Origin of the sequence: Actinocatenispora comari (assembly GCF_017312725.1) — a bacterium.
GTDB classification, from domain to species: Bacteria; Actinomycetota; Actinomycetes; order Mycobacteriales; family Micromonosporaceae; genus Actinocatenispora; species Actinocatenispora comari.
The window spans coordinates 1-57,162 of the sequence record NZ_BOPO01000113.1; the positions used below are offsets into that span (position 1 = coordinate 1).

A 57,162-nucleotide genomic window follows, 5' to 3' on the forward strand; every position below is an offset into this window, starting at 1 on the left:
CAACAAGCTGATAGGCCGCGAGTCCATCCCCAGCCGGTAAAACCCTTTCCACACCATCCCATGCGAGACAATGTGAATACCCGGTATTAGCCCCGGTTTCCCGGGGTTATCCCGAAGCTGAAGGCAGGTTACTCACGTGTTACTCACCCGTTCGCCGCTCGAGTACCCCCGAAAGGGCCTTTCCGCTCGACTTGCATGTGTTAAGCACGCCGCCAGCGTTCGTCCTGAGCCAGGATCAAACTCTCCACCAAAAACTTGAAGAAAATCCCAGCAACACACCCAACCCCCAAAAAAACAAGGGCCAGGCGAACTGCATCAAAGGAACCCCACCACAACCAACCACAACGGCCAGCCATGGCAACGGGGCAAAACTAATGCACTGGCTTTTCAACACCCTGTTGAGTTCTCAAGAAACAAACGCACACCTAAGACAACCACACACGTGGAAAACCCTAGGGGCTTGTTCCATGTTGCTATGTTGCCCGTGAGAGAACCGCCGCGCTAAGCGGCCTCGCTCTCTCTTAGGCCTCCCCAGAGTAGCTCACCCGTTTCTGGGCTCTCACCTGGGGGTCGCAGACCGGCCTTCCAAGTCTCGTGCAAGATCAAGATCTTGCACGTCGACCGGCTCGTCCGGCTTCCTGCGGTGTTCCAGAGTACATGGTCGGTGTCGCGGATGCAAACCCGGCTTCCCGGATCTCTTCCGCACCGCCCGACGATCGTGTCTTCCAACCTGATCGCCGCCCCGGGCCGGCCACCGGCCGCTCTCGCGTCCGGCCCTGTCCGTGTTCCCCGTGGGCAAGAAGTAAGTTACGCGATCCATGATCGGCTCGTCAAACCGGGGGGCGGTGTCCCCGCTCACACATCGGTGTCGTCCGTCCACATCGGACGGACGACACCGACGAGGTGGGTCGGCCTCAGCGGGTCAGCTGCACCCCGGCGACCGTGCGCTTGCCTCGGCGCAGTACCAGGAAACGGTTGTGCAGCAACAGGTCCGGCGCCGGTACGGCGTCCGCGTCGGTGACCCGTTCGTTGTTGACGTACGCCCCGCCCTCGGTCACCGCACGCCGCGCCTCGGACAGGCTCGCGCACAGGCCCGACTGCTTGAACAGGGTCGCCACGTTGGGCAGCTCGGTCACCTCGAGCAGTCCCGCCTCGCGAAGCGCCGCGTCCACAGTGGACTCATCCAGCTCGCCGAGCTGTCCACGGCCGAACAGCGCCTGGCTCGCGGCCACCACCTGCTCGGTCTCGTGGGCACCGTGTACCAACGTGGTCAGCTCCTCGGCCAGGGCCCGCTGGCCGGCGCGGGCCGCCGGCCGCTGCGCGGCGGACGCCAGGATCTCCTCGATCTCGCCGTGCGAGCGGAAGCTGAAGCAGCGCAGGTACCGGTCGACGTCGGCGTCGGCGGTGTTGAACCAGAACTGGTAGAACGCGTACGGGCTGGTCATGGCCGGGTCGAGCCAGACCGACTGACCGTCGGCGGTCTTGCCGAACTTGGTGCCGTCGGCGCGGGTGATCAGCGGCGTGGTGAACGCCTGGACCGTGGCGCCCTGGCGGCGGCAGTAGTCGACCCCCGCGGTGATGTTGCCCCACTGGTCGGAGCCACCGAACTGCATGGTGCAGCCGTACCGCCGGTGCAGCTGGTAGAAGTCGTTGGACTGCAGCAGCTGGTAGCTGAACTCGGTGAAGCTGATCCCGCCGGCGGCGAGCCGGGCCCGGACGATCTCGCGGGAGAGCATCTGGTTGACCGGGAAGTGCTTGCCCACGTCGCGCAGGAACTCCACCACCGACATCTCGGCGGTCCAGTCGAGGTTGTTGACGGCACGGGCCGCGAGCTCACCGGAGAAGGTGACGAACGGGGCGAGCTGGCCCTGCAGCCGAGCCACCCAGCCGGCCACCACGTCCGGCGCGTTGAGGGTGCGCTCGCCGGCGTCCTTCGGGTCGCCGATCAGGCCGGTCGCGCCGCCGACGAGTACCAGCGGCCGGTGACCGGCCTGCTGCAGGCGCCGCGCGGTGAGGATCTGCACCAGGTGGCCGATGTGCAGGCTCGGTCCGGTGGGGTCGAACCCGACATAGAACGTCACCGGCCCGTTGGCCAGGTGCTTGGCCAGTTCGTCGGGGTCGGTGCTGTCCTTGATGAGACCTCTCCACTGGAGGTCGGCAACGATGTCGGTCACGGTGGTGATTGTTCCGCATCCGGCGCGGCGCCGGCGAGGTAGTTCGGCAGGTCGGTCAGCGAGGTACGGACAGGGCGAGACGGCCGAGCCCGGCGTCACCGTGGCCGGCCGCGACGGCGCGGTCGACCAGCGCCAGCATCGCGTCGAGCGCACCGGTGTCCAGCTCGTGCGCTCGGGCCGTCTCGGTGACGTGCCGGATGGCCGTCGCGGCGGAGCCGATGGTCGACACCTCGCCGGGGAACTCCCCCGCCTGCAGCTGCCGGGCCGCCCGATCGATCATCTCGGGCAGCAGGCCGCCGATACCACGGGCGTACGGGGCGAGGTCGGTCGGCGCGATCTGCTCCGCGCGGGCCAGCGCGAACGAGTGCGCGATGCCGTGCACCGCGGTCGCGAACAGGTCGAGCAGGGCCATCTCGTACGCCGCGGCCCGGCCGGGGTCGCCACCCAGGTACACCGCGCGGCCGCCCAGCGCGGCCAGCGTCGGCCGGTGTACCGAGAAGAGCTCGTCGGGTCCGCTGTAGAGCACGGTGCCGGCGTCGGTGCCGATCGTGGGGGTCGGGGTGAGGATCGCGCCGTCCAGGTAGGCGATGCCGTGCTCGCCGGCCCAGGTGGCGAACGCGCGCGCCTCGTCCGGCCGCCCGGAGCAGAGGTTGACCAGGGTACGGCCGGTCCAGTCGGCTCCGGTGAGGTCGAGCACGCCACGCAGCGCGGCGTGGTCCCGGACGCACGCCACGATCAGCGGCGACGCGGCCACGGCGGCGGCCACGGTGGTCGCCGGGGTGGCGCCGCGATCGGCGAGGGCGGCGGCACGGCCGGGGGTGCGGTTCCAGATCGTGGTGCGGTGGCCGGCGGCGAGGAACGCCGTGGCGAGCGCGGTACCCATCGGGCCCAGTCCGAGCACGCTGACCGGCGGGGCGGTGGTGTCTGTCATGTCGCGACGCTAAGGGTTGACGTTGACGTGAGGGTCAAGAGTTGGTCGACTGGGTCACATGGAGATCGGGGACCTCGCCGCGCCCAGCGGCGTGAGCCGGCGCGCACTGCGGTACTACGAGGAGCAGGGGCTGCTCTCCCCGGCGCGACGACCGAACGGGTACCGCGACTATCCGGAGTCCGCGGTACGCACCGTGCGGCAGATCCAGGTGCTGCTGGCCGCGGGGCTGGGTACCACGGTGATCGCGGAGATCCTGCCGTGCCTCGCCGACCCGACCGTCGTCCGGGTACCGGTGTGCCCGGAGCTGATCGACGGACTCGGCGCGGAGCGGGACCGCATCAGCGCGTCGGTGGACCGGCTGCTCGCCGCCCGCGAGATCCTCGATGCGCTGATCGCGAACCGGGACCGGCCGTTCGCCGCGTCCCTGGCCGATCTCGACGCGGCCGGCGCCAGCGCCTGACCGGAACGCCCGCCGACGACCCCGCGCGGTCGGCGGCAGGCGTGGGCGGCGTCAGCGGCGGCGGGGCACGTGCCGGCGGTACGGGCTGACGGTGCGGTCGCCGGTGATCCAGAAGCGCCAGGGCACGTCGTGGGCGGCGGCCACGCCGACCCGGGGGCCGGCCGAGACCGACCCCGGCGGTACCGGAGTGGTGGGTGGGGTGAGCCGCAGCGGGCCGGTGCCGTCGATCACCGACGTGCCGTTGACCTCGGCGCCGATCGCGAGGGCTCGGCCGAGCCGGGCGGGGCCGCGGGCCAGGTCGCGGTCGGTGGCGTTCGGCCGGCGCTGCCGGGCCAGTTCGACGCCGTCGACGACCTCCCCGGCGCGCAGCAGGATCGCGGCCGCCTCACCGTCGGCGCCGCAGACGATGTTGAAGCACCAGTGCGCGCCGAAGATGAAGTACGCGTAGGCGATGCCGGCGGGGCCGAACATCACCGCGTTGCGCGGGGTACGGCCGCGGTGTGCGTGCGAGGCCGGGTCGCCGCCGGCACCCGCGTACGCCTCGACCTCGGTGAGGCGCAGCCGGACGCCGTGCGCGGTCAGTTGCCAGCCGAGCAGGGCACGCGCGGTGGCGTCGACCTGCTCGGCCGGGGCGGACAGGAACCGGTAGCTCAGCGCGGCACCACCTGGGTGTCGGCCCAGTCGCGCCAGCCGGTCAGCCTCCCGGCCAGCGCGGTCAACTGGTCGGTGACCGGACCGGGGCCGGTGGATCCGGGCGTGGTCCGGGCGGCGAGCGCACCCGGCACCGACAGCACCTCGCGTACCTGCGGGGTCAGCTGGTCGCTGACCGCGGCGAGGTCGGCGTCGGACACCTCGTCCAGGGCGCAGCCGCGGGACAGGCACAGCGCCACCAGGGCGCCGGAGATCTCGTGCGCGTCGCGGAACGGCACGCCGCGGCGGACCAGCCAGTCGGCGACCTCGGTGGCCAGGGTGTAGCCCTTCGGTGCCGCCGCGGCGAGCACGTCGGCCCGTACGGTCATGGTCGCGACCAGGCCGGTCAGCGCGGGCAGCAGCACCTCCAGGGTGTCGATCGCGTCGAAGACCGGCTCCTTGTCCTCCTGGAGGTCGCGGTCGTAGGCGAGCGGCAGCGACTTGAGCGTGGCGAGCAGCCCGGTCAGGTTGCCGATCAGCCGGCCGGACTTGCCCCGGGCCAGCTCACCGACGTCCGGGTTCTTCTTCTGCGGCATGATCGACGAGCCGGTGGCGAACGCGTCGTCCAGCTCCACCCAGCCGAACTCCTGCGAGGTCCACAGCACGATCTCCTCGCCGAGCCGGGACAGGTGCACCCCGATCAGCGCCGCGTCGAACAGGAACTCGGCGGCGAAGTCGCGGTCGGAGACCGCGTCGATGGAGTTCTCGCACGGCGCGTCGAACCCGAGCTCGGTGGCGACGGCGGCGGGGTCCAGCGGCAGCGACGAGCCGGCGAGCGCGCCGGCGCCGAGCGGGCTGCACGCGGCGCGGGTGTCCCAGTCGGCGAGCCGGTCCAGGTCACGGCCGAACGACTGGACGTGCGCGAGCAGCTGGTGGCCGAACGAGATCGGCTGCGCGTGCTGCAGGTGGGTCATGCCCGGCGCCGGGGTGTCGACGTTGTTGCGGGCCTGCTCGGTGAGCGCCTCGACCAGGTCGACCAGCCGGCCGGCCAGACCGCGGACGTGGTCGCGCAGGTACAGCCGCAGGTCGGTGGCGACCTGGTCGTTGCGGCTGCGACCGGCGCGCAGCTTGCCGCCGAGGGTGCCGAGCCGCTCCAGCAGGCCGCGTTCCAGCGCGGTGTGCACGTCCTCGTCCTCGACGGTCGGGGTGAACTCGCCGGCCGCGCAGGCCGCGGCGAGGTCGTCGAGGGCGGCGAGCATCTTGCCCAGTTCGTCGGCGTCGAGCAGGCCGGCACGGGCCAGCACCCGGGCATGCGCGCGGGAACCGGCGATGTCGTACGGCGCGAGGCGCCAGTCGAAGTGCACCGACAGGCTCAGCCGGGCCAGTGCCTCGGCCGGGCCGCCGGCGAACCGGCCACCCCACAGCCGGGTCGGTTCGGTCGCGTTCTGCTGCTGTTCGCTCACGCCGCCATTCTTCCTGGGTGCGATGGATGGGTACGAGCTGGCCTCGCGGCACCGCGGGCGCGGCCGCCCGGCTCAGCTCTCGGGCTCGTCGGTGCCGCCCCAGCGCAGCAGCTGGGCGGCCAGGTCGGCGCCGGTCAGCGGCTCGCGGGCGATCACCGCGATGGTGTCGTCGCCGGCGATCGTGCCGACCACCTCGGGCAGCCCGGACCGGTCCAGCGCGCTCGCCAGGAACTGCGCGGCCCCCGGCGGGGTACGCAGCACCGCCAGGTTGCCGCTCGCGTCCGCGCCGGTGAGCAGCTCCCGCAGCAGCCGCTGCAGCCGGGCCGGCGCCTGCTCGGCCGGCCGCATCGGCGGACCGCCCTCCTCCGGCAGCAGGTAGCTGGACGCGCCGCCGTCGGTGCCGCGCACCTTGACCGCGCCGAGCTCCTCCAGGTCCCGGGACAGGGTCGCCTGGGTGACGGTGATGCCGCTGTCGGCCAGCAGCTGCACCAGCTCGGTCTGCGACCGCACCGTACGGGTGCGGATCAGCTCGGCGATGCGGGCGTGCCGGGCGGCCTTCGTCACCGGCCGCGGCGCGGTACCGGCGTCGCCGTCCCGGATGCCGGTCGTCATGTCACGCTCCCCCGCGCCGGATCCGCCGGCGTCCCGCCGGTCGGTTCGTCGGCGTCCGCCGGCAGTCCGGCGCCGGCCTGGACGGCGTCGTCGAGCAGCCAGGCGAGCAGCGCCTTCTGCGCGTGCAGCCGGTTCTCCGCCTCGTCGAAGATCGCCCCGGCCGGGTCGTCCAGGATCTCGTCGGTGATCTCCTCGCCGCGGTGCGCCGGCAGGCAGTGCAGCGCGAACGCGCCGTCCGCGGCGGCGGCCAGCAGCTCGGCGTTGACCTGGTACGGCAGGAACGGGGTGATGCGGTCCCGGCCGTCGTCCTCCTGGCCCATCGAGGTCCAGGTGTCGGTGACGAGCACGTCGGCGCCGTCGACCGCCTGCTTCGGGTCGCTGAGTACGGCGGTGGAGCCGCCGGTGCCGGCGGCGATCCGGTTGGCCTCGGCGAGCACCGCCTGATCGGGCCGGTAGCCCTCCGGGCCGGCGATCCGGACGTGCATCCCGGCGGTGGCGCCGGCCAGCAGGAACGAGTGCGCCATGTTGTTCGCACCGTCACCGAGATAGGTCACCGTGCTGCCGGCGAGGCTGCCGCGGCGCTCCCGGACGGTCTGCAGGTCGGCGAGCAGCTGGCAGGGGTGGAAGCCGTCGGTGAGCGCGTTGACCACCGGTACCGACGAGGCGGCGGCGAGCTCGGCCAGCCGGTCGTCGCCGAAGGTACGGATCACGATCGCGTCCACGTAGCGGGACAGTACCCGGGCGGCGTCGGCGACGGTCTCGCCGCGGCCGAAGTGGGTGCTGCGGGCGTCGATGATCAGCGGCTGGCCGCCGAGCTGCGCGATGCCGACCTCGAACGAACTGCGGGTGCGCAGCGACTGCTTCTCGAAGATCACCGCGACCGCGCGGCGCGCGAGCGGGGTGAACCCGTACCGGTCGGCCTTGTACGCGGCGGCCAGGTCCAGGACCTGCGCCTGTTCGGCCGGGCTGAGCGCGTCGTCGCGCAGGAAGTGGCGGGTCACTGGGTACCTCCGGCGGTGTCGGTGGCGGTGTCGGTGGCAGCACCGTCGCGGGCGCCGGTGCCGTCGGCCGGCGCGCCGGCCGCGTCGAGGGCGGCCGGCAGCGCGGCGAGGAAGCCGTCCGCCTGCTCGGTGGTGAGGGTCAGCGGCGGCGCGAGGCGCAGCACGTCCGGCTGGCACGGGTTGACCAGGAAGCCGGCCTCGCGCAGGGCCGCCCCCGCCGCCGGGGCGACCGGACCGGTCAGCACGATGCCGAGCAGCAGGCCGGCACCGCGCACGCCGGCCACCGCCGGATGGTCGAGAGCGGCGACCCCGTCCCGGAGGTGCTCGCCGAGCGTCTTGGCGTGGTCGAGCAGGTGTTCGTCGGCGATCGTGGCCAGCACCGCGAGGCCGGCCGCGCAGCACACCGGGTTGCCGCCGAACGTCGACCCGTGCGAGCCGGGCGGCAGCAGCGCCGCGACGTCGCCGTACGCGGTGTCGGTGAAGGCGACGCAGGCCCCGAGCGGCAGGCCGCCGCCGAGCCCCTTGGCCAGCGTGACGACGTCCGGTCGTACGCCCTCGGCCTGGTGGGCGAACCAGTGGCCGGTGCGGCCGATGCCGGTCTGGATCTCGTCCAGGCACAGCAGCGCGCCGTGCGCCTCGGTGATCTCCCGGGCCGCGGTCAGGTAGCCGGGCGGCGCGGGGATCACGCCGGCCTCGCCCTGGATCGGCTCCAGGATCACCATCGCCGTGTCGTCGGTGACCGCGGCGGCGAGCGCGTCGGTGTCCCCGTACGGCACGTGGGTGACCTCTCCGGGCAGCGGCGCGAACGCGGCCGCCTTGCTCGGCTGGCCGGTCAGCGCGAGCGCGCCCATGGTACGGCCGTGGAAGGCGTCCACGGTGGACACGATGTGGCGGCGGCCGGTGCGCCGGGACAGCTTGAACGCCGCCTCGTTGGCCTCGGTGCCGGAGTTGGCGAAGTACACCTGGCCGGGCCGGTCGAACAGCGCCAGCAGCCGCTCGGCGAGCGCCACCTGCGGCGGGTTGGCGAAGAAGTTGCCCACGTGGCCGAGCGTCGCGATCTGCTCGCTGACCGCCGCGACGATCGCCGGATGCGCGTGGCCCAGCACGTTGACCGCGATGCCGCCGAACAGGTCGAGGTAGTCGCGGCCGTGCTCGTCGGTGACCACCGCGCCGTCGCCGCGCACCAGCGCCACCGCCGGGGTGCCGTAGTTGTGCAGCATCGAGGCGTCCCAGCGCCCCACCAGATCGCCGCCGGCCGGTGCCGCGGTGGCGCCGGTCGCGGCCGGTGTCGCCAGCTCGTCGGTCACGATTTCTCCCCGTTGTCGTCGCCGGGCACCACCATGGTGCCGAACCCGGCGGAGGTGAACACTTCCAGCAGGATCGAGTGCGCCACCCGGCCGTCGATCACGTGCGCCTGCGGCACCCCGCCGCGTACCGCGCGCAGGCACGCCTCCATCTTCGGCACCATGCCGGCTGCCAGGTCCGGCAGCAGGGTGGCGAGCTCCTCGGCCGGCAGCCGGGAGATCAGGCTGTCGGTGTCCGGCCAGTTCGCGTACAGCCCGGGTACGTCGGTGAGCACCACGAACTTCTGCGCGTCCAGCGCCACCGCCAGCGCCGAGGCCGCGGTGTCGGCGTTGAGGTTGTGCACCACCCCGCCGGCGTCCGGTGCGACGGTCGAGACCACCGGGATCCGGCCGCTCGCGAGCAGGTCGTCCACCACTCCGGTGTCCACGGTGGACACATCGCCGACCAGGCCGAGGTCGACCTCGTCGCCGTCGACCAGCGCGGTACGCCGGACCGCGGTGAACAGCTGCGCGTCCTCGCCGGAGATGCCGACCGCGAGCGGGCCGTGCTCGTTGATCAGCCCGACCAGCTCCCGGCCCACCTGACCGACCAGCACCATCCGGACCACGTCCAGCGACTCCGGCGTGGTGACCCGCAGGCCACCGCGGAACTCGCTCGGGATGTCCAGCCTCGACAGCATCGACGAGATCTGCGGCCCGCCGCCGTGCACCACCACCGGCCGCAGGCCGACCCGGCGCAGGAACACCATGTCCGCGGCGAACGAGCGGCGCAGCTGCGGGTCGGCCATCGCGTGCCCGCCGTACTTGACGACCACGGTCGCGCCCTGGAACTCCGCCAGCCACGGCAGCGCCTCGGTGAGCACCTCGGCCTTGGCCATCGCGACCGCGAGCTTGTCGCTGGTCGCCGACTCGCCCGCACCGGCGGGAACCACCACGTCGGTCATGTCGAGTACGCCGAGTTCTCGTGCACGTAGCCGTGCGTCAGGTCGTTGGTCCACACCGTCGCCGCCGCGGACCCCGCGCCCAGCCGTACGGTGATGCTCACCGCCCGGCCGGACAGGTCGACACCGGCCCGGTCGTCGGCCGCCGCGCCGCCCCGGCAGATCCACACGCCGTTGATCGCCACGTCCAGCTCGTCCGGCCGGAACCGTGCCTCGGTGGTACCGATGGCGGCGAGGATGCGGCCCCAGTTCGGGTCGTTGCCGAACAGCGCGGTCTTCACCAGGTTGTTGCGGGCGATGGCGCGGCCCACCTCGACCGCGTCGTCCTCGGTGGCCGCGTCGACCACCTCGATCGTGACGTCCTTGGTGGCGCCCTCGGCGTCGGACAGCAGCTGCCCGGCGAGATCGGCGCAGGCCGCGGTGACCAGGTCGGTCAGCTCCGCCGGGTCGGCGCTGACCCCGGACGCGCCGGAGGCGAGCAGCAGCACGGTGTCGTTGGTGGACAGGCAGCCGTCCGAGTCGACCCGTTCGAACGTGACCCGGCACGCCTCGCGCAGCGCGTCGCCCAGCACGTCGGTGTCGGCGACCGCGTCGGTGGTCAGCACGCACAGCATCGTGGCGAGCGCCGGCGCGAGCATGCCGGCGCCCTTCGCCATGCCGCCCAGCACGTACCCGTCGCCGTCCAGCCGGACCTGCTTGGCCCTGGTGTCGGTGGTACGGATCGCCTCCGCCGCCGCGCCGCCCCCGGTGCGGGACAACGACTTCGCCGCGGTGTCGACCCCGGCGAGCAGCTTGTCGACCGGCAGCCGTTCGCCGATCAGGCCGGTGGAGCAGACGGCCACGTCGGCCGGGCCGATGCCCAGTCGCGCCGCCACGTGCTCGGCGGTGGCGTGGGTGTCGCCGAAGCCCGCCTTGCCGGTACAGGCGTTGGCGTTGCCGGAGTTGAGCACCACGGCCTTCACGATGCCGGCGGCGAGCACCCGCTCGCTCCACAGTACCGGCGCGGCCTTGACCCGGTTGCGGGTGAACACGCCGGCCGCGGTGGCGTCCGGGCCGTCGTTGACCACCAGCGCCACGTCCGGCGCACCGGACGGCTTGATCCCCGCGGTGGCGCCGGCGGCGCGGAAGCCGGCCGGCGCCGTCACCCCGACCTCCAGCCGCTCGTCGTGCGTGCTCACGAGCCCTCCTCCTGCGTCGCGACGTTCCCGTGGTACCGATCCCGCGGCGCGGTGCTCCCGCTGGCTTCGCTTGTGCCGCAACCGATCACGGCGCCACCCCGTTCGCCGTCAGGCCGGCGGCCTCGGGCAGGCCGAGCATCAGGTTGGCGCACTGCACGGCCTGCCCGGCGGCGCCCTTGCCCAGGTTGTCGATCGCGCTGACGGCCACGATCCGGCCGGCGTCGCCGTCGACCGTGACCTGCAGCTGGCAGCCGTTCGAGCCGAACGTGGCGGCCGTGTGCGGCCAGGCGCCGTCCGGCAGCAGCGTCACGAACGGCTCGTCCGCGTACGCCTGCGCGAGCACCTGCCGCACGTCGTCGGCACCGGCGGTACCGGTCGGCCGGGCGGTGACGGTGGCCAGGATGCCGCGCGGCATCGGCGCGAGCAGCGGCGTGAACGACAGCGACCGGGCGCCGGTGGCCTGCTTGATCTCCGGCGTGTGCTGGTGGGTACCGACCTTGTAGGCGGACACGTCGTTCAGCACCTCGCTGCCCAGCAGGTGCGGCTTGGCGGCGCGGCCGGCTCCGGAGGTACCGGAGGCGGCGACCACCACGACGTCGTCGGGGTCGGCCACCCCGGCGGCGATCAGCGGCGCCAGCGGCAGCGTGCTCGCCACCACGTAGCAGCCGGTGGCGGCGACCCGGTCGGCGGCGGCGATCGCCGCCCGCTGGCCGGGCAGCTCCGGCAGCCCGTAGGTCCAGGTGCCGGCATGCTCGCCGGGGTAGTAGCGGGTCCAGTCGGCGGGATCGGCGAGCCGGTGGTCGGCACCCAGGTCGACCACCTTGACGCCGGCCGGCAGGGCCGCGGCGAGCGCGGCCGAGTGCCCGTGCGGCAGTGCGAGGAACACCAGCTCCGCGTCGGTGAACTCGGCCGGTTCGGTCGGCCGCAGCGGCACTCCGGACAGCGTCGCCAGCTGCGGATGCAGGTCGGTGACCGCCCGGCCGGCGCTGCTGTCGGCGGTCGCCGCGACGAGGTCGAGGCCCGGATGCCCGGCGATCAGGCGCAGCAGCTCACCCCCGGCGTACCCGCTCGCTCCGGCCACGGCCACCCGTACACCCACGACAACCTCCCGCATGTCTATGCAACGCACTGTATCACGATGCGACCCGGGCTTCCGGTTACCCACGCCACGTCGAGCCCGGCAAGCGGCCCGTAAAGAGGTACCGAGATGTCGGCAGCTCGGACCGCCGGAGCCCACGTCGTGGTTACGATCAAGGCGATGCGGCTCAGCACGCGGAGTGCCGGTGAGTTCACCTCACGGGGTGCAGGGGAGGCCGTTCGTGTCCGGCCGGGACGCTGCCTCGGGCAGCCTGGAGACGCAGGCCCGGCGAGCAAATTCGGTTGGGGTGTTTCCAGTGCGCCTGTCGATCCTGATGCCCGTCTACAACGAGGACGAACGGGTCATCACCGCCATCAAGCAGACCCTGGAGGTCAGCTACCCGTGCGACGTGGAACTGCTCGTCGTCGACGACGGCAGTACCGACCGCACCGGTGAGCTGCTCGACCACTTCGTCGATCCACGGGTACGGGTGGTGCACCACACCGTGAACCAGGGCAAGGGTGCGGCCATCCACACCGGGGTGAGCGAGGCGACGGGCGACTACATGGTGGTCCTGGACGCCGATCTGGAGTACGACCCGCGCGACATCCCGAAGCTGCTCAAGCCGGTACGCGACGGGCAGGGCACGGTGATCTACGGCAACCGCAACTTCGGCGGACACGCCGCCTTCTCGTTCTGGTACGTGATGGGCAACAAGGCGATCACCACCGCGGCGAACATCCTGTACAACTGCTACCTGTCGGACCTGGAGACCTGCTTCAAGCTGATGCCCACCCGGCTGTACCGGGAGCTGGACATCTCCTCGCACGGCTTCGGGATGGAGGCGGAGGTGACCGGCAAGCTGCTGCGCCGGCACATCCGGCCCTACGAGGTGCCGATCAACTACTCCGCCCGCAGCCGGGCCGAGGGCAAGAAGATCACCTGGCTGGACGGGGTGAAGGCGCTGGGGATCCTGGCCCGGCAGCGACTGACGCCGGTGCCCCGCGCGCGGTGAGTCACCGGCTGGCCGACGAACGCGCCCCGGACGCGTCCACCGAGGACCCGACCGGGGCGCCGGCACGCCGTTGGCCGGGCCACCTCGCGGTCCTGCTGTGTTACGCGGCGCTGGCCTACTGGGTCACCAGCCGGCTGTGGGTCGCGCCGCAGACCCGGGTGCTCGCCGACAACCGCAACGACCAGCCGTTGATGGAGTGGATGTTCGCGCACGGCGCCTACGCGCTGACGCACCTGAGCAACCCGCTGCTGGCCGACTCGGTGCAGGTACCGCACGGCGCCAACCTGATGGCGAACTCGTCGGTCGTGCTGCCCGCCCTGATCCTCGCCCCGGTCACCCTCGCGTTCGGCGCGGCGACCACGTTCGTCCTGTTCACCGGGCTGTGCCTGGCCGGCACCGCGGCCGCGTGGTACGTGCTGTTCCGGCGCCGGCTGACCGGCTCGGCGCTCGCCGCCGGGCTCGGCGCCGGGCTGATCGGCTTCGCGCCGGGCATGATCTCGCTGTCCAACGCGCACGTGCACATCACCGCCCAGTTCCTGGTGCCGTTCGTGGTCGCCTGCGTACTGCCCTCCCCCGGCCCGCCGCGGCCGGTGCGCCGCGGCGCGCTGCTCGGCGTGCTGCTCACCGCGCAGCTGCTCACCGGTACCGAGGTGCTGCTGTTCACGGTGCTCGGGGTCGGGGTGTTCGTGCTGCTGTGGGCGGCCCTGACCCCGTCCGCGGTACGGCCTGCGCTGCCGGGCTTCGCCGTCCGGATCGGCGTGGCCGTGGCGGTGTTCGTGGTGCTCGCGGCCTACCCGCTGTGGGTGCTGCTGGCCGGGCCGAACAGCTACCACGGCACCCCGTGGGACATCGGCATGTACGGCACCGACGTGGCAGCCTGGCCCTGGTTCAACGCGTTCTCGCTGCTCGGTGGCGCCGCGCAGGCCGGCCGGGTCTACTCCGGCAACGCCACCGAGCAGACCGCATTCCTCGGCCCGGGACTGCTGGTGCTGGTCGCGGGGCTGGTGTGGTGGCTGCGCCGGCGCCGGACCGTGCTCGCGCTGGCCGCGACCGCGGTGCTGTTCGCGGTCGGCAGCTTCGGTACCGAGATCGTCGTGCTGCGCACCCACACGGGGGTCACCGGGCCGTGGGCGCTGGTTGCCCGGCTGCCGCTGGTCGAGCAGGCGATCCCGGACCGGCTCGCGCTGGTGAGCATCGCCGCGTTCGGCGCGATCCTGACCTGCGGGGCCGACCGCGCCGTGCGCACCGGGCTGCCCCGGCCGCTCTGGCTCGCCGGGTACGCGGCGGCGCTGGTCCCGCTGCTGCCGACCGCGCTGCCGGTCACCCACCGGCCGCCGATCCCGCAGTTCTTCACCGCCGGCAGCTGGCGCGACCACGTCCGCCCCGGCCACAGCGTCCTCGCCGTACCGACCACGTTCGCCACCGACCGGCTGTCGATGCGCTGGTCGTCCGGCACGAACGCCGAGATGGCCGTACCGGACGGCGCCGTGATGATCCCCGGCCCGGACGGCCGGGCGCAGTGGGGCACCCCGCGCAGCCGGCTCGCCAGCACGGCGGCGACCGTCTCCCATACCGGCCGGGTACCGAGTGTCGACGACGCCGACCAGGCCCGGGCGCACAGCGACCTCGCCGCCGGCCGTACCGACTGCGTGGTGCTGGATCCGGCCGCGCCGCACGGCGACGCGGTCCGGCGCACCCTGGACCGGCTGCTGTCGGTACGGGCCCGCTACGCCGGCGGCGTCTGGTACTGGGACGTCCGCCCCGCCCGCTGACCGGCAGCGCGTCAGGTGGCGTGGTCGGTCCGGGGGGCGAGCGGGAACAGCAGGGCGACGCCGAGCAGCGCGCTGACGCCCAGGCTCACCACCGCGCCGACCTCGTCGAGGGTCGAGCCCACCAGGTGCGTGACGTGGAAGCCGAAGTGGAACACCCCGAACACCACCCAGCCCAGACCCGCGACGCGCCCGACGGTGGCGGTACGGGCCACGACCCCGGCGATGCTCACCGCGGTCAGCGCCAGGTACATGCTGCCGACGTCGCGGATCAGGTGCTCGTCGAAGGCGCCCGCGATGTCGATCCAGTGCAGGCCGAACCCGGGAAACGACGAGTAGAACGCGGCCGGGAAGAACTCCGCCCAGACCCCCACGTAGCCGCCGAGGATCGCGGTCGCGGCGAGCAGGCCGCGCCGCAGCGCTGTGTTGGTGTACATACCCTCAGGACGACACGCTCCGCCCCGATGTCAGGCGTCCTTCGCCGGATTCCACCGCGAGAGCTTGTCCGGGTTGAGCACCAGCCGCACCTCGGTGACCGCCTCGCCGGCCACCGCGAGCGTGACGACGCCGATCACGGTGGCGTCGGTCACCAGGGCGAAGCCCAACCCGTCGGCGGTCTCCCGTTCGACCACCTCGACCTGCGGGCGCCCGGCGAGCGCACCGAGCAGGAACCGGGCCACCCGGTCCGGGCCGTACACCGGGTTGCGCGCCGCGGTGACCCGGCCGCCGCCGTCGGAGCGCAGCACCACGTCCGGCGCCAGTACCGCGGCCAGCGCGCGCAGGTCACCGCCCCGGTTGGCCGCCGCGAACGCCCGGACCACCCGGTCGTGCTGCTGCCGGGACACCCGGAAGGTCGGTTCCCGCCGGACCCGGGCCCGGGCCGAGCTGGCCAGCTGCCGGCACGCCGCCGGCGACCGGCCGACGATCTCTGCGATCTGCGCGAACGGCACCGCGTACACGTCGTGCAGCACGAACGTCACCCGCTCCGCCGGCGTCATCGCCTCCAGCACCAGCAGCAGCGCGGTACTCACCGAGTCGTCCAGCGCCGTCCGGGCGACCGGATCGGTGTCCGGGTCGCCGAACTCGGTCGCCGGCACCGGCTCGGGCAGCCACTGCCCGACGTAGCGTTCCCGCCGGGCCCGGGCCGACCCGAGCAGGTCCAGGCAGATCCGGCCGGCGACCCGGGTCAGCCAGCCGCGCGCGCTGCGGATCTCGTCCCGCGCCGGCTGGTCCATCCGGTACCAGCGGGAGTAGGTCTCCTGCACCACGTCCTCGGCCTCGGCGACCGTGCCGAGCATCCGGTACGCCAGCGCCAGCAGGTGCGCTCGCTCCCCGATCACCTCGGCGTCGGCCGCCACGCCCCCATTCTGGCCGACGCCGCCGCAGCACGACCGGTGGCCGCGCCGGACACCGCCCCGGTCACCGCCGCGCGCCCCGAAGCACGGGCACGGCGCGGCCGGACCCGCCGGGTCCCGGAGCACGCGGACCGGGCCCGGCGCGGCCGGAACGCGTCGGGGTCAGGCGCCGCGGAGGGCGGCGCCGACCCGGCGGGTCGCCTCGGCCACCGCGGCGTCCCGGGCGGTCACCGCCTCCTCGGCGGTCAGCGTCCGGTCCCCGGCCCGGAACGTCAGCTTGTACGCGAGCGACTTGCGTCCCGCGCCGAGCTGGTCACCGCGGAAGACGTCGAACAGCCGGATCGACTCCAGCAGCTCGCCCGCGCCACCGACGAGCGCGTCCTGCACGTCGGCTGCCGGTACCGCGTCGTCGACCAGCAGCGCCACGTCGATCAGCGCCGGCGGGTAGGTCGAGATCGACGGCGCCGGCACCGGCTCGCGGGCCGGCAGCGCGGACAGCTCCAGCTCCATCGCCGCCGTACCGCGGGGCAGCTCCAGCGCCTGGCACACCTCCGGATGCAGCTCACCGGCGTGTCCGACGACGACGCCGTCGACGGACAGCTCGGCGCACCGGCCCGGGTGCCACGGCGCGTGCCGATCGGCCCGTACGGTCAGGGTGACGCCGGCGGTGGCCGCCACCAGCCGGGCCGCCGCGAGCGCGTCGGTCCAGTCCGCCACCCGGCCCTCGCCCCACCAGCCGGCCCGCTGCACCTCGCCGGTGACGACGGCCGCCACCCGGTACGGCTGGCGCGGGACCACGGCGAGCGCCGCGGCCAGTTCTGCGTCGGTGGGCCGCCGATCGACCGGCAGCGCTGGCACTTCGGTCGGGGTGTCGGCCGCCGGCCGGAACACCAACCCGGACTCGAACAGCGCCACGTCGCGCTGGCCGCGGGCCAGGTTGCGCCGCAGCGTCGCGAGCAGCGTCGGCAGCAACGTGGTGCGCAGCAACGGTTCCCGCTCCGAGATCGGGTTCGCCAGCCGCACCGCGAGCCGGCGCGGATCGTCGTCGGGCAGCCCCAGCGCGTCCAGCGACTCCGGGCTGACGAACGGGTAGCTGAGCACCTCGACGTAGCCGGCCTCGGCCAGCGCCCGCGCCACCGACCGGCGGCGCCGCTGCGCGCCGGTCAGCCCGTTGCCCGCCACCACCGGCGGCAGCACCGACGGCACCTTCTCGTACCCGTCGAGGCGGACGACCTCCTCGACCACGTCCACCGGGTCGACCAGGTCCGGTCGCCAGGTCGGCGGGGTGACCGCGAGCGTCTCGCCGTCCACCGCCACCCGCGCGCCGACCGCCTCGACCAGCTCCACCACCCGCGGCAGCGGGTAGTCGACGCCGACCACCCGGCCCGGCAGCGATGCGCTCAGCAGCACCGTCTCCGGCGGTACCACCTGGTCCACGTCGACGACCTCGGCGCCGGCGGTGCCCCCGCCGTACTCGACCAGCAGGTCCACCGCGCGCTGCAGCGCGGCCAGGGTGATCGCCGGGTCGACGGCACGCTCGAACCGCTTCGACGCCTCGGACAGCAGCCGGTGCCGGCGCGCGGTGCGGCTGATCGACGCCGGATCCCAGTGCGCCGCCTCGAACAGCACGTCGGTGGTGGCGTCGCCGACCTCGGTGGTCGCGCCGCCCATCACCGCGGCCAGCGAGATCACCCCGGTGTCGTCGCAGATCACCAGGTCCTCGGTGGACAGTTCCCGGTCGACGTGGTCGATCGTGGTCAGACGCTCGGCCGCGCGGGCCCGGCGCACCACCAGGTCACCGGTCAGGGTGGCCGCGTCGAACGCGTGCATCGGCTGGCCGAGCTCCACCATCACGTAGTTGGTGATGTCGACCGGCAGCGAGATCGACCGGATCCCGGCGTGCGCCAGCCGCCGCACCATCCACTGTGGACTCGGTGCGGCCGGGTCGATCCCGGTCACCAGCCGGGCACTGAACCGGTCGCAGCCGGCGGCGTCCTCGACCAGGATCCGCCGACCCGCCGACGCCTGCGCCGAACCGGCGGTCGCCGGCCGGTCCGCCGGGTCGCGGTACGGCACGTCGAGCGCCCGGGCCAGCTCCCGGGCCAGGCCGCGAACCGACAGCTGGTAGCCGCGGTCCGGGGTGACGGACAGGTCGAACACCACCTCGTCCAGCCCGACCACCGGCCGCGCGTCGTCGCCCGGTGCGGCCGCGGTGTCGGCCGGCAGCACGATGATGCCGTCGTGGTCGTCGCCCAGCCCGAGTTCCCGGGCCGAGCAGATCATCCCGGCCGACAGCTTGCCGTACGTCTTGCGCGCGCCGATGGTGAACTCGCCCGGCAGTACGCCACCGGGCAGGATCACCACGACCAGATCACCGACCGCGAAGTTGCGGGCGCCGCAGACGATCGACTGCGGTTCGCCGGTGCCGTTGGCGGCGCCGACGTCGACTTGGCAGTACCGGATCGGCTTCTTGAACCCGGTCAGCTCCTCGATGTCGAGCACCGTGCCGACCACCAGCGGCCCGCGCACGCTCGCCGCGAGATCGGTGATCTGCTCGACCTCGACACCGAGGGTGGTGAACGCCTCGCCGACCTCGGCCGGCGCCAGCTCGTCCGGGATCTCCACGGCCTCCCGCAGCCAGGACAGGGGTACCAGCACGGCTCAGACCTCCATCCCGTACGCGCGGCTGAACCGCACGTCGCCCTCGACGATGTCGTGCATGTCGCTCACCCCATACCGGAACATCAACGACCGGTCGATGCCCATCCCGAACGCGAACCCGGAGTAGCGCTGGGGGTCGATGCCGCACGCGGTCAGCACCCGCGGGTTGACCATCCCGCAGCCACCCCACTCGACCCACTGCGGCCCGTCCCGGTGCTCCGGGAACCAGATGTCGTACTCCGCCGACGGCTCGGTGAACGGGAAGTAGTGCGGCCGGAACCGCGTCCGCGCGTCCGGGCCGAACACCGACCGGGCGAAGTGGTCGAGCGTGCCGCGCAGGTGCGCCATGGTGATGCCCTCGGCCACGACCAGCCCCTCCACCTGGTGGAACACCGGGGTGTGGGTGGCGTCCAGCTCGTCGGTGCGATACACCCGGCCGGGGCAGATGATCGCGATCGGCGGGGTGCGGTCGAGCATCGTCCGCACCTGGCCCGGCGAGGTGTGGGTGCGCAGCACCAGCCCCGGCGTCGAGGTGTAGAACGTGTCCATCTCGCCGCGTACCGGGTTGTCCGGGCCGATGTTGAGCGCGTCGAAGTTGAACCAGCTCGACTCGGCCTCCGGCCCGTCGACCACCTCGTAGCCCATCGACACGAACAGGTCGCAGATGCGCTCGATCAGCACCGGCAGCGGATGGCGCGCGCCCAGCGGCGCGCGGTCGACCGGCAGGGTGACGTCGACGGTCTCCTCGTCGAGCACCCGCTGCCGCTCGGCCGCTTCGATCGCGGCGTGCCGGGCGTCGTACGCGGCCTGGATCGCGGTGCGGGCCGCGTTGACCCGCTTGCCCGCGTCGGACTTCGCCGCCGGTGGCAGGCTGCCGATCTCCCGGCGGGCCAGCAGTACCGGCGCCCGGTCGCCCAGGTGCGCCACCCGGGCGGCGGCCAGCTCGTCGGCGCGTTCGGCGGCCGCGAACGCCTTCTCCGCGGCGGTCACCGCCGCGTCGAGGGAGGCCGGGTCGAGCAGCGTGGCCTCCTTCGGGTCGTACGGATCATTGCGATAGGACATGACTCTCCCGGTAAGGCCCCGAAACGGGATTGCTGACGCCCGGCGACCGATCGTGTTCGACGGGTACGCCAGCGCCAGAGTCTACGGATGCCGACCGCGCGGCTTCGCCGCAGCCCGCCCAGCGTGCCGGGCGAGGAAACTCCTTCGCCCGCGCTAGGCGGGCCGGCTAAACGAGCGGCGCCGGGAGTGGCCGCCCGCGTCGGGGCCGGAGTGGTGCCGGTGCGGCGGGCACGCCGAGCGGGACGGACGTGCGGCCCACGACTCGGCCATCGTCATCGCCCCTCGGCGTCGGTGCTGCTCGGCTCGGCGGCGCCCCGCGGGCGCTGCGCACGGGCCGAAGTGTACAGGCACACCGCCGCGGCGGCAGCCAGGTTCAGGCTCTCCGCCCGGCCGTGGATCGGCACCCGCACCCGGGCGTCCGCGGCCGCGGACAGCTCGGCGGACAGGCCGTGCGCCTCGGTACCGAACAGCCACCCGGTCGGCACCGCGAACGCGCCGGCGTCCGCCAGCTCGTCCAGATCCTGCGCCCCGCGCAGGTCGGTGGCCACCACCCACAGCCCGGCCGCCCGCAACGCCTCGACGACGGCCACCGGCTCGCCGCCGCGGACCACGTCGAGGTGGAACACGCTGCCGGCCGAGGACCGGACGCACTTGCCGTTGTAGACGTCCACGCTGTCGTCGGTGAACACCACCGCGTCGGCGCCGGCGGCGTCCGCAGTGCGCAGCACCGTACCGGCGTTACCGGGGTCGGCGATGCCGGCGAGCACCACGACCAGCCGCGGTCGGCGCGCCAGCACCGCGTCGAGCCCGACGTCGCGGTACCGGCAGACGGCGACCAGGCCCTGCGGGGTCCTGGTGTCCGCCAACGAATCCAGCGCCCGGTCGGTCACCGTGGACACCCGTACCCCGGCGTCGGTCGCCACCTCGACCAGCGCGGCGTACCGGGACAGCGCCTCCTCGGTACCGAACAGCTCCTCCACCGCCGGCTCCCCGACGGCAAGGGCCTCGGACACTGCCTGCGGCCCCTCGGCGAGAAACCGCCGCGCCTCGTCCCGGCGGGAGCGGCGCAACAGGGCCCGGGCACGAACGACCCGGGGTGTCCGCTCGGTGTGCACCGTGCCGACGTCCCCGGGTCGTTCGATCATGGAGCTGGCGCCGCTCAGGCGGCGTCGGCGGCGGGCACCGCCTGGTGCGCCACCGCGACCAGCGCGGTGAACGCCTTGGCGTCGCTGACCGCGAGCTCGGCCAGCACCTTGCGGTCGACCTCGACACCGGCCGCCTTCAGGCCCTGGATGAACCGGTTGTAGGTCATCCCGTTCGCGCGGGCCGCCGCGTTGATCCGGGTGATCCACAGCCGGCGGAAGTCACCCTTGCGCGCCCGGCGGTCCCGGTACGCGTAGGTCATCGAGTGGAGGACCTGCTCCTTGGCCTTGCGGTACAGCCGGGAGCGCTGGCCGCGGTAGCCGCTGGCCGTCTCCAGCATGGTCCTGCGCTTCTTCTGGGCATTCACTGCCCGCTTGACGCGTGCCACGGGTCTTCTCTCCTGCTCACTGCTCAGACGTCGACCACCGGCCGCCAGCGGCGGTGATGGTGACGCGGGGAGGCGGATCTGGGATGACTGGTCAGCGACCCAGCAGCCGCTTGATCCGATTCACGTCGTTCTTGGCGAACTCCTTGGTGCCAGCGAGCCGGCGCATCATCGACGACGGCTTCCACTCTGCGTAGTGGCGCCGGTTCGCGCGCTCGTGGAGCAGCTTGCCGGACCCGGTCACCTTGACCCGCTTGGTCGTGCCCGAGTGGCTCTTGTTCTTCGGCATCGAGGTTTGTCTCCTTGACGTCGTCCCCGCCGAGACCGGCGGGGACGGGTTACTAACTGGCGTCTGCGCCCGGCTCGTCCGGCGACGCCTGACCGCCCTGGCGCGCGGCCTCCTTGGTGGCACGATGCGGCGCGACCACCATGATCATGTTGCGGCCGTCCTGCTTGGGGGCCGACTCCACGTAGCCGAGCTCGTCGATCTCCTCGGCGAGCTTGCGCAGCAGCCGGAACCCGAGCTCGGGCCGGCTCTGCTCGCGACCACGGAACATGATCGTGATCTTGACCTTGTCTCCGGCCTTGAGGAACCGCACGACGTGACCCTTCTTGGTCTCGTAGTCGTGCGAGTCGATCTTCGGTCGGAGCTTCATCTCCTTGATGACGGTCTGCTGCTGGTTGCGCCGCGCCTCGCGCGCCTTCAGTGCGCTCTCGTACTTGAACTTGCCGTAGTCCATGAGCTTGCACACCGGAGGGCGCGCCATCGGCGCGACCTCGACCAGGTCCATGTCCACGTCCTGGGCCAGCTTGATCGCCTGGTCGAGCGGGACGATTCCGACCTGCTCTCCCTCAGGGCCGACCAACCGGACCTCGCGTGCGCGGATCTGGTCGTTGATGCGTGGCTCGGCGCTGATGTGGCCTCCTCAACTCGGTGCCTGCCAACCGCCGATGGTCGGCGGTTCCGGCCCGCCGCGGCGCGGCGGGCCCACCAAGCGGCACCCGACCACACGAAAGGGCCCCGGCGATCACGCCGAGGCCCGCTCGAACCGGTCATGCCAGCGGCAAGGCCGCCAGCAACCGCCCAACCACGCCGTGGCCGGACGATCGGACCGGACCCGGACGCCGCAGCGGCGACTCGGGTGGGAGCGGGGCTCCACTTGGTGTCCTGTCAACACTACCTGTGACTCCGCGAACCGACACATGGTCGGCCACGAAGGCACGCCCGACCAGTGTAGCGGCCCGTCCGGGAAACCCGACGGCGGCCCCCACCGGGCGCCGGACCGGTCAGGAGGTGCGCGGTCCGGGGCCCGACGGTCCGCCGGCGCCGGGCCGGCCGCCGGAGTGCCCGGTGGCGCCGCCGTGCGCGGCCAGCAGCCGGCGCAGCGCCCGCACCGCGTCCAGCGCGTACTCCTTGTCGCTGGCCTGGATGGCCATCACCGCCACCTCGTCGTCGTCGGCGAGCTCCAGGCTCGCCCACGGCGAGCTGCGGTTGAACTTCACCGCGCGCACCACGTCCCAGGGCAGCTGGTAGCCGCCGATGATGTTGCGGATCCGCACGCCGTCGGCGTCGGCCCGCACCCGGGGCCGGGCGATCGCCATGATCCCGAGCCCGATCAGCGCACCCAGGATCACCATCGCCACCTGGTCGCCGCGGTGGAACACCCCGCCACCCTCGGTCTTGCCGGTCAGCGCCGTCGCGGTCGACGCGAAGACGACGAAGATCGCGATCGCCGCGATCGTGCAGATCCAGCGCACCTTGCGCGGCCGCACGTCCACGTCCGGGGTGGCCGACGTGCCGGCGGCCGGCGAGATCGGATGACTCGCGTCAGCACTCACACGTCGAGTCTGCCTCGCCGGGCCGGCCGGGTCACCGGCGGGTCCGACCCGACGCGACTCCGGACAGCAGCACGGCCGCCACCGTCAGCGCCGCCCCGACCAGTACCGTCGGGGTCGGGTGGGCGCCGCCGGGGACGAACCGGTCCAGCAGCAGGCCGCCGACCAGCTGGCCGGCGACCACCGCGAGACCGGTACGCAGCACCCCCAGGGTGCGGATCGCGAGCAGGTTCGCGCCGGTCACGACCAGCGCGAGGACGCCACCCAGGTACAGCCACCAGGTGCCGCCGGGCGGGTGCGCCGGCAGGGCGCCGAACGCCCCGAACACCCCGGTCGCGAGCGACAGCACCGTCGTACCGACCAGCGCGTTGACCAGCGAGGCGGAGCCGACGTCGCGGGCGACCAGGTTGACCCGGCCGTTCAGCGCGGACTGCACGGCCAACCCCAGCCCGAGCAGCAGGACGAACCCGACCAGCCCCACCGCGACCTGACCGACCGGCCGGCCCAGCTGCGCGACCGCCACCGCGACGACCGCGAGTGCCGCGCTGCCCAGCCGTACCGGGCTGACCGGCAGCCGACCCGTCGGGCCCAGGCCGATCCGGTCGGTGACGATGCCGCCGATCGAGGTACCGCACACCTGGACCACGGTGACCATCGCGACGCCCAGGATCGGGACGGTCAGGGCCGAGCCGGCCACGAACAGCGCGCCGAACGCGCCACCCAGGTACTGCCAGGGCCGCAGCCGGTCGTGCCGCAGCCGGCGCAGCCCGGCGCGTACCGCCGGCAGCGCGCAGGCCGCCACCAGCAGCAGCAGGGTGGCGAGGCCGTTGGAGATCAGCGCGGCCAGTACCGGGGTGCCGATGCGCTGCGCGAGCGCACCGTTGACGATCCCCTGAGCGGCCGAGCAGGCGCCGCCGACCAGTGCGATCGCCACCGCCGCCGGCGCCGGCAGCAACCCGGCGGCAACGCGGCCGAGCCGGCCGACCGGCGGCCCACCGGCCGCCAGCCGCGGCTCCCGCCGGGCCGGGTGTGACCCGACCGGCTGCCCGCCGCGCCGGACCGGCGAGCGGACCTGCTGTCCCGCAACCTCGGCATCGACCGACTGCGGTGATCCGACCGGCCGCGCCGTGGCCTCCGCGCCGGTCGGCCGCGGCTCGTCGTCCCGGTCGGGCGATCGGGTCACAGCCGGCAGGCGCTGATGTCCGTGGCGAGGATGGCGCGGGCACCCACCTCGTACAGCTCGTCCATCACCCGCTGCGCGTCGACCCGGGCGATCATCGCCTGCACCGCCACCCAGCCCTCGCGGTGCAGCGGCGAGACGGTCGGCGCCTCGATGCCCGGGGTCAGTTCGGACGCCCGGTCCAGGTGCTCGACCCGCACGTCGTAGGCGAGCATCACGTACCGGCGGGCGACCAGCACGCCGGACAGCCGCCGGGTCAGCTGGGTGACCGCACCGTTGCCGGTCATCCCGGACCGGCGCACCAGTACCGCCTCGGAGCGCAGCAGCGGCTCGCCGAACGGTTCCAGCCCGGCCTGGCGCAGCGTCGCGCCGGTGGACACCACGTCGGCGACGATGTCGGCGACACCCAGCGCCACCGCGTTCTCCACCGCGCCGTCGAGCCGGATCACGTGCGCCGAGACGCCGGCCTCGGCGAGCTGTCGGTGCACCACACCCGGGTACGAGGTGGCGATGCGCCGGTCGGCGAGCTCGGCCAGCGCGGTCACGGTGCCGGGCCGCGCGGCGTACCGGAAGACCGAGCCGCCGAAGCCCAGTTCGAGGATCTCGTCGGCCGGTGCGTCGGAGTCGATCAGCAGGTCGCGGCCGGTGATGCCGAGATCCAGGTCGCCGGAGCCGACGTAGGTGGCGATGTCACGCGGGCGCAGGTAGAAGAACTGCACCGAGTTCGCCTCGTCGGTGCAGGTCAGATCCTTGTCGGTACGGCGCTGCCGGTAACCGGCCTCGCGCAGCATGTCGATGGCGGGCGCGGACAGCGACCCCTTGTTCGGTACCGCGATGCGCAGCATGGGACTACTCCCGGGCGAAGGTGGTGGACGGACGACGTACGGACCCGACTACAGATGTCGGTAGACGTCGTCGAGCGTCAACCCCTTCGCGATCATCAGCACCTGCGCGTGGTAGAGCAGTTGGGAGATCTCCTCGGCGGCCCGGTCGGCACCCTCGTGCTCGGCCGCCATCCACGACTCGGCCGCCTCCTCGACGACCTTCTTGCCGATCGCATGCACGCCGGCCCGCAGTGCCGCGACCGTCCCGGAGTCGGGGTCGGCGGCGGCGGCCTTGGCCGACAGTTCCGCGAACAGCTGATCGAAGGTCTTCACGGTGTCCCATTCTGGCAGTTCCGCCCTGCGGGACGACGGCCGGTCCGCGGTACCGCCCTGGCCGGGCGGTACCGCGGTCGTCCGGTGCCGCTCAGTGCCCGCCCGGCAGGGTCGGCATGCCGTTGCCCGGCTTCGGGCTGGTACCGCCGTTGCCGGGCATCGTGGTCTGGCCGGGCTGCCCACCGGTACCGGGGCTGGACGACGGCTGGCCGTCGCCGGGCTGCGCGGTACCCGTCGGGCTGGACGACGGCTGCCCGCACGGCTGGCCGCCCGCCGGGCTCGGCGACCCGGTGGCCGCCTGCTGCCCGCCGCCGGCGCTCGGGCTCGCGCCGAGCCCGCCGCCGGCCGGGTTCTTCCCGCCGTTCAGCCCACCGCCGTTGTCGCCGCCGTTCAACCCGCCGTTGTCGCCGCCACCGTTCTGGCCGCCGTCGTCCCCACCGTTCTGGCCGCCGTCGAGGCCGCCGTTCCGGCCGCCGGCGGACGGGCTCGGCGCGCCGGGGCCCCCGTTGCCGTTGCCGCCCTGGCTGCTCGCCGACGGCGAGGCGGGGGCCGAGGCGCAGGCGGACGAGGCGGACGCGCTCGGCCGGGCCTGCGCCTTCGCCGTGTCCTTGTTGTCCTTGCACCCGGCCAACGCTGCCAACCCGACGGCAGCAAACGCCACAATGCCGACGATTCGTCGAATACGCACGGAACTATCCAATCCCCCAGAAGACATCGCGACCGGAGGGTAGGTGGGCACCGCAACCGGCCGCCGCGACACGTGCCGCGGCGGCCGGGCGGTCAGCCCCGCAACGCGCGGATCGTCAGCGCCGCGTCCAGCGCGGCGACCGTGGTGTCGAAACCCTTGTCCTCCGGGGATCCGGGCAGCCCGGCCCGATCACGCGCCTGCTGCTCGGTGTGCACGGTCAGCACCCCCTGCCCCACCGGTACCCCGGTGTCCAGGGCGACGCGGGTCAGCCCGTCGGTGACCGACCGGCACACCATCGCGAAGTGCTCGGTCTCCCCCCTGACCACCACCCCGAACGCGGCCACCGCGTCGCAGCGGGCAGCCAGCGCGGCGGCCACCACCGGCAGCTCCACCGACCCGGCCACCCGTACCGAGGTCACGTCGGTGACGCCGCACGCGGCGGCCGCCGCCTCGGCCCGGGCCAGCAGCTGGTCGGTGAGCTTCTCGTGCCAGCGCGCGGCGACCAGGCCGAGCCGTAGCCCGGCCGCCTGCGGCAGCGCGTCGGACAGATCAGGTGCGGCGTGCCCGGCCATCAGGCGTGTCCTTCCCGTAGTTCGTCGAAGTCGGGCAGGTCGGTGAGCAGGTGCCCGAGCCGGTCCCGCTTGGTCTTCAGGTAGTTGATGTTGTCCGGCCCGGCCGGCACCGGCAGGGCGACCCGCTCGGCGATGCGCAGCCCGTACCCGGCCAGCGCGGTCCACTTGTCCGGGTTGTTGGTCAGCAGTCGGATGCTGCGCACGCCGAGGTCGGCGAGGATCTGCGCGCCGATGCCGTAGTCGCGGGCGTCGGCGGGCAGCCCCAGCGCCAGGTTCGCGTCGACCGTGTCGGCGCCGCCGTCCTGCAGCTCGTACGCCCGCAGCTTGGACAGCAGGCCGATGCCGCGGCCCTCGTGCCCGCGCAGGTACACCACCACGCCCCGGCCCTCGGCGGCCACCGCGTGCAGCGCCGCGTCCAGCTGCGGGCCGCAGTCGCAGCGCAGCGAGCCGAACACGTCCCCGGTCAGGCACTCCGAGTGCACCCGTACCAGCACGTCCTCGCCGTCGCCGATGTCGCCGGCGACCAGCGCGATCTGCTCCGAGTCGTCCAGCACGCTGCGGTAGCCGACCGCCCGGAACTGCCCGTACCGGGTGGGCAGCCGGGTGCTGACCACCCGTTCGACCTGCTGCTCGTGCCGGCGCCGGTAGGCGATCAGGTCGGCGATGGTGATCAGGGTCAGCTCGTGCTCGGCGCAGAACACGCTCAGCTCGTCCACCCGGGCCATCCCGACGTCCTTCTGGCTGACCACCTCGCACAGCACGCCGACCGGCGGCAACCCGGCCAGCCGGGCCAGGTCGACCGCGGCCTCGGTGTGCCCGGGCCGGCGCAGCACGCCACCCTCCCGGGCCCGCAGCGGCACCACGTGGCCGGGCCGGCGGAAGTCGGTCGCCGTCGACGCCGGATCCGCGAGCAGCCGGATCGTCCGGGCCCGGTCGGTCGCGGAGATGCCGGTGCTCACCCCCTCCGAGGCGTCCACCGTCACCGTGTACGCGGTGCCGCGCCGGTCCTGGTTGACGTGGTACATCGGGGGCAGCGCGAGGCGGTCGCAGTCGGCGCCGGGCAGCGGTACGCAGATGTAGCCGGAGGTGTAGCGGACCATGAACGACAGCAGCTCCGGCGTCGCCTTCGCCGCGGCGAAGATCAGGTCGCCCTCGTTCTCCCGGTCCGGGTCGTCGACGACGACCACCGGCCGGCCGGCGGCGATGTCGGCGATCGCCTGCTCGACCGTGCCGAACCCGGTCACCGGCGCCTGCACGCCGGTCACAGCGCACGCTCCGGCGATCCGACGAGCTTCTCCAGGTGCTTGCCGATCACGTCGACCTCGAGGTTGACCAGCCCGCCGACCGGCCGGCAGCCCAGCGTGGTGGCCCGCCGGGTGGTGGGGATCAGGCTGACCGCGAACGACACCTCGTCGACGTCGGTGACGGTCAGCGACACGCCGTCGACCGCGATCGACCCCTTGACCACCACGTACCGGTTGAGGTCCGGCGGCAGCGCGATCCGCACGTCCTCCCAGTGCTGCGCCGGCTTGCGGTCGAGCACCGTACCGACGCCGTCGACGTGGCCCTGCACCAGGTGCCCGCCGATCCGGCCACCGAGCTTCGCGGCCCGCTCCAGGTTGACCCCGTCGCCGGCGGCCAGACCGTCCAGTGTGGAGCGTTCCAGCGTCTCGCGCATCACGTCGGCGACGAAGGTACCGGCGTCGGCGTCGACCGACACGACGGTCAGGCACACGCCGTTGACGGCGATCGAGTCACCGCGCCCCGCGTCGCTTGCCACCAGCGGCCCCCGCACCGTGAACAGAGCGGCGTCGGCCAGCCGCTCGACGGCGGTCAGCTCGCCCAACTCCTCGACGATCCCGGTGAACATGTGCCCCGCGCTCCTTCCTCGATGCGCGAGGCGGGCAGGGCAACATGCGGGCACACGGCGAAGCGCACGCACCGCCGTGACGTCGACACGGCACGCCGCGTCGACGCTGCCCGCGCGCTTGCTCCCTTCCGGACTTTGACCGTCGGCTCCGGACTCTCACCGGATCCACCGTCACCGTGGCCGTCGCCGACCGCGGTGCCGGGTCGCGGGCTTCACGGACTCGCCGTGTCACCGCCGGTTCGGAATTTCACCGAACCCCGCCAGCGCGCGTGCTGGTTTCGCACCACCAGTCTGGCACGCCGCGGCGGCGGCTCCGAGCGGTACCCGCGTCTCGTTGGTCACTGCACCTCAGCAGCACTGCGCCTCAGCAGCACTCCGCCGCAGCAGGCTCAGCGCGGGTCGGCCGGCTCCGCGCGGTTGCGGCGCCGGTCGACCGCCACGTACGAGCCGGGGCGGGACTTCGCGACCTGCTTCATCTCGGTGGCCACGGCGACCACCTCGCGCGGGTCGCCGAACGTGCGATGCTGCGAACTGGCCACCCCGATCGACAGCGTGACCAGCGGAAACGTATGGATCTCGCCGCGCCGGTCGGGCAGCCGGAGATGCCCCGCGGCGGCGTCGGCCGGGTCGTACAGCTCGACCACGCCGGCCTCGAACGCGGCGATGGTGTGCGAGGTGATCGCCTCCACCTGCCCGGGCAGGCACAGCACCAGGAAGTCGTCGCCGCCGACGTGGCCGAGGAACGGCACCGGGGCGCCGACCGCGACGACCGCCTCGTACAGCACGTGCGCGAGCAGGCTGATGAACTCGTCGCCGCGGACGAACCCGTACGCGTCGTTGACGCTCTTGAACCAGTCGATGTCCACGTAGCACAGGGCAAACCGGTCGTCTCGCCGCACCCGCCCGGCGATCTCGCGCAGGATCCGGGTGTTGCCCGGCAGCCCGGTCAGCGGCGACGCCTCCCGAACCTCCCGGTTGCGGCGCAGCGTCGAGCGCACCCGGGCGACCAGCTCGAGGGTGTCGAACGGCTTGATGATGTAGTCGTCGGCGCCGGCGGTCAGCCCGGCGACCCGGTCGGCGCCCAGCCCCTTGGCGGTCAGCATGATCACCGGCAGGCCGGCGGTGAGCGGGTCGGCCCGGATCCGGCGGGTCACCTCGACCCCGTCCAGCTCGGGCATCATCACGTCCAGCAGCACCAGGTCGGGCCGGTGCCGGGCGATCTCGGCCAGCGCCTGCACGCCGTCCGCGGCGACCGCCACCTCGAACCCCTCGAACCGCAGGTTCATCTCGACGAAGCGGACGATGTCCGGATCGTCGTCGACGACCAGCACCCGACCGGGCCCGGCCGACCGCTGGTCGGTCACGACGCCGCGGCCCGGGCCCGTTCCCGCAGCGCGCGCGCCGCCGCGGCCGGGTCGTCGGCACCGTAGATCGCGGTACCGGCGACGAACGCGTCCGCGCCGGCCTGCGCGGCCTGCTCGATGGTGTCGGCGTTGATTCCGCCGTCCACCTCGATCCGGACCGACAGGTCACCCCGGGCGGCCTTGACCGCACGCACCTTGTCCAGCAGCTCGGGCAGGAACCGCTGGCCGCCGAAGCCGGCCTTGATGGTCATGACCAGCAGTGTGTCGAACTCGGGCAACAGGTCGAGGTACGGCTCGATCAGGGTGTCCCGGTCGATCGCCAGCCCCGCCTTGCTGCCGGCCGCACGCAGCCGCCGGGCCAACGCGACCGGATCGTCGGTCGCCTCCGCGTGGAACGACACGTTGTACGCGCCGGCCTCCGCGTAGCCGATCGCCCACCGGTCCGGATCGTCGATCATCAGGTGGCAGTCCAGCGGCACGTCGGTGGCCCGGCGCAGGCTCTCCACCACCGGCAGCCCGATGGTCAGGTTCGGCACGAAGTGGTTGTCCATCACGTCGACGTGCAACCAGTCCACCGCGTCGGCGACGGCGGCGGCCTCGTCGGCCAGCCGGGCGAAGTCGGCGGCCAGCATGCTCGGTGCGATCAGCGGCTCGATGTGCTCCACGGTCGGCCAGTCTACGGCCGACCGACCAGCCACCTCACCCGGCGCGGCCGGCCAGCCGGCTCATCCGGCCGACCAGACTGCTCAGTCGGCGCGGCCGACCAGACGGCTCACCCGGCGCGGCCGACCAGACGGTTCGGTCGGCCGGCCGGCGGCCCGGTCGGTGACACCGCGCCGCCACCGGCCGCCCGATCCTTCTCAGCCGCCGGTCCGGCCGTCGATGCGCTCGCGCAGGAAGTCGGCGTGGCCGTTGTGCCGCGCGTACTCCTCCAGCATGTGCGCATAGCACCAGCGCAGCGACAGGGTGCCGAGCTTCGGGTGCTCGAACGTCGCGTCCAGCGACAGCTCGGCGACCGCGGCCCGGGCGGCGTCCTGCTCGGCCAGCAGCGTCGCGTAGTCGTCCGCCGCGCCGGCCGGGTCGGCCTGCTCGAAGTCGGCGTCCGAGCCCGGGTACAGCTCGGGCAGGTCGGCGCCGCCGAACCGGCGGCGGAACCACTGCCGTTCCACGTCGGCCATGTGCCGCACCAACCCGAGCAGCGACAGGTTGGACGGCGGCACCGCCCACCGGGCGAGCTGCTCGCCGGTCAGGCCGGCGCACTGATGCAGCAGGGTGGCGCGATGCCACTCCAGCAGTCCTTCGAGGATGGCGCGCTCGTCACCGACGAACGGCTCGTCCACGCGCTTGATCTCGGGTGCGATCCACGACATCCGGTCATGATGCCGCAAAACCACGCCGCCGTGGGGTCGCCGTCCGGCGTGGCGCGACGGCCGGCGACCGCCGCGGGACGACGGGCCCGGATCAGCCGACCGAGGTGTAGGCGACGACGCCGCGGCGCAGTGCGTCGACCGCCTGCCGGCAGGTGCGGCGCAGCGTGTCGTCGGCCGGTACGGCGATCTGTTCGAGCAGGTCGATGACCTGCCGGCACCAGCGGACGAAGTCGCCGGCCGGCATCTCGCCGTCCACCCCGGACGCGCTCGCGAGCACCTTCGCCAGCGGCTCGCCGCGGGCCCAGCGGTACATCGGCCAGGCGAAGCCGAGGTCGGGTTCGCGGGTCAGCCGCAGCCCGTACCGCTGCTCGGCGGCGAACAGCTCGCCGAACAGCGCGAGGCTGCGACCGATCGCCTCCTCGGCGTTGCCGTGCGGCACCGCGATGCGGTCCTCGGACTCCCGGCGCGCCTCGTACACCAGGATCGAGGCGGCGGCGGCGAGCTCCGGCGCGGACAGCCCTGCCCACACGTCGTGCCGCAGGCACTCGGCGACCAGCAGGTCGGTCTCCGACCAGATCCGCGCCAGCGTACGACCCGAGTCGGTCACCTCGTAGCCGTCGTGGGCGCCGGCCAGGTAGCCGCGTTCGGCGAGCATCGCGCAGACGTCGTCGAACGTGCGCACCAGCGACCCGGTCCGGCCGGCCACCTTGTCCTGCAGCGCGGCCGTCTCCTGCTGCAGCCGCGCGTACCGCTGCGCCCAGCGGGCGTGGTCCTCCCGGTCCGGGCACCGGTGGCAGGGGTGCGCCCGCAGCTCGCGACGCAGTTCGGTGAGTTCCTCATCGTCGGCCGCGGCGGACCGGCCACGCCGGGCGCGGCGGGTGTCGTCGGCGACCGCGACCTCGGCCCTCGACAGCGCGACGGCGAGGTCGCGCCGGGCCTGCGGCGAACGGTGGTTGAAGTGCTTGGGTACCCGGATGCGGCCCAGCGACGCGGCGTCGCCGAGCTCCGAGCCGGGCAGCCGGCCGGCCCACCGGTCCTCGGTGAGTACCAGCGGGCGCGGGTCGTCGCGGGCGCTGTCGCCGGGGTCGAGCACCACGGCGAGCCCGGCCCGGCGCCCGTGCGGGATGCGGACGATGTCGCCGACCCGCAGCATCGCGAGCGCCTGCGCGGCCTGCGCCCGCCGGTTCGCCGAACTGCGCCGGCCGAGCGACCGTTCCCGTTCGGTGATCGCGGCACGCAGCGCGAAGTACTCGGCGAAGTCGCCCAGCTCGCAGTGCATCCGCTCGGCCAGCCGCCGCGCGTTCTCCTCGTTGCGCTGCACCTGGTGCGCGAGGCCCACCACCGACCGGTCCGCCTGGAACTGCGCGAAGCTGCGGGACAGCACCTCCCGGGAGCGCTCGAAGCCGAGCATCTCGATGCTGTTGACCGCCATGTTGTACGACGGCCGGAAGCTGGACCGCAGCGGATAGGTACGGGTCGAGGCGAGGCCGGCGACGTGCCGCGGGTCGGTGTCCGGCGACCACAGCACCACCGCGTGGCCCTCGATGTCGATGCCGCGCCGGCCGGCCCGCCCGGTCAGCTGGGTGTACTCCCCCGGCGTGATGTCCACGTGCGCCTCGCCGTTGTACTTGACCAGGCGTTCCAGCACCACGCAGCGGGCCGGCATGTTGATGCCCAGCGCCAAGGTCTCGGTCGCGAACACCGCCTTGACCAGGCCGCGGACGAACAGCTCCTCGACGATCTCCTTGAACGTCGGCAGCATCCCGGCGTGGTGGGCGGCCAGCCCCCGCTCCAACCCCTCCAGGAACTCCCAGTAGCCCAGCACGGTGAGGTCCTCGCCGGCCAGCGCCGCGGTCCGTTCCTCCACCAGGGCACGGATCTCGGCGCGCTCGGCCGGGGTGGTCAGCCGCAGCCCGGCGCGCAGGCACTGGGTCACCGCGGCGTCGCAGCCGGCCCGGCTGAACACGAACAGGATCGCCGGCAGCAGCCCGGCGCCGTCCAGCCGGTCGATCACGTCCGGCCGCGCCGGCGGCTGCCAGCGGCGCGGCCGGCCGCGCCGCCCGCCGCCCCACTCCAGCCGGCGCAGCTGCTCCCGGGTGTTGCGCAGCAGCTCCGGGTGCACCTCGTGCTTGCGCGCCGCGGCCTGGTCGTGGAACAGGTCGAACATCCGGCGACCGACCAGCATGTGCTGCCACAGCGGTACCGGCCGGTGCTCGGAGACCACCACCTCGGTGCGGCCTCGGACGGTGACCAGCCAGTCGGCGAACTCCTCGGCGTTGGACACGGTCGCCGACAACGACACCAGCATCACCGACGCCGGCAGGTGGATGATGACCTCCTCCCACACCGCGCCGCGGAACCGGTCGGCGAGGTAGTGCACCTCGTCCATCACCACGTAGCCCAGACCGTCCAGAGTGGACGATCCGGCGTACAGCATGTTGCGCAGCACCTCGGTGGTCATCACGATCACCGGCGCGTCCGGGTTGATGGCGTTGTCACCGGTCAGCAGCCCGACGTTGGCCGGCCCGTGCCGGGCGGCCAGGTCGTTGTACTTCTGGTTGGACAGCGCCTTGATCGGCGTGGTGTAGAACGCCTTGCGGCCCAGCCGCAGCGCGAGGAACACCGCGAACTCGCCGACCACGGTCTTGCCGGCGCCGGTCGGTGCGCAGACCAGCACACCGCTGCCGTCCTCGACCGCGGCGCACGCCTCCACCTGGAACTCGTCGGGTTCGAAACCGAGGTCGGCGGCGAAGTCGGCGAACGCGGGCCGGCCGGGTGAGGTGCTCATACCCGCAAGGCTAGGCGCCCGGGTGGGCCTCCCGCCCGCGCATATCCCGGGAGAGGTACACAAACCGCAATCCGGTCGCGCCACCCGGTACCGGCACGTTGCCACCCATACCAGCACCGTTGTCGAGTCGCCCGGCGCACTCGGTATCGTGCTGACGTGCCGGACGCCACGCCTCGTGACCCTTCCGCCGGATCCGGCGGCCCGCCCAGCGCCGCCCCGCTGCTCGACGGGCAGCGCCGTCCCCGCGCCGTCCTGCTCGACTTCCACGGCACGATCGTGCAGGTCGAGCCGGCCGAACGGTGGGTACGGCTGGCCGCGGCCGCCTGCAGCACCGACCTGCCCGCGGACCGCTGCGCCGGCCTGGCCGATGCGCTCGTCACCGCGGGCCGCGCCGGCGGCCCCCGGCCGGGCCGGATCCCGCCCGAGCTGGCCGAGGCGTACGCCGACCGGGACCTGTCCGAGCCGGCCCACCGCGCCGCGTACACCGGGCTCGCGGCCACCGTCGACACCGGCATCGACGGCCTGCCCGACGCGCTGTACGAGCGGCTGCTGGATCCGGACGGCTGGCGGATCTACCCGGACACGCTGCCGATGCTGCGCGCCCTGCGCGCCGCCGGAGTGCCGGTCGCGGTGGTCAGCAACATCGGTTTCGACGTGCTGCCGATCGCCACCGCGCTCGGCTTCGCCGACCTGATCGACCACTGGCTGCTGTCCTACCAGCTCGGTACCTGCAAGCCGGATCCGGCGATCTTCCGGCGCGGCTGCGCCGCGGTGCGGCACGAGCCCGAGCAGACGCTGATGGTCGGCGACACGCCGGCCGACGCGGCCGCCGCCGCGATCGGCTGCCCCACCCTGGTGCTGCCGGCGACCGAGCCGGACCAGGTGCACGGCCTCGCCGCCGTCCTGCACCTGCTCGGCATCACCGCCTGACCACCGGCCACCGGACCGCCGCGCCGTCTGACCGCCCGGCCGCCGAACCGCCGCGCCGCCTGACCGCCGGCCACCGGACCGCCGCACCGTCTGACGGTCCCGACCGCCCGGCCACCTGACCGTCCGACCGTCTGGCGGTCCGGACCGCCGGACCGGCCGAACGCCCGCCGCGGAACGGCCGGTCAGGCCAGCAGTTGCAGGGAACCCGGCACGCACTCCACCGTCACCGGTAGCGGCAGGGCGCGCTCACCGTCGGCGTACGTGCGGCGCGGCTCGCCGTGGATCTCCAGGGTGCGCACCCGGTGCGTGCTCACCGCCGGATGCTCGACGTGCTTTCCCTTGCGCATCAACGACTTCATCTTCACCGCGGTGGCCCGCCCGATCGGCCCGATGATGGTCAGGTCGAGCACCCCGTCGGCCGGGTCGGCGGTGGGGCAGACCGGCAGCCCGCCGCCGTAGCGCGCGGTGTTGCCGACCGCGACGATCATCGCCGTCAGCTCCCGGGTCTCGCCGTCCAGCACCAGCTTGTAGTCGTGCGGCGCCAGCTGCGCGATCTCGGCCAGAATCGACAGGTCGTACCGCCGGGGGCCCTTCGGCCAGCGCAGTTGGTTGGCGCGCTCGTTGATCGAGGCGTCCAGGCCGGCCGACAGCACGGTGCCGAACCAGAGCGGATCGGCGCCCGGGCCGCTCGCCCGGCCCAGGTCGATGACGGTGCGCTGGCCCTGGGTCAGCGCCGCCACCAGCCCCTTGATCGCCGCCTCCGGCTCCAGCGGCAGCCCCAACGCGCCGGCGAAGTCGTTGCCGGTACCGGTCGGGACCACGCCCAGCGGCACGTCGGTGCCGGCGACCGCCTGCACCGCGAGGTGCACCGTGCCGTCGCCGCCGACGGCGACCAGCGCGGCCGGGGACCGGTCCACCGCGTCCCGGCAGGCCTGCTGCGCCTGCTCCCGATCCGGTGCGGCCAGCACCCGCGGCACCAGCCGCGCGGCCCGCAGCCGACCCACCACGTCGGCCAGCACCCCGCCCCGCCGACCCCGGCCGGCGGTCGGGTTCACCAGCACGGCCACCTCAGCGCCATCGTTCACGCGGATGACCGTACCGGTACGCGGCGACGGGCGGCCAGACCGGTCGACGCCGGCCCGGCCACCCGGTCAGATCGTGTCGTCGAAGTTGGACCGGCGACGCGAGCGCGGCGTCTCGTCGTCCTCGATCGGTTCGGGTGCACCGATCGGCTCCAGATCGTCCACTGGCTCGGCGCTGTAGCCCAGCTCCGAGGCCTCGTCGTCGTCGACCGCGCCGTACTCGGCGGCCAGCTTGCGGGCCTTGCGGCGGTCGTTGATGAACGCGAACCCGACCGCACCGAAGTAGAGCGCCACCATCGGGATGGCCAGCGCGGACATCCCGAACGGGTCCGGCGTCGGGGTCACGAACGCCGAGATGACGAACATCAGGAAGATCGCGATCCGCCACCAGCCCAGCAGCCGCTTCGCGCTGAGGATGCCGGCCGCGTTGAGCAACGCCAGGATCAGCGGGAACTCCAACGCCAGGCCGAACACCACCATCAACTTCGTCAGGAAGTCGAGGTACGCGCTGACGTCCAGCATCGCCTTGGTCTGGTCGTCCAAGCCGGGTAACAGGAACGCCAGCCCGCGGGCCACCACCAGGTAGGCGAGCAGCACACCGCCGGCGAACAACGGCACCGCGACCGCGACGAAGCCGAAGCCCCACCGACGCTCGTTGCTGTGCAGGCCGGGGGCGATGAACCCCCACAGCTGGTAGAACCACACCGGGCAGGCCAGCACCAGCCCCACGTAGAGCGCGACCTTCAGCCCGACCACGAAGTACGAGGTGACCTGATAGGTGATCAGGTCACACGACTTGCCGCTTCGATGGGCGATGGGCAGATCGCAGTAGGGGTTGGTCAGGAAGTGGATGACCTGCTTGTGTACCGCGTAGCCGATGATGAAGCCGACCAGGATGGCCAGGGCGGACTTGAACAGCCGGCTGCGCAGCTCCCGCAGGTGCTCCATGAGCGGCATGGAGCCGTCGGCCGCTCGTTGAAATTGTTCCGCCCGACGGCGGCGGAGGACCGGAGTCACGGCTCGGTCGAGATCACAGGTCCGTGGTGGACTTCTTGGCCGACCTGGACTCCTGCACCGGAGACACCACGTCGTCAGACTCCAGCGGCTTACGGCTGGCCTGCGCGTCGGCCTTCTCCGCCACGTCGCGATCCTCGTCGTCGCGCAGCGTCTTGGTCTCGGCCTTGATGATCCGCAACGAGCGGCCCAGGCCACGCGCGGCGTCCGGCAGCTTCTTCGCGCCGAACAGCAAGATCAGCACCACCACGAGAATCGCGATGTGCCACGGCCTGAGGGCACCCATCTAACTCCACCTCCCGGTGCGAAGACCTTCCCATCCTACGTTCCGCCGTAGGGAACGTCTTCGGCCCAGCAGTCTGCTGCACGGCCCGGCGCGCCAAGTCTCGCCGCCCGGACGTGTCCCCGTCAACCGGGCACGGCCGAAACTCGACGCCGGACGCCCATCTTACGGCTATGACCGGTGTCGAGCGGAGACCGGCAGCTCGTCCCGTACCTCCGCGAGGCGGGACCGGACGGCGGCGAGCTCCAGGTCGAGCGAGCCGGAGCGCTCGGCCAGCAGGACCAGCTGCCCGCGACGCTGCCGCAGCGCGGTCAGCGCCGCCACCAGCGCCGGCAACCGGCGTCGCAGCTCCAGCAGGCCGGCCGCCAGCATCGCCGCGCCGACCAGCACGATCGCGAGGACAACGAACCAGATGGCATGCACGTCGGCCACCCTAGGTCATGGCGTGACCGACCGACAGGCATGGCACGCCGGCGTGCCCGATCCGCCGGGAAACCGCCCCGTTGCGCCCGGAGTGCGTATCGACGTCGGTCAGTCGATGCCGTACGCGGCGAGGGCGGCGCGCGCGTCGGCCGCGACGGCGCTGGCCAGCTCCGGCGGACCCACCACCTCGGCGTCGGCGCCGAGCCCCAGCACCAGCCGGCGCGCCCAGGTCAGGTCCGAGGCACGCAGCCGGACCCGCCAGCGCCCGTCCGGCTGCGGTTCGACCTGCTCGCACGGGTAGTACTCGGTGATCCACCGGGCACCGCGGTCGACCAGCAGCGTGACCTGCGGCTGGTCGGCGGTGGGGCGGAACGTACCGCCGCGCAGGTCGGCCGGTTGCGCCTGCGGCGGTGGCGCGGACGGCTCCGCCAGCTCGGTGAGCTGGTCGATCCGGTCCAGCCGGAACAGCCGCACCGCCTCCGCCCGCCGGCACCAGGCCTCCAGGTACGACCAGGCGCCGACGGTCAGCAGCCGCATCGGGTCGACCACCCGCTCGGTCGACACGTCGCGCCCGGCCGTGTAGTACCGGATCCGCAGCGCCCGGCCGCGGTCCAGGGCGCCGCGCACCTCCGCAGTCCGGTCGCTGTCGGCGGGGCCGCGCACGGCGACCCGGCCGGCCGTGTCGGCCGCCTCCCCGGCCGCCGACTCGATCTTCGCCAGCGCCCGCTCGACCGCGTCGCGGTGGGCCAGCCCGGGCGTCTCGGCCAGCGTGCGCAGCGCGACCATCAGCGCCAGCCCCTCGTCCGGGGTCAGCCGCAGCGGCCGGTCGATACCGGCGTCGTAGGTGATCGTCACGGTGTCGCCGTCCAGCGACATGTCGATCAGGTCGCCCGGCCCGTACCCGGGCAGCCCGCACACCCACAGCAGCTGCAGATCGTCGCGCAGCTCGGCGGCGGTGACGCCCAGGTCGTCGGCCGCGTCGGCGATCCGGATACCGGGCCGCGCCAGCAGGTAGGGCATCAAATTGAGGACCCGGCCGAGCCGGTCGGTCGCCGCGCTCACGAGCTCACCTCCGACGGGCTGGCCGTACCGGCGCGGGACGCGATCGGCCGCAACCGGTCGATGACCGCCGCGCGCAGTTCCGGCGGGTCGAGCACCACCACGTCGGCGCCGTAGCCGACCAGCCGCGAGGCGAGCGACTCGACGTCGGAGTAGCGCAGCCGTACCACGTCGCCGTCGACCGCGTGCGCCTGCCGGCGGATGCCGTTGCCCGCGCCGGCCCGCAACCGCACCGTCGCGGTACGGGTGGCGGCCGGTTCGGCGAACGAGTGTGCCACGTAGTCGATCAGGTCGACCTGCTCGGGCGGGCGGAACGCGTCGGGCTCGCCGACCAGCCGCACCGGGCCGGCGAACCGGGACAACCGGAAGCACCGGGTCGCCCGCCGGTCCTCGTCGTGGCCCACCACGTACCACCGGCCACGGAGCGAGACGACGCCCCACGGCTGCAACCGGCGGGTGGCGGGCTCGTCGGCGGCCGGGGTGCGGTAGTCGAACCGGACCGCGCGGCGCTCCCGGACCGCGCGGGTCAGCGGCTCGAACGCGGGCTCGGCGCTGACCACCGGCTCGACCCCGAGCGTGGCCTGCGGGTCGACCTCCACCCCGGCCGCGCGCAGCTTGCGCAGCCCCGAGGACGCCGCCTGGGCCAACCCGGCGTGCCGCCACAGCCGCGCTGCCAGCCCGACCGCGGCCGCCTCGTCCGGGGCCAGCCGCACCTCCGGCAGCGCGTAGTCGCGGCGGCCGATCCGGTAACCGGGCTCGGTGTCGAACACCGAGTCGGTCCCGGTCTCCAGCGGCACGCCGAGCTCGCGAAGGTCGGCCTTGTCGCGCTCGAACTTGCGCTGGAAGGCCTCGTGCTCGCGGGCGTCGGCGGGGTCGTGCCCGTAGCCGGGCACGGTCGCCGCGATCTGCGCGGCGGTCAGGAAGCGGCGCGTGGACAGCAGGCAGATGACCAGGTTGACCAGGCGTTCGGTGCGGGAGCGCGACACTCTGGCCAGGCTATCCCATCGCCGCCGGCCGCTCGTCGCACGACGGGTGTGGCGGTCGGTCGACAGGCCGGGAGAAGCCGGGCAACAGCCGCAAACGACACGCTGTCGCCCCGGCCGGGACGCCGTCGGCGGCGATGACTACGGTGAGCGCGTGGTGCGGTGGCGCAGCGGACGAGTGCTCGGCGAGCGGTGCCGTTGGCGCGGCGCGATCGAATACCAGGTACGGCTGGACACGCGCAGCCCGGACGATCCGGAGACGGTGCGCGCACTCGCCTACCCCGACCTGGTCGGCACGCCGCAGGCCGGCGACCGGGTACTGCTCAACACCAACGCGCTCGCCCTGTCGCTCGGCACCGGCGGGTACGCGCTGGTCGTCGCCGTGCCGGACCGACTGCCGGCCGATCCGACCGGCCCCGGGCACGTGGTCAAGGCGCGCTACACGCCGCTGCAGGCGGTCGTACAGGCCGTCGACGAGGACGGCGCGCCGCACCGGGACGCCGTCGCCGGCGCCGACGACCTGGCCGGGATGCCCGTGGTCCTCGCCGACCTGCACTCGGCGCTGCCCGCGGTGCTCGCGGCGATCCCGGCGCGGATCCCGGTGGCGTACCTGATGACCGACGGTGGGGCGTTGCCGGCCTGGTTCAGCCGCACCCTCGACGGGCTGTCCGACCGGCTGTGCGGCACCGTCACCGCCGGCCAGGCGTTCGGCGGCGACCTGGAGGCGGCCACCGTGCACGCCGGCCTGCTCGCCTGCCGGTACGCGCTGGGCGCCGCCGTCACCATCGTCAGCCAGGGCCCCGGCAATCTCGGTACCGGCACCCGGTGGGGCTACTCCGGCGTCGCGGTCGGCGAGGCGGTCAACGCGGTCGCGGTGCTGGGCGGGCGGCCGATCGGCTCGCTGCGCATCTCCGACGCCGACCCCCGGCCCCGGCACCAGGGGTTGAGCCACCACAGCCGCACCGCGTACGGCCGGGTCGCGCTCGCCGCCGCCGACCTGGTGGTACCGACCGGGCTCGCGCCGGCGCTCGCCGAGCGCGTCGCCGCCGACCTGCGCGAGCTGCCGGCCCGGCACCGGATCGTCGAGGTGGACGGCACCGGGCTGCTCGACGCGCTGCGGGCCAGCCCGGTCCGGCTGTCCACGATGGGCCGCGGCCTGGACGCCGACACCGGCTACTTCCTCGCCGCCGCGGCCGCCGGCCGGCACGCCGCCGATCTGCTGGCCTGACCACCCGCCCGGCCGCACCGCGGGCCCACGGGCCGAATCGCGGTGGTCGGAGGCCGGTCAGACGCCGGGCCGAATCGCGGTGGTCGGAAGCCGGGTCAGACGCCGGCCGGGACCGGCGGCTCGGCCGGGGTGTCCGACCTCGGCTCCGGATGGTCGCCGCCGATCGTGCCGCGCAGCAACCAGAGCAGCCCGGCCAGCACCAGCCCGGCGCCGGCGGCCAGCAGGAACGCCGGCCGCGGGCCGTGCGCCGCGGTCAACTGCCCGCTGATCGACTGGCCGCCGGCGAGCCCCAACGTCACCGCGGTCACGATCCAGCCGAACGCCTCGGTGGCGGTACCGGCCGGTGCGACCAGCTCCACCGCGGCCGAGTGCGCCGTCGACTGCGGCGTGATCAGGCAGCCCGCCACCAGCAGCGCCACCGCCAGCCCGACCAGCCCCGTCGGTACCGACAGCAGCGCCACCAGCGCGGCGAACCCGGCCAGCAGCGCCGGCAGCCGCAACCGCATCGGACGCGGCCACGGGCGCACCCCGTACACCAGGCCGAACGCCACCGAGGTCACCGAGAACAGGCTGAGCAGCAGGCCACCGGCCGCCTCGTGGCCGGCCGCGGTCGCCGACGCCGGCACCGCGACCTCGACGAAGCCGACGACCACGCCGAAGCCGAACGCGGCGAGCGCGACCGTGCGCAGGCCGGGGCTGGCGAGGGCGCCCAGCACGCTGCGGCTGCCGGTACCGCGGACCGGCCGGTGACCGCGGATCGTCGGGTTCAGCACGAACGCCAGCGAACCCACGATCATCAGCGCCGCGCCGGCGACCAGCCCCGTCCCCGCCCACGGCGCCGCCGCGAGCAGCCCCGCGACACCCGGGCCCAGGATGAAGAAGACCTCCATGCTGATCGCCTCGTACGCCAGGGCGGCGTCCCGGTTCGGCCCGGCCGGCAGCAGCCGCGGCCACATCGCCCGCGACGCCGAACCCACCTGCGGCTCGAACGCGCCGATCCCCAGCGCCAGCAGCACCAGCAGCGGCACCGGCCCGTGCGCCTGGATGGTCAGGCACCCCGCCGTCACGAACCCGGCGTACACGGCGACCACCACCAGCATCGGCCGGGTCGCGCCGAACGCGTCCATCAGCCGGCCCTGCGCCACCGATCCGACCGCGACGCCCACCAGGGTGCCGGCCGACACCAGCCCGGCCGGCCCGTACGAGCCGTACTCGCGCTGCACGTAGAGCAGCGCGGCCAGGCCGATCATCGCGATCGGCAGCCGGGCGAACAGCGAGGCCACCACCGGCCCGCGGGCGCCCGGGGTGCTCAGGGCACGGCGGTACGCGGCGACAGAAGCGGACATGACCTCGAGTCTGCGGCCCGGCGCAGCCGACCGCCCGGCAATTGTCCGGTAAGCTTCGTCACCCCGGCCAGGCCGTTACCGATCCGGGTGTCAGGAGAGCACGATCAGCAGCACCCAGCCGACCACCACGACGGCCAGGATCAGCCCCAGCACCCAGGTCGGCACCTTGTACTCGCCGCGCCGGTTCCGCTCGATCTCGGCCCGGATCTTCTCCCGGCGCCGGGTCGCCCAGCGCCCCGCCACGCCGTACTGCGCGGCGGTGCGCAACTCGTCGCGCAACGACGGGATCTCGTCCTCGCTGTCCTCGTCCGACGCCTTCGGCGGCTCGTCCCGCTCGGCCGGCTGCTTGCCGTCGTTCATCGTCTGCACAGTCGCCTCGTCCGCCACTCCCGACCCGTCACATGCTCGCGATCAGCTTGTCGACCCGCTCGTCGACCGACCGGAACGGGTCCTTGCACAGCACCGTGCGCTGCGCCTGGTCGTTCAGCTTCAGGTGCACCCAGTCGACGGTGAAGTCGCGCCGCTTCTCCTGCGCCCGCCGGATGAACTCACCGCGCAGCCGCGCCCGGGTGGTATGCGGCGGCGTCTCCTTCGCCTCGAAGATCTCCACGTCGCTCGCCACCCGGTCGACCTCGCCGCGCCGCTCCATCAGCTGGTAGAGCCCGCGCCCGCGACGCAGGTCGTGGTAGGCCAGGTCCAGCTGCGCGACCCGCGGATGCGCCAGCGGCAGATCGTGCTTGCTGCGGTACCGCTCGATCAGGTCCAGCTTGCTGACCCAGTCGATCTCGCGCCGCACGCTGGTCAGGTCGCCCGACTCCACCGCGCCGAGCACCCGGCCCCACAGCTCCAGGATCCGTTTGGTCACCTCGTCACCGCCGCGCTGCGCGACGAAGTCGACCGCCTTCGTGTAGTACTCCTGCTGGATGTCCAGCGCGCTGGCCTCCCGGCCGGACGCCAGCCGCACCGTGCGCCGGCCGGTCACGTCGTGGCTGACCTCACGGATCGCCCGGATCGGGTTCTCCAACGTCAGGTCGCGCATCACCACACCGGCCTCGATCATCCGCAGCACCAGATCGGCGGTACCGACCTTGAGCAGCGTGGTGACCTCGTTCATGTTCGAGTCGCCCACGATCACGTGCAGCCGCCGGTACCGCTCGGCGTCGGCGTGCGGCTCGTCCCGGGTGTTGATGATCGGCCGCGAGCGGGTGGTCGCGCTGGAGACGCCCTCCCAGATGTGCTCGGCCCGCTGGGACAGGCAGAACACCGCACCGCGCGGGGTCTGCAGCACCTTGCCCGCGCCGCAGATCAGCTGCCTGGTCACCAGGAACGGGATCAGGATGTCGGCCAGCCGGCCGAACTCGCCGTGCCGGGACACCAGGTAGTTCTCGTGGCATCCGTACGAATTGCCGGCGGAGTCGGTGTTGTTCTTGAACAGGTAGATCTCCCCGGCGATGCCCTCGTCGTGCAGCCGCCGCTCCGCGTCGATCAGCAGCCCCTCCAGGGTCCGCTCACCGGCCCGGTCGTGCGTGACCAGGTCCTGCACCGAGTCGCACTCCGGCGTCGCATACTCCGGGTGCGAACCGACATCGAGGTACAACCGGGCGCCGTTGCGCAGGAACACGTTGGACGAGCGCCCCCACGACACCACGCGGCGGAACAGATAGCGGGCGACCTCGTCCGGGGACAGCCGCCGCTGCCCGCGGAAGGTGCACGTCACCCCGTATTCGGTCTCAATCCCGAAGATGCGCCGATCCATGTACCGACATTAGCCTCACCGACCGCCTCCGCGCTGCCGTCGGACGGTCACGATCCCGGACGAGTTTGCCACCGGCAGCGCCGAAAGCGTGGCATGCCGCGATCGCCGCCGGACGCCACGACGCCGCCGGACGCCCCGACCCGCGACGCCCGACCGTCCACAGTGGCCGGCCCGCGCCGCCCCGCCGCGGGGTGCGGCGGGGCGAACCCTCACTTGTCGTCGGCATCACCCGCGGGCTTCTCGCCGCCCGCCTCGTCGGACTTCCCGGTGTCCTTCTCGGCCGCCTTGCCGGTCGACTCGGCGTCCGCCGCCCCGGCCGACTCGCCCGCCGGCTCCCCGGCATCCGCGGGCGCACCCGCGTCCGCCGGCGCCTCGGCCGGCGTGCCCTGCGCCACCAACTCGTCCAGCGCCGCCCCGGTGATGCGCCGGAACGTGCGGCCCGAGCGACGCCGGTCCAGCACCGCCACCTCCAGCTGCGACGCGGTCAGCTCGCGCCGCTCGGCGCCGGTGCCACTCAACGCGTCCACCGCCAGCCGCAACGCCTCGGCCAGCGTCATGTCCTCCCGGTGCCGGTCGCGCAGCACCGCCGAGATCGCGTCCGCCTGGCCGCCCATCGCCACGTAGCCCGGCTCGTCACCCACCGAACCGTCGTAGGTCAACCGGTACAGCTGGTCGCGCTGCGGGCTGTCGCCCACCTCCGCGACGCACACCTCCACCTCGAACGGCTTCGGCTGCTCGGTGAACAGCGTGCCCAGCGCCTGCGCGTACACGTTCGCCAGGCCCAGGCCGCGCACGTCGGCGCGGTTGTTCGCGTACCCCTGCACATCGGCGTAGCGCACGCCGGCCTTGCGCAGGTTCTCGAACTCGTTGTAACGACCGACCGCGGCGAAGCCGATCCGGTCGTAGATCTCCGCCACCTTGTGCAGCGCAGTGGAGACGTTCTCCGCCACGAACAGCACGCCGTCCGCGTAGGTCAGCACCACCACACTGCGGCCCCGCGCAATGCCCTTCCGCGCGTACTCGGACTTGTCGCGCATCAGCTGCTCGGGCGAGGCGTAGAACGGCATCGTCACGGCTGAGACTCTCCGGTTCCCATCGGTGCGCGCACCGGCGACCGGTGCGCGGCTTGAGGCTCCAACACTGTCCTACCTGGTCTGGTGCGGCCCGCTCAGCCGCCCGGGTGCTGCATCCGCTCCTCCACCACCGAGCGCACCACCGCGGCCACGTCCTCCTCGGGCAGTTCCCGGAAGCCGTCCGCGTCCACCAGGGCCACGATCGGGAAGATGCTGCGGGCCAGGTCCGGGCCACCGGTGGCGGTGTCGTCCTCGGCCGCGTCGTACAGCGACTCGACCGCGAGCCGGACCGCGCCGTCGGCGTCCACGTCGCGCGAGTAGCGCTTCTTCAGCGCCGACTTGGCGAACAGCGAGCCGGAACCGACCGCGTGGAAGTCCCGCTCCTCGTACGGCCCGCCGGTGACGTCGTAGGAGTAGATCCGCCCGGCCGTCGCCGGATCCGCCGCCGTCGGGTCGTACCCGGTGAACAGCGGCACCACGGCGAGGCCCTGGATGGCCGCACCGAGGTTGTCGCGCACCATCGCGGCCAGCCGGTTCGCCTTCGCCGGCAGCGACAGCGAGGTGCCCTCGATCTTCTCGTAGTGCTCCAGCTCGACCCGGAACAGCCGCATCAGCTCCAGCCCGATGCCGGCGGTGCCGGCGAACGCGATCGCCGAGTACGTGTCGGCCGGGAACACCTTGCGGATGTCGCGCTGCGCGATCAGGTTGCCCATCGTCGCGCGCCGGTCGCCGGCCAGCAGCACACCGCCGGCGTAGGTCATCGCGACGATCGTCGTACCGTGCGGGGCGAGGTCGCCGAGCGCCCCGGACGGCGGCAGCGGGCGACGGCCCGGCAGCAGCTCGGGTGCCGCGACCCTCAGATAATCCGCGAACGACGGACCGCCGGTGTACGCGAATTCGACCGGTAGACGCCCGGGGAGATCTCGACCCACGGAGTGGTTCCTCTCAGGTAGCTGATCGCCTTGGCCAGGTGCTCGACGTCGTCTCGGAAGTGCCCGAGCCCGCCGTTGCAGTTGAAGCACAGAATGCCACGGACCCCGCCGGACACATGATCGTGGTCGACATGCTCCGGCGCGGCCCGCCCACAGATCGCGCAGACCCCGCCCTGCTCCGCCAGCATCCGCGCGAAGTCCGCGACCCCGATCCCGTACCGCCGCCGCAGGTGATACTCGCGCGTACTTCCGTGATTGCGGATCCTCGACTCACGCCCGCGAACGTTGTGGCACGGCTTGCAGTAGCGCCCGTGACCCCCGCGGCCGGACCGACTCTTCGGGAACTCGGCCAACGGCTTGAGGGCGCGACAGTCCGGACACCGGCGGGTCCCCTCGGGAAGCTCTTCGCGCGGCCGGACGGTTCGGCCCGCCGTGCTGCCACGTCGCTCGTAGCTGGCGTTGGACCGCTTGTTGAAACAGGGCTTGCAGTAGGAACCGCGACCACTCGGACGCCCGGAGCTGACGTGAAACTCATCGAGCGGTTTCCACTCGCCACAGTCTCGACATCGGCGCCGACCATCACGGTCGTCATTCGGCAGAGGCATCGGTGAAATCCCCAATCAATGAATCGGACATATCACCGCAAATGCCTCATTCTCCCCCTTTTTGTACATAGCCCTTCACAAACTCCTCGGCGTTCTCTTCGAGGACGCCGTCGATTTCGTCGAGGAGGTCGTCGACGTCCTCGGTGAGCTTCTCCTGCCGCTCGGCGACCTCGGGGTCGACCGCGGGGGCCTCGTCGACTGCGTCTTCCTCGGTGTGGCTGCGGTGGGACTGGGACTGCCCGCCGCTGTCTCGCGTCGCCATCGGATGCTCCCCTCGCTGACGAACCCGTAGACGCACCCCGGTCCGGTCGAGCCGACCGGACCGGTGCCGTCGATCAAAATCTACCTCGCCGGGCAGCCGAATCCCGGTGGCAAAACGGACTTCACGCCAGAGGGATGCGGCCGGGTGCCTCGAACGCACCCGGCCGGGACAGCGCAGCGCCCCGCCCGGCTCAGTCGGCGGTCAGCTCGGCGAGCAGGTCCTTCGCGCTGACGCAGCGGTCGAACAGCTCACCGACGTGCCGCTTCGTGCCGCGCAGCGGCTCCATCATCGGTACCCGCACCAGCGACTCGCGGCCGACGTCGAAGATGACCGAGTCCCAGCTGGCCGCGACGACCTCCGCCGGGTAGTTCTTCAGGCAGCGGCCGCGGAAGAACGCCCGGGTGTCGGTCGGCGGCTCACCGACCGCCCGGACCACCTCGTCGTCGGTGAACAGCCGCCGCATCGCGCCGCGCGCGACCAGCCGGTGGTAGAGCCCCTTGCCCGGCCGTACGTCGGAGTACTGCAGGTCGACCAGGGCGAGCTTCGGCGAGGACCAGTCGAGCTGCTCGCGCTGCCGGTAGCCGTTGAGCAGCCGCAACTTCGCCACCCAGTCGAGCTGGTCGGCGAGCGTGTTGGGGTCCTCGGCGAGTTTGCGCAGCACCTCGTCCCAGCGGTCCAGTACGTCGGCGGTGATCTCGTCGAGCTCGTCGCCGTACTGCTGGGCGCAGAACGCGCGGGCGTGCTCCAGGTAGCCGCGCTGGATCTCCAGCGCGGTCAGCTCGCGGCCGTCGCGCATCCGGATCCGGTGGGTCAGCGAGGGATCGTGGCTGACGTTCTTCAACTCGGTGACCGGGTCGGCGATACCGAGGTCACCGGGCAGCGCCTTCGCCTCGATCATGGCGAGCACCAGTGCGGTGGTGCCGACCTTGAGGTAGGTGGCGATCTCGGACAGGTTGGCGTCGCCGATGATCACGTGCAGCCGGCGGTACTTGTCGGCGTCGGCGTGCGGCTCGTCCCGGGTGTTGATGATGGGGCGCTTGAGCGTGGTCTCCAGCCCGACCTCGACCTCGAAGAAGTCGGCCCGCTGGGAGAGCTGGAAGCCGGTGCCGGAGCCGTCCTGGCCGAGGCCGACCCGGCCGGCGCCGGTGAACACCTGCCGGGTGACGAAGAACGGGGTCAGGTGCGCCACGATGTCGGCGAACGGGGTGTCGCGGCGCATCAGGTAGTTCTCGTGGGTGCCGTAGCTGGCGCCCTTGTTGTCGGTGTTGTTCTTGTACAGGTTGATCGGCTGGGCGCCCGGGATGGCGGAGGCGCGGCGGGCCGCCTCGGCCATCACCAGCTCGCCGGCCTTGTCCCACAGCGCCACGTCGCGGGCGTTGGTGCACTCCGGCGCGGAGTACTCGGGGTGCGCGTGGTCGACGTAGAGCCGGGCGCCGTTGGTGAGGATGACGTTGGCGAGGCCGAGGTCCTCGTCCGCGAGCGCCTCGGCCGGGTCGTACAGCGCGCCGGAGTAGCTGAAGCCGCGGGCGTCGCGCAGCGGCGACTCCTCCTCGTAGTCCCACCGGGCGCGACCACCGCGGTCGAGCTCGGGGCGGGCGCCGTAGGCGTTGACGATGGCCGAGGAGGTGACCATCGGGTTGGCGCCGGGCCGGCCGGGCACGGAGATGCCGTACTCGACCTCGGTGCCCATGACCCGTCGGCTGCTCATGCCCGCTCCCTGCTCGCGTGACTCGGTTCTTCCTGAATCGGCTCGCGTGTGCCCGGCCCCTCTGGGCCGGTGAGGACGAAGGGTACCGGCGAAGCTGCTCGCCGGGCCGCCGCGCGTCCGGTCCGCGGTGTCCGGATCGGACGTGCTCGTATCGAGCCTAGCCCCAATGTCGCCCGGTCACGCCGGGTGGCGGGCATCGGTACCGGGTGGTCGCCGCCCCGGTGCCGGCGCGAGGAAGGCGTACCAGGGTGCGACGCCGTGCGGCCGGGGCATCGGGTGGCGGCGCCATCCGGGGCCGGCCCGGTGGTCGTCGCGGTGCCAGGTGAGCAGGACCGCCTGCCGCCGGCCGGCGAGGGCGGGCAGGCCGGCGGGTGGGCTAGTGGTACAGCCGAGCCGGTAGGCGAGCTGGGTGCGGCGCGGCCCGGCCAGCACGCAGGGCCGCCGGACGCCGAGTCGTCGCAGTTCCGCGGCGGCCGCCGCGGTGGGGTCGGGGCGGTGCACGATCCGGCGCAGGCTCGCCAGCTGGGCCGTCTCGTGCAGGGCGAGCAGCAGGACCAGCGCGACGAGCACCGCTCGCCGCGCACGCTGGTCCCGCGCCGCCGGCAGCACCGCGAGCACCGCTCGGCCCCGGGGCAGCACCGCGAGCACCGCTCGGCGTCGGGCCAGCGCCGCCGGCACCGCGACTAGCAGGCTCGCGACCGGCAGCGCGGCGAGTGCGTAGGCCGGGAGCAGGAAGCGCGGCGCGGCGTAGTCGACGGTGCCGAGGTAGCAGATTCCGATGCCGGTGGCGACCGCGGCCGCCGGCGCGATGGCGGCGAGCTGGCGCTGCCGGCGGGCGACGACCAGGGCCGCGACCACGAGTACCGGGAGGGCGAGCCACCAGGCGCGGAGCGGCCAGGCGTGGGCCGCGGTCAGGTGGTGCAGGCTGCACGGCCGGCACAGCAGTGGACCGTTGAGCGCGCGCAGCTGGTAGAGCAGGCCGAGTGGGTGGAAGCCGATGCCGCCCTGTTGCCTGCTGGCCTCGTGCAGCCGCGCGGCGAGGCCGCCGAAGCGCAGGTACGCCTCGACGATCCAGTCGGCCGCGCCGGCGAGGCAGCCGCCGACGACGGCGAGCGCGAGGCTGGGCCGGCGCCAGCGGCGTACGAGCGCGATCGTGGCGAGCAGTGGCAGCGCCACCCAGCCGGCGTCGGAGGGGCGTAGCAGGGCGATCACGGCGAGCGGGACGGCGACGCCGAGCGGGGCGAGCCGGGCGGTGCGCTGGCCGTACCGGACGAACCAGCCGGTGGCGGCGACGGCGGCGAACGCGACCCAGCTGTTGGGCAGGTCCTCGGCCCCGTAGAGCAGCGCGGTCCACAGTCCGGCGAACAGCAGGGCGGCGACCGGTACGACGGCGGGACGGCGCAGCGCCCGCAGCCAGGGCCAGTACCCGGCGGCCAGCGCCACGCCGGCCAGCACCGCGAGGTACGAGCGCAGCGCGGTGACCGAACCGGTGAGCTGAACGATCGGCGCGATCAGGTAGGTGATGCCGGGGGCGCGGGCGGCGGTCCAGGCGAGTGCCGGTACCCGGGGGCTGACCTGGCTGGCGTAGAGCGACTCGTCCGCGCCGAGCGGCAGGTGCGGGGCGACGAGGACGAGCATGGCGGCGGGGTAGGCGGCGGCGACGACCACGAGCCAGAACCCGGCCCGGCGTACCAGCGGGGTGCGTGGCCGGCTCGGCGCCGGCGCCGGCTCGGGTGGGACCACCGTGCTGTCGACGACCTGACCGCGCATTGCACCCCTCCTGGGTCAACCTGATGGAGGGGGGTTACACAGGGTGTCCTGTGCCTCCACAGAGAAGACGGCCGGAGGGGGCATGGCGTTGGCAAGCGTGTGGAAACCGTGACACAGAAAAGCGCGCCGGGGCGACCATGCTGGTCGCCCCGGCGCGCGGGTCGGTCGTCGGTGCTGGTCAGAGGTACTGACCGGTGTTGCTGACGGTGTCGATGGATCGGCCGGACTCGGCGCTCTTGCCGGACACCAGGGTGCGGATGTAGACGATCCGCTCGCCCTTCTTGCCGGAGATGCGCGCCCAATCGTCCGGGTTGGTGGTGTTGGGCAGGTCTTCGTTCTCCTGGAACTCGTCGACGGTGGCGTCGAGCAGGTGGGTGAGCCGGAGACCCTTGGTACCGGTGCTGAGGAAGTCCTTGATCGCCATCTTCTTGGCCCGGCCCACGATGTTCTCGATCATGGCGCCGGAGTTGAAGTCCTTGAAGTAGAGGACCTCCTTGTCGCCGTTGGCGTAGGTGACCTCCAGGAAGCGGTTCTCCTCGCTTTCGGTGTACATCCGCTCGACCGCGGCCTGCACCATCGCGGCGATGCAGGCCTGCCGGGAGTCGCCGTGCTCGGCCAGGTCGTCGGGATGCAGCGGCAGCTCGGTCGTCAGGTATTTGGCGAAGATGTCCTTGGCCGACTCGGCGTCCGGCCGCTCGATCTTGATCTTCACGTCGAGCCGGCCGGGCCGCAGGATCGCCGGGTCGATCATGTCTTCCCGGTTGGAGGCGCCGATGACGATGACGTTCTCCAGGCCCTCGACCCCGTCGATCTCGGACAGCAGCTGCGGCACGATCGTGTTCTCCACGTCGGAGGACACCCCCGAGCCGCGGGTGCGGAAGATCGAGTCCATCTCGTCGAAGAACACGATCACCGGGACACCCTCGCCGGCCTTCTCCCGGGCGCGCTGGAAGATCAGCCGGATGTGCCGCTCGGTCTCGCCCACGTACTTGTTGAGCAGCTCCGGGCCCTTGATGTTGAGGAAGAAGCTGCGCGCCCGCTCCCCCTCGCGATGCTCCTGGACCTGCTTGGCCAGCGAGTTGGCGACCGCCTTGGCGATCAGGGTCTTGCCGCAGCCGGGCGGGCCGTAGAGCAGCACGCCCTTCGGTGGCCGCAGCTGGTGCTCCAGGAACAGGTCGGCGTGCAGGAACGGCAGCTCCACCGCGTCGCGGATCTGCTCGATCTGCGAGTCCAGCCCGCCGATGTCGGTGTAGTTGATGTCGGGAACTTCCTCCAGCACCAGCTCTTCGACCTCGCTGCGCGGGATCCGCTCGAAGGCGTACGAGCTGCGGGAGTCGATCAGCAGGGCGTCGCCGGCCCGCAGCGGCGCACCGATCAGCGTGTCGGCGAGGTGCACCACGCGCTCCTCGTCGGCATGCGAGACGACCAGGGCACGGTCGGAACGGCCCTCCGGGCCCTCCAACAGGTCCTTGATCATGACGATGTCGCCGGCACGCTCGAAGCCGAGACTCTCGACCACGTTGAGCGCGTCGTTGAGCAGCACCTCCTGACCGCGCTGGAGGTCCTCGAGCGGCACCGCCGGGGACACCGCGACGCGCAGCTTGCGCCCGCCGGTGAACACGTCGACGGTGCCGTCGTCGTAGCGACCGAGGAAGACGCCGTAGCCGCTGGGCGGCTGGGCCAACCGGTCGATCTCTTCCTTGAGGGTGACGATCTGCTCGCGGGCGTCCTTGAGCGTCGAGACCAGCCGTTCGTTCTGGTCACCGAGTCGTTGCACCTGGGCCTGCGCGGCGGCCAGGCGCTCCTCCAACAAACGGACCTGTCGTGGGCTCTCGGTCAGCCGGCGGCGGACGAGGGCCAGCTCCTCCTGCAGGAACGCGACCTGCGTGGAGAGGTCGTGGGCCTCCTTTTCCCAGCGCGCGGCGCGGCTCTCCGCGTCTTCGCTGCGTGCCACGTCTCCACCTCCCCTGGCTCGAGGTTTCCTCCTAAACCCTAACCGGTGATGCCCGGTTCGGGCTCGTCTCAACGCCGTCGGGTCGATGTGGAGATCATGACCACAGCGCCGCCCGACGCCCGCGGTGGGACCGGACGGCGGCCACGAGACCACCGCGTACGGGTGGCGACGGGCCGTGCCGGTACCGGCCGGGGCGACCTACCGTACCGGTTGTTTCAGCTGGTCGCCTCGGTCGCGCGGCGGCGCGCCGCGTACGCCTCGGCGCCCTTGCTGGGTTTGCGTCGGCGGGCCGGCGCCACCACCCCGTCGGCCAACCGGCGGGTGGTCACCAGGAACGCGGTGTGCGCGATCATCCGGTGTTCGGGTCGCACCGCGAGCCCCTCGGCGTGCCAGTCGCGGATCATCGACTCCCAGGCGTGCGGCTCGGTGAACCCGCCGTCCGCGCGCAGCGCCTCCACCAGCTCGGACAGCTGCGGGGTGGTCGCCACGTAGCCGACGAGCACCCCGCCGGGCAGCAGCCCGCGCTTGACCATGGGCAGCATCTCCCACGGCGTGAGCATGTCCAGCACGATCCGGTCGAGGTCGGTGTCGGTGGCGTCGGCGACGTCGCCGACGGTCAGCTCCCAGGCCGGGTGCTCGCCGCCGAAGAACCGTTCCACGTTGCGCCGGGCCACCTCGGCGAACTCGGGCCGCTGCTCGTACGACCGGACCCGGCCGGTGGGGCCGACCGCCCGCAGCAGCGAGCAGGTCAGCGCGCCGGAGCCGGCGCCGGCCTCCAGCACGTGCGCACCGGGGAAGATGTCGCCCTGCGCGACGATCTGCGCGGAGTCCTTCGGGTAGATCACCTGCGCGCCGCGCGGCATGGACAGCACGTAGTCGCTCAGCAGCGGTCGCAGCGCGAGGTAGGGGGTGCCGCCGGAGGAGGTGACCACCGACCCGTCCGGGCGGCCGATCAGGTCGTCGTGTTCGACCCCGCCGCGGTGGGTGTGGAACACCTTGCCGGCGACCAGTTCGAGGGTGTGCATCCGACCCTTCGGGTCGGTGAGCTGGACCCGGTCACCGACGCCGAAGGGCCCGCGGCGGGCTCCGGACGGTACTGCGGTCGGATCGGTCGGGGTGGCGGGCAGGGTCAACGGATCGTCCTCTTCGGGTCCAGCAGGTTGGCCAGGTCGTCGGCCGTGAGCACACCGACGATATGTGCCGCCGCCGGCTGCTGGCCGGGCGGGCCGTCCACCACCAGATACTCGCTGGCCGGCGTCGCCTGGACGGCCCGGATCACGTCCTCGCGGGCCAGGTCGGCCGACAGCACCAGTTCGGGCCGCAGCGTCGCGGCCACGGTGTCCACCGCCACCCACGGCGCGCGCTCGGCCGGGACGGCCGCGGCGGCGTGCTCGTTGACCAGCCCGACCGGGTTGCCGCCGCCGTCGAGCACGACCGCGGCGCCGGCGCCGGTCTCGACCACCCGGCGGGTCACCTCGGCCAGCGGCATGCCGGCCGGCACCTGCAGCGCCGGGCGCGCCAGCCGGCCGGCGTGCACCAGCTCGAACCGCGCCGCGAGCCGGCCGCCGCGGATCGCCTGGCCGGCGCCGAACCACAGGAACATCCCGATCATCGCGCCGACCGCGACGATGTAGAACCCGGTGAACCCGACGTACCAGTGCGCGTAGCTGTAGACCGAGCCGAGGATCGTCGCGACCGCAACACCCCGGCCGACGTAACCGGCCACCCGGGTACCGAGGTAGCGGTTGGAGCTCGCCGCCCAGATCACCGCGCGCAGCGCCCGGCCGCCGTCCAACGGCAGGCCCGGCAGCACGTTGAACACCGCCACGATCAGGTTGCTCGCGGTCAGCTGGAACGCCAGCTCGTGCGCCACCGTGCCGGCCGGCAGCACCAGCAGCAGCCCCCAGCTCAGCAGACCGAGCACGGCGGAGACGGCCGGGCCGATCAGCGAGACCGCGAGCTCGATCCGCGGGGTCGGCGATTCGCGCTCCATCTCGGTGAACCCGCCGAGCATCTCCAGGCTGATCGCCCGCACCCCGATGCCCGAGCGGCGCGACACCAGGGCGTGCCCCAGCTCGTGCAGGAACACCGAGATCATCAGGCAGACGACGAACCCGAACCCGACCGCGTAGGCGCCGGCGGTGGACAGACCGGGCAGATTGGACTGCACGACCCTGCTGTAGAACAACGTGATCAACACGGCCAGGATCAGCCAGGACATCGACACGTGCACCGGGATGCCCAACACCCGGCCGAGCCGGACGCCCGGCGGGGCGGGTGCCGAGGGGCGCGAGGTGTCCTCCATCGCCACCATGCTACGCATCGGCCGGTACCGCCGGCGCGCCGCGCAGCGCGCTCCGACCACGCGCGACGCGCCGCCGCGCCGTGTCAGCAGGTGAGCGTCGTACCCCTCGCCTAGGCTGCGGCCATGACGGTCGATACCTCCCCTGCCGGTGTCCCTTCCCCCCGTGACGCCGGCGCCCGGTCCGAGGCCGACGGGCCGGGCGGCGAGGGGTCCGGGGAGCTCGGGTCGCAGCATCCGCTGCGCCGGCACCGCAGCAGCACGCTGTCCGCGGCGGAGCTGGCCGACGTGCGCGGGTCGCTGTCGCCGTCGCGGGCCGCCGACTTCAAGACCTGCCCGTTGCTCTACCGCTACCGCACGATCGACCGGCTGCCCGAGATCCCGAGCACCGACCAGGTGCGCGGCACGCTGGTGCACGCGGTGCTGGAGAAGCTGTACGAGCTGCCTGCCGCGCAGCGCACCCCGGCCGCGGCGACGGCGATGCTGCAGCCGGAGTGGCAGCGGCTGGCAGAGGCGGAGCCGGCGATGGCGGAGCTGTTCACCGGCGACGCCGCGGCCGACTTCGACGGCTGGCTGGCCTCGGCGGGCGAGCTGCTCGACGGCTACTTCATGGTGGAGGATCCGCAGCGGCTGGAGCCGGCCGACCGGGAGAGCCTGATCGAGGTGGTGCTCGACACCGGGCTGCGGCTGCGCGGCTTCGTCGACCGGCTGGACGTGTCGCCGGCCGGTGACATCCGGGTGGTCGACTACAAGACCGGCGGCTCGCCGCGGGAGGCGTTCGAGGCACGGGCGCTGTTCCAGCTGAAGTTCTACGCGCTGGTGCTGTGGCGCACCCGCGGGGTGGTGCCGCGGTCGCTGCGGCTGCTCTACCTCAAGGACCGCGAGGCGTGCGACTACAGCCCGGACGCCGACGAGCTGGCCCGGTTCGAGCGCAACCTGGGTGCGCTGTGGGCGGCGATCGAGCGGGCGACCGCGGCGAAGGAGTTCCCGCCCAAGCGCAGCCGGCTGTGCGACTGGTGCTCGCACCAGTCCAGGTGCCCGGAGTTCGGCGGCACTCCCCCGCCGTTCCCGGCGCCGGCCGAACCCGGAACCGAGCCGGCCGCCGCGCCCGATACCGAGCCGGCGGCGAGGTCGGATGCCGAGCCGGCGGCCGGCGCGCCCGGTTCCGAGCCGGCGGGGGCGGACGCCGAGCCGGCGGGGGCCGGGGCCGCCGACCTCGGCGGCGCCGGGTAGGTCGGGGTGTCTCCTTCGCGCGGAGGAGACACAGATCGGCCTGCGTGACGACCCGCCGCCGGCCGGCACCGATACGGTCGAAAGGTGGCGGCGTTCGGTGCGGTGGGACGGCGGCAGTGGCCCGGTGCGCTGCTGGTCGATGCGATCGTGCCCGCCGTCGTGCTGCTGGCCTACCTGCTGGTCATCGCGCTGGCACCGGCATCGGTCGGGGTGTCGGCGACACCGGCGCTGACGATCTGGTCGGTGCTGGGCGTGCTGCCGATGGTCGGCCGGCGCCGCTGGCCGTGGCCGTCGGTGGTCGCGACGCTGCTGCTGTTGCTGCCCGGCCTGGTCTGGCCGGTCGCCCTGCAGACCCAGGGTTTCGCCGCCGTCGTGCTGACCTACCGGGCCGCCGCGCGGCTGCCGGCGCGGCAGACGGCGCTGACGTTCCTGCTGCTGTGGCCGGCCACCATGGCCGTCGGCGCGGCGCACCGCGACACCCTCGGCGACGCCCTGCTCGGGCTGCTGGTCGACGCGCTGGTCGCGATGATCTGCTTCGTGCTCGGCCAGTACCACCGGACCCGGCGGGCCTACCTGCAGGCGCTGGAGGCGCGGGCCGCCGAGGCGGAACGCAACCAGCGGGTGCTGGCCGGTCAGGCGGTCGCCGAGGAGCGTCGCCGGATCGCCCGCGAGCTGCACGACGTGGTGGCGCACCACGTCAGCGTGATGGGGGTGCTCGCCACCGGGGCACGGCGCAGCCTGGCCCGGGATCCGGCCGGTGCCACCGAGGCGCTGGGCAGCATCGAGCAGACCGGCCGGACCACGCTGCGCGAGCTGCGCCGGTTGCTGGACGTGCTGCGCAACGACGAGGAGCCGGCCGAGGAGTCCGGTGAGCTGGCCCCGGCGCCCGGGCTGCCGGCGATCGCCGGCCTGGTCGCGTCGGTACGGCAGGCCGGCCTGCCGGTCGACGTGCAGCTCGACGGCGAGCCGTACCCGGTGGATGCGGGGATCGGGCTCGCCGTGTACCGGCTGATCCAGGAGGCGCTGACCAACGCGGTCAAGCACGCCGGGCCGGCGAGCGCCCAGGTACGGCTGGGATTCGGGCCGAGCGCGCTGACCGTCGAGGTGTTCGACACCGGACGCGGGCCGGCCGCGGACGCCGATCAGCGGGGCGGGCACGGTCTGGTCGGGATGCGCGAGCGTGTCGCCCTGTACGGCGGGGAGCTGGTCACCGGACCCCGCCCGGGTGGCGG

55 protein-coding genes, 1 rRNA gene and 1 riboswitch (1 of these 57 only partly in view) are annotated in these 57,162 nt (G+C 73.2%); of the genes, 7 read left to right on the forward strand and 49 right to left on the reverse strand.

Going from position 1 to position 57,162, the window contains the following annotated elements; all coding sequences use genetic code 11:
- The 3 genes from NUM_RS26955 to NUM_RS26965 all read right to left on the reverse strand — a co-directional run.
- Positions 1-251 (reverse strand): 16S ribosomal RNA (locus NUM_RS26955); the annotation flags it as partial.
- Positions 252-914: 663 nt separating this feature from the next.
- Positions 915-2,174 carry a tyrosine--tRNA ligase gene (tyrS, locus tag NUM_RS26960; protein WP_207127756.1) on the reverse strand — a complete coding sequence of 420 codons (1,260 nt, stop codon included), beginning with the start codon at positions 2,172-2,174 and terminating at the stop codon, positions 915-917.
- Between the two features lie 55 nt (positions 2,175-2,229).
- Positions 2,230-3,105 (reverse strand): NAD(P)-dependent oxidoreductase, encoded by an 876-nt coding sequence (locus NUM_RS26965; RefSeq protein WP_207127758.1) that lies wholly within the window; start codon positions 3,103-3,105, stop codon positions 2,230-2,232.
- A gap of 58 nt (positions 3,106-3,163) precedes the next feature.
- Between NUM_RS26965 and NUM_RS26970 the strand changes: the two genes are divergently transcribed.
- Positions 3,164-3,565, forward strand: a complete 402-nt coding sequence (locus NUM_RS26970) for a MerR family transcriptional regulator (protein WP_207127759.1) — start codon at positions 3,164-3,166, stop codon at positions 3,563-3,565.
- A 51-nt stretch (positions 3,566-3,616) separates the two neighbouring features.
- Here NUM_RS26970 and NUM_RS26975 read toward each other — a convergent pair whose 3' ends face one another.
- The 8 genes from NUM_RS26975 to argC form a co-directional block, all read right to left on the reverse strand.
- The gene (locus NUM_RS26975) at positions 3,617-4,219 is read right to left on the reverse strand and encodes a DNA-3-methyladenine glycosylase (RefSeq protein WP_207127858.1); all 603 of its coding nucleotides are present in this window, start codon (positions 4,217-4,219) and stop codon (positions 3,617-3,619) included.
- Entirely contained in the window at positions 4,216-5,658 is a 1,443-nt protein-coding gene (argH, locus tag NUM_RS26980; protein WP_207127760.1) for an argininosuccinate lyase, read from the reverse strand. Before argH ends, NUM_RS26975 begins: the two co-directional genes overlap by 4 nt.
- A 72-nt stretch (positions 5,659-5,730) precedes the next feature.
- Complete coding sequence (locus NUM_RS26985; protein ID WP_207127761.1) at positions 5,731-6,270, reverse strand: arginine repressor; 540 nt, start codon at positions 6,268-6,270, stop codon at positions 5,731-5,733.
- Entirely contained in the window at positions 6,267-7,271 is a 1,005-nt protein-coding gene (gene argF / locus NUM_RS26990) for an ornithine carbamoyltransferase (RefSeq protein ID WP_207127762.1), read from the reverse strand. The genes NUM_RS26985 and argF overlap by 4 nt, the downstream gene beginning before the upstream one ends.
- Positions 7,268-8,491, reverse strand: a complete 1,224-nt coding sequence (locus tag NUM_RS26995) for an acetylornithine transaminase (protein WP_207127859.1) — start codon at positions 8,489-8,491, stop codon at positions 7,268-7,270. Before NUM_RS26995 ends, argF begins: the two co-directional genes overlap by 4 nt.
- Positions 8,492-8,574: 83 nt before the next feature.
- Positions 8,575-9,519 carry an acetylglutamate kinase gene (argB, locus tag NUM_RS27000; RefSeq protein ID WP_207127763.1) on the reverse strand — a complete coding sequence of 315 codons (945 nt, stop codon included), beginning with the start codon at positions 9,517-9,519 and terminating at the stop codon, positions 8,575-8,577.
- Positions 9,516-10,694 carry a bifunctional glutamate N-acetyltransferase/amino-acid acetyltransferase ArgJ gene (argJ, locus tag NUM_RS27005; protein ID WP_225918879.1) on the reverse strand — a complete coding sequence of 393 codons (1,179 nt, stop codon included), beginning with the start codon at positions 10,692-10,694 and terminating at the stop codon, positions 9,516-9,518. Before argJ ends, argB begins: the two co-directional genes overlap by 4 nt.
- Positions 10,695-10,779: 85 nt before the next feature.
- A complete protein-coding gene (gene argC, locus NUM_RS27010) occupies positions 10,780-11,793 on the reverse strand; it encodes an N-acetyl-gamma-glutamyl-phosphate reductase (protein ID WP_207127861.1) in 1,014 nt (337 codons plus the stop codon).
- A 295-nt stretch (positions 11,794-12,088) separates the two neighbouring features.
- On the opposite strand from argC, the gene NUM_RS27015 reads away from it, so the two are divergent.
- On the forward strand, positions 12,089-12,787 hold the full coding sequence (locus tag NUM_RS27015; RefSeq protein ID WP_207127764.1) for a glycosyltransferase family 2 protein: 699 nt from the start codon (positions 12,089-12,091) through the stop codon (positions 12,785-12,787).
- A complete protein-coding gene (locus NUM_RS27020) occupies positions 12,784-14,559 on the forward strand; it encodes a hypothetical protein (protein ID WP_207127765.1) in 1,776 nt (591 codons plus the stop codon). The genes NUM_RS27015 and NUM_RS27020 overlap by 4 nt, the downstream gene beginning before the upstream one ends.
- Before the next feature lie 11 nt (positions 14,560-14,570).
- Here NUM_RS27020 and NUM_RS27025 read toward each other — a convergent pair whose 3' ends face one another.
- From NUM_RS27025 to NUM_RS27120, 20 genes are all read right to left on the reverse strand, one after another.
- Entirely contained in the window at positions 14,571-14,993 is a 423-nt protein-coding gene (locus tag NUM_RS27025; protein WP_207127766.1) for a hypothetical protein, read from the reverse strand.
- A gap of 30 nt (positions 14,994-15,023) precedes the next feature.
- Positions 15,024-15,914, reverse strand: a complete 891-nt coding sequence (gene sigJ / locus NUM_RS27030) for an RNA polymerase sigma factor SigJ (RefSeq protein WP_225918880.1) — start codon at positions 15,912-15,914, stop codon at positions 15,024-15,026.
- Between the two features lie 159 nt (positions 15,915-16,073).
- A complete protein-coding gene (gene pheT / locus NUM_RS27035; RefSeq protein WP_207127767.1) occupies positions 16,074-18,569 on the reverse strand; it encodes a phenylalanine--tRNA ligase subunit beta in 2,496 nt (831 codons plus the stop codon).
- Positions 18,570-18,572: 3 nt separating this feature from the next.
- The gene (gene pheS, locus NUM_RS27040) at positions 18,573-19,634 is read right to left on the reverse strand and encodes a phenylalanine--tRNA ligase subunit alpha (protein WP_207127768.1); all 1,062 of its coding nucleotides are present in this window, start codon (positions 19,632-19,634) and stop codon (positions 18,573-18,575) included.
- Between the two features lie 272 nt (positions 19,635-19,906).
- Positions 19,907-20,779 (reverse strand): TrmH family RNA methyltransferase, encoded by an 873-nt coding sequence (locus tag NUM_RS27045; RefSeq protein WP_207127769.1) that lies wholly within the window; start codon positions 20,777-20,779, stop codon positions 19,907-19,909.
- Between the two features lie 14 nt (positions 20,780-20,793).
- Positions 20,794-21,165: a 50S ribosomal protein L20 gene (rplT, locus tag NUM_RS27050; RefSeq protein WP_030446102.1), complete on the reverse strand. Its 372-nt coding sequence runs from the start codon at positions 21,163-21,165 to the stop codon at positions 20,794-20,796.
- A 91-nt stretch (positions 21,166-21,256) separates the two neighbouring features.
- Positions 21,257-21,451, reverse strand: a complete 195-nt coding sequence (rpmI, locus tag NUM_RS27055) for a 50S ribosomal protein L35 (RefSeq protein ID WP_207127770.1) — start codon at positions 21,449-21,451, stop codon at positions 21,257-21,259.
- Positions 21,452-21,503: 52 nt separating this feature from the next.
- Positions 21,504-22,061, reverse strand: a complete 558-nt coding sequence (infC, locus tag NUM_RS27060; protein WP_030446104.1) for a translation initiation factor IF-3 — start codon at positions 22,059-22,061, stop codon at positions 21,504-21,506.
- A gap of 388 nt (positions 22,062-22,449) precedes the next feature.
- Positions 22,450-23,001: a PH domain-containing protein gene (locus NUM_RS27065; RefSeq protein ID WP_370467067.1), complete on the reverse strand. Its 552-nt coding sequence runs from the start codon at positions 22,999-23,001 to the stop codon at positions 22,450-22,452.
- Between the two features lie 31 nt (positions 23,002-23,032).
- The gene (locus tag NUM_RS27070) at positions 23,033-24,181 is read right to left on the reverse strand and encodes a DMT family transporter (RefSeq protein ID WP_207127771.1); all 1,149 of its coding nucleotides are present in this window, start codon (positions 24,179-24,181) and stop codon (positions 23,033-23,035) included.
- Complete coding sequence (gene hisG, locus NUM_RS27075) at positions 24,178-25,023, reverse strand: ATP phosphoribosyltransferase (RefSeq protein WP_207127772.1); 846 nt, start codon at positions 25,021-25,023, stop codon at positions 24,178-24,180. Before hisG ends, NUM_RS27070 begins: the two co-directional genes overlap by 4 nt.
- Before the next feature lie 48 nt (positions 25,024-25,071).
- Complete coding sequence (locus tag NUM_RS27080) at positions 25,072-25,335, reverse strand: phosphoribosyl-ATP diphosphatase (protein WP_207127773.1); 264 nt, start codon at positions 25,333-25,335, stop codon at positions 25,072-25,074.
- A 91-nt stretch (positions 25,336-25,426) separates the two neighbouring features.
- The gene (locus NUM_RS27085; RefSeq protein WP_207127774.1) at positions 25,427-26,023 is read right to left on the reverse strand and encodes a hypothetical protein; all 597 of its coding nucleotides are present in this window, start codon (positions 26,021-26,023) and stop codon (positions 25,427-25,429) included.
- 92 nt (positions 26,024-26,115) lie between these two features.
- Positions 26,116-26,595 carry a 6,7-dimethyl-8-ribityllumazine synthase gene (gene ribH / locus NUM_RS27090; RefSeq protein ID WP_207127775.1) on the reverse strand — a complete coding sequence of 160 codons (480 nt, stop codon included), beginning with the start codon at positions 26,593-26,595 and terminating at the stop codon, positions 26,116-26,118.
- Positions 26,595-27,839 (reverse strand): bifunctional 3,4-dihydroxy-2-butanone-4-phosphate synthase/GTP cyclohydrolase II, encoded by a 1,245-nt coding sequence (locus NUM_RS27095; protein WP_207127864.1) that lies wholly within the window; start codon positions 27,837-27,839, stop codon positions 26,595-26,597. The genes ribH and NUM_RS27095 overlap by 1 nt, the downstream gene beginning before the upstream one ends.
- A 17-nt stretch (positions 27,840-27,856) precedes the next feature.
- Positions 27,857-28,465 (reverse strand): riboflavin synthase, encoded by a 609-nt coding sequence (locus NUM_RS27100; protein ID WP_207127776.1) that lies wholly within the window; start codon positions 28,463-28,465, stop codon positions 27,857-27,859.
- Positions 28,466-28,577: 112 nt separating this feature from the next.
- A riboswitch (FMN riboswitch) is annotated at positions 28,578-28,734 on the reverse strand.
- Between the two features lie 120 nt (positions 28,735-28,854).
- Complete coding sequence (locus tag NUM_RS27105) at positions 28,855-29,829, reverse strand: response regulator (protein ID WP_225918881.1); 975 nt, start codon at positions 29,827-29,829, stop codon at positions 28,855-28,857.
- Positions 29,826-30,461: a ribulose-phosphate 3-epimerase gene (gene rpe, locus NUM_RS27110; RefSeq protein ID WP_207127865.1), complete on the reverse strand. Its 636-nt coding sequence runs from the start codon at positions 30,459-30,461 to the stop codon at positions 29,826-29,828. The genes NUM_RS27105 and rpe overlap by 4 nt, the downstream gene beginning before the upstream one ends.
- A 228-nt stretch (positions 30,462-30,689) precedes the next feature.
- Complete coding sequence (locus tag NUM_RS27115; RefSeq protein WP_207127777.1) at positions 30,690-31,199, reverse strand: DinB family protein; 510 nt, start codon at positions 31,197-31,199, stop codon at positions 30,690-30,692.
- Positions 31,200-31,290: 91 nt separating this feature from the next.
- Positions 31,291-33,987, reverse strand: a complete 2,697-nt coding sequence (locus NUM_RS27120; RefSeq protein ID WP_207127778.1) for a DEAD/DEAH box helicase — start codon at positions 33,985-33,987, stop codon at positions 31,291-31,293.
- A gap of 156 nt (positions 33,988-34,143) precedes the next feature.
- Between NUM_RS27120 and NUM_RS27125 the strand changes: the two genes are divergently transcribed.
- Positions 34,144-34,917, forward strand: coding sequence for an HAD family hydrolase (locus tag NUM_RS27125; protein WP_370467068.1), 774 nt, complete (start codon positions 34,144-34,146; stop codon positions 34,915-34,917).
- A gap of 182 nt (positions 34,918-35,099) precedes the next feature.
- On the opposite strand, the gene NUM_RS27130 is transcribed toward NUM_RS27125, so the two are convergent.
- The 6 genes from NUM_RS27130 to NUM_RS27155 all read right to left on the reverse strand — a co-directional run bounded on the left by NUM_RS27130 (position 35,100) and on the right by NUM_RS27155 (position 39,764).
- Entirely contained in the window at positions 35,100-36,002 is a 903-nt protein-coding gene (locus NUM_RS27130; protein ID WP_225918882.1) for a diacylglycerol/lipid kinase family protein, read from the reverse strand.
- A 66-nt stretch (positions 36,003-36,068) separates the two neighbouring features.
- Positions 36,069-36,947, reverse strand: a complete 879-nt coding sequence (tatC, locus tag NUM_RS27135) for a twin-arginine translocase subunit TatC (RefSeq protein ID WP_225918883.1) — start codon at positions 36,945-36,947, stop codon at positions 36,069-36,071.
- 82 nt (positions 36,948-37,029) lie between these two features.
- A complete protein-coding gene (tatA, locus tag NUM_RS27140) occupies positions 37,030-37,299 on the reverse strand; it encodes a Sec-independent protein translocase subunit TatA (protein WP_084131458.1) in 270 nt (89 codons plus the stop codon).
- A gap of 168 nt (positions 37,300-37,467) precedes the next feature.
- Positions 37,468-37,719: a hypothetical protein gene (locus NUM_RS27145; protein WP_207127780.1), complete on the reverse strand. Its 252-nt coding sequence runs from the start codon at positions 37,717-37,719 to the stop codon at positions 37,468-37,470.
- 108 nt (positions 37,720-37,827) lie between these two features.
- Complete coding sequence (locus NUM_RS27150) at positions 37,828-38,781, reverse strand: helix-turn-helix transcriptional regulator (RefSeq protein WP_225918884.1); 954 nt, start codon at positions 38,779-38,781, stop codon at positions 37,828-37,830.
- A complete protein-coding gene (locus NUM_RS27155) occupies positions 38,778-39,764 on the reverse strand; it encodes a helix-turn-helix transcriptional regulator (RefSeq protein ID WP_207127781.1) in 987 nt (328 codons plus the stop codon). The genes NUM_RS27150 and NUM_RS27155 overlap by 4 nt, the downstream gene beginning before the upstream one ends.
- 151 nt (positions 39,765-39,915) lie before the next feature.
- Here NUM_RS27155 and NUM_RS27160 point away from each other — a divergent pair, with 151 nt between their 5' ends.
- On the forward strand, positions 39,916-40,989 hold the full coding sequence (locus NUM_RS27160; RefSeq protein ID WP_207127782.1) for a DUF3866 family protein: 1,074 nt from the start codon (positions 39,916-39,918) through the stop codon (positions 40,987-40,989).
- A gap of 95 nt (positions 40,990-41,084) precedes the next feature.
- On the opposite strand, the gene NUM_RS27165 is transcribed toward NUM_RS27160, so the two are convergent.
- From NUM_RS27165 to NUM_RS27220, 12 genes are all read right to left on the reverse strand, one after another.
- On the reverse strand, positions 41,085-42,335 hold the full coding sequence (locus NUM_RS27165) for an MFS transporter (protein WP_207127783.1): 1,251 nt from the start codon (positions 42,333-42,335) through the stop codon (positions 41,085-41,087).
- A 90-nt stretch (positions 42,336-42,425) separates the two neighbouring features.
- The gene (locus NUM_RS27170; RefSeq protein ID WP_207127883.1) at positions 42,426-42,695 is read right to left on the reverse strand and encodes a hypothetical protein; all 270 of its coding nucleotides are present in this window, start codon (positions 42,693-42,695) and stop codon (positions 42,426-42,428) included.
- Between the two features lie 37 nt (positions 42,696-42,732).
- Positions 42,733-44,091: a Pup--protein ligase gene (gene pafA / locus NUM_RS27175; RefSeq protein ID WP_207127784.1), complete on the reverse strand. Its 1,359-nt coding sequence runs from the start codon at positions 44,089-44,091 to the stop codon at positions 42,733-42,735.
- Between the two features lie 209 nt (positions 44,092-44,300).
- Positions 44,301-45,164: a proteasome subunit alpha gene (gene prcA, locus NUM_RS27180; protein ID WP_207127785.1), complete on the reverse strand. Its 864-nt coding sequence runs from the start codon at positions 45,162-45,164 to the stop codon at positions 44,301-44,303.
- Positions 45,165-45,259: 95 nt separating this feature from the next.
- Positions 45,260-46,096 carry a proteasome subunit beta gene (prcB, locus tag NUM_RS27185; protein ID WP_225918885.1) on the reverse strand — a complete coding sequence of 279 codons (837 nt, stop codon included), beginning with the start codon at positions 46,094-46,096 and terminating at the stop codon, positions 45,260-45,262.
- On the reverse strand, positions 46,021-46,284 hold the full coding sequence (locus tag NUM_RS37760) for an endonuclease VII domain-containing protein (protein WP_263975149.1): 264 nt from the start codon (positions 46,282-46,284) through the stop codon (positions 46,021-46,023). Before NUM_RS37760 ends, prcB begins: the two co-directional genes overlap by 76 nt.
- Positions 46,285-46,747: 463 nt before the next feature.
- The gene (locus tag NUM_RS27195) at positions 46,748-46,963 is read right to left on the reverse strand and encodes a ubiquitin-like protein Pup (RefSeq protein WP_203962108.1); all 216 of its coding nucleotides are present in this window, start codon (positions 46,961-46,963) and stop codon (positions 46,748-46,750) included.
- A 190-nt stretch (positions 46,964-47,153) separates the two neighbouring features.
- Positions 47,154-48,671 (reverse strand): depupylase/deamidase Dop, encoded by a 1,518-nt coding sequence (gene dop / locus NUM_RS27200; RefSeq protein WP_370467069.1) that lies wholly within the window; start codon positions 48,669-48,671, stop codon positions 47,154-47,156.
- Between the two features lie 177 nt (positions 48,672-48,848).
- Complete coding sequence (locus NUM_RS27205; protein ID WP_207127786.1) at positions 48,849-50,441, reverse strand: hypothetical protein; 1,593 nt, start codon at positions 50,439-50,441, stop codon at positions 48,849-48,851.
- Between the two features lie 178 nt (positions 50,442-50,619).
- Positions 50,620-52,395, reverse strand: coding sequence for a proteasome ATPase (gene arc, locus NUM_RS27210; RefSeq protein ID WP_207127787.1), 1,776 nt, complete (start codon positions 52,393-52,395; stop codon positions 50,620-50,622).
- A gap of 215 nt (positions 52,396-52,610) precedes the next feature.
- Positions 52,611-53,528, reverse strand: coding sequence for a tRNA (adenine-N1)-methyltransferase (locus tag NUM_RS27215; protein WP_370467070.1), 918 nt, complete (start codon positions 53,526-53,528; stop codon positions 52,611-52,613).
- Positions 53,525-54,643 carry a site-2 protease family protein gene (locus NUM_RS27220; protein WP_207127873.1) on the reverse strand — a complete coding sequence of 373 codons (1,119 nt, stop codon included), beginning with the start codon at positions 54,641-54,643 and terminating at the stop codon, positions 53,525-53,527. The genes NUM_RS27215 and NUM_RS27220 overlap by 4 nt, the downstream gene beginning before the upstream one ends.
- 180 nt (positions 54,644-54,823) lie before the next feature.
- Between NUM_RS27220 and NUM_RS27225 the strand changes: the two genes are divergently transcribed.
- The gene (locus NUM_RS27225; protein WP_225918887.1) at positions 54,824-55,930 is read left to right on the forward strand and encodes a RecB family exonuclease; all 1,107 of its coding nucleotides are present in this window, start codon (positions 54,824-54,826) and stop codon (positions 55,928-55,930) included.
- A gap of 84 nt (positions 55,931-56,014) precedes the next feature.
- Positions 56,015-57,162 carry the 5' portion of a sensor histidine kinase gene (locus NUM_RS27230; protein WP_225918888.1) on the forward strand. Its footprint extends 112 nt past the window's final position, so the window shows 1,148 of its 1,260 coding nt (coding positions 1-1,148); its start codon is at positions 56,015-56,017; its stop codon lies off the right edge, out of view.

What these genes read in the sequence shown, in the direction of transcription:
- NUM_RS26965 (WP_207127758.1), bottom strand. Translation starts at nt 3,105, where the DNA reads ATGACAGACACCACCGCCCCGCCGGTCAGCGTGCTCGGACTGGGCCCG.
- NUM_RS26970 (WP_207127759.1), top strand. Translation starts at nt 3,164, where the DNA reads ATGGAGATCGGGGACCTCGCCGCGCCCAGCGGCGTGAGCCGGCGCGCA.
- NUM_RS26985 (WP_207127761.1), bottom strand. Translation starts at nt 6,270, where the DNA reads ATGACGACCGGCATCCGGGACGGCGACGCCGGTACCGCGCCGCGGCCG.
- NUM_RS26995 (WP_207127859.1), bottom strand. Translation starts at nt 8,491, where the DNA reads ATGCTGCACAACTACGGCACCCCGGCGGTGGCGCTGGTGCGCGGCGAC.
- argB (WP_207127763.1), bottom strand. Translation starts at nt 9,519, where the DNA reads ATGACCGACGTGGTGGTTCCCGCCGGTGCGGGCGAGTCGGCGACCAGC.
- NUM_RS27025 (WP_207127766.1), bottom strand. Translation starts at nt 14,993, where the DNA reads ATGTACACCAACACAGCGCTGCGGCGCGGCCTGCTCGCCGCGACCGCG.
- pheS (WP_207127768.1), bottom strand. Translation starts at nt 19,634, where the DNA reads ATGTCCTATCGCAATGATCCGTACGACCCGAAGGAGGCCACGCTGCTC.
- NUM_RS27045 (WP_207127769.1), bottom strand. Translation starts at nt 20,779, where the DNA reads ATGATCGAACGACCCGGGGACGTCGGCACGGTGCACACCGAGCGGACA.
- rpmI (WP_207127770.1), bottom strand. Translation starts at nt 21,451, where the DNA reads ATGCCGAAGAACAAGAGCCACTCGGGCACGACCAAGCGGGTCAAGGTG.
- hisG (WP_207127772.1), bottom strand. Translation starts at nt 25,023, where the DNA reads ATGCTGCGCATCGCGGTACCGAACAAGGGGTCGCTGTCCGCGCCCGCC.
- ribH (WP_207127775.1), bottom strand. Translation starts at nt 26,595, where the DNA reads ATGGCCGGGCACGCCGCACCTGATCTGTCCGACGCGCTGCCGCAGGCG.
- NUM_RS27100 (WP_207127776.1), bottom strand. Translation starts at nt 28,465, where the DNA reads ATGTTCACCGGGATCGTCGAGGAGTTGGGCGAGCTGACCGCCGTCGAG.
- rpe (WP_207127865.1), bottom strand. Translation starts at nt 30,461, where the DNA reads ATGCTGGCCGCCGACTTCGCCCGGCTGGCCGACGAGGCCGCCGCCGTC.
- NUM_RS27115 (WP_207127777.1), bottom strand. Translation starts at nt 31,199, where the DNA reads ATGTCGTGGATCGCACCCGAGATCAAGCGCGTGGACGAGCCGTTCGTC.
- NUM_RS27120 (WP_207127778.1), bottom strand. Translation starts at nt 33,987, where the DNA reads ATGAGCACCTCACCCGGCCGGCCCGCGTTCGCCGACTTCGCCGCCGAC.
- tatC (WP_225918883.1), bottom strand. Translation starts at nt 36,947, where the DNA reads ATGGAGCACCTGCGGGAGCTGCGCAGCCGGCTGTTCAAGTCCGCCCTG.
- tatA (WP_084131458.1), bottom strand. Translation starts at nt 37,299, where the DNA reads ATGGGTGCCCTCAGGCCGTGGCACATCGCGATTCTCGTGGTGGTGCTG.
- NUM_RS27165 (WP_207127783.1), bottom strand. Translation starts at nt 42,335, where the DNA reads ATGTCCGCTTCTGTCGCCGCGTACCGCCGTGCCCTGAGCACCCCGGGC.
- NUM_RS27170 (WP_207127883.1), bottom strand. Translation starts at nt 42,695, where the DNA reads ATGAACGACGGCAAGCAGCCGGCCGAGCGGGACGAGCCGCCGAAGGCG.
- pafA (WP_207127784.1), bottom strand. Translation starts at nt 44,091, where the DNA reads ATGGATCGGCGCATCTTCGGGATTGAGACCGAATACGGGGTGACGTGC.
- NUM_RS37760 (WP_263975149.1), bottom strand. Translation starts at nt 46,284, where the DNA reads ATGCTGGCGGAGCAGGGCGGGGTCTGCGCGATCTGTGGGCGGGCCGCG.
- NUM_RS27195 (WP_203962108.1), bottom strand. Translation starts at nt 46,963, where the DNA reads ATGGCGACGCGAGACAGCGGCGGGCAGTCCCAGTCCCACCGCAGCCAC.
- dop (WP_370467069.1), bottom strand. Translation starts at nt 48,671, where the DNA reads ATGAGCAGCCGACGGGTCATGGGCACCGAGGTCGAGTACGGCATCTCC.
- NUM_RS27205 (WP_207127786.1), bottom strand. Translation starts at nt 50,441, where the DNA reads ATGCGCGGTCAGGTCGTCGACAGCACGGTGGTCCCACCCGAGCCGGCG.
- NUM_RS27225 (WP_225918887.1), top strand. Translation starts at nt 54,824, where the DNA reads ATGACGGTCGATACCTCCCCTGCCGGTGTCCCTTCCCCCCGTGACGCC.